Origin of the sequence: Streptomyces sp. NPDC088910 (genome assembly GCF_044749865.1) — a bacterium.
In the GTDB taxonomy this organism is placed as follows: Bacteria; Actinomycetota; Actinomycetes; order Streptomycetales; family Streptomycetaceae; genus Actinacidiphila.
Map to the genome: position 1 here is coordinate 1 of NZ_JBIVIV010000021.1, position 57,671 is coordinate 57,671.

A 57,671-nucleotide genomic window follows, 5' to 3' on the forward strand; every position below is an offset into this window, starting at 1 on the left:
GTTCCTCGGCCGCGCCCCACCCGCCCGCGGACGCTGGGGGCCCTTCACCCCGCCCCCCACCACACACGACACCGGGGCGCCCACCCCTCCGGGTGCCCCCGCCGCTGTCGTGTCGGGACAATCCGTTACCACGTTCCATCGGCCGCTCATGGGTAATTCATAGGAATAGCGGAACCGATAGCCGGAATACCGGGAAAAGTGCTGGCCGCACGTCCTGTCGGCCCGTCAGGGACGAGGCCGCGACACGGTCACTCGTTGGGGTGATTTATCCGTCGGCCATGACCTGATTGGCCCTGAGCGCGTTGTCTCCGGTGCGGGCATGCGGCCCGTGAGGATTTCCGGAAGGCAGGAAAGCGTATGAACAGGGTTGCCCAGAAGGGACTCGTCACCGCCATGGTCGCCGGCGGTCTGTTGGCGGGCGCCGGGTATGCCCAGGCCGATTCGGCCGCCCAGGGTGACACCACCGGATCGCCCGGTGTCCTGTCGGGCAATTCGGTGGAAGTGCCCGTCTCCATTCCGGTGAATGTATGCGGAAATACGATCAATGTGATCGGTTTGCTGAATCCGGTGACGGGCAACGCGTGCGCCAACACCTCGGCTCCGGCCGCCACGCACTCCTCCCCCGGTGCCAGGCCGGGTCGGCACGCGGGCGCACCGGCCGATGAGCGCGCCGTCCCCGCCGGGACGAACTCGGGCTCGGGCGGCGGCGCACACGCGGCGGGCGGCACCCGTAACTCGCCCGGCCTGCTGTCGGGCAACAGCATCCGGCTGCCGATCGACGTGCCCGTCAACATCACCGGCAACAGCGTCAATGTCGTCGGGATCGGCAACCCCTCCACGGGCAACACCTCGACGAACGGCTCGACCCCGCCGGTCGTGAAGCCCACTCCGGTGCCGACCGCCCCGCCCGCCCCGGCCCACACTCCGGTGCCCGCGCCGCCGAACGTCGAGGACCCCGCGGCCCCGACGCTGGCGCACACCGGTGCGGACGGCCTGCCGTATACGGCCGGTGGCAGCGCCGCCCTGCTGCTCGGCGGCGTCGTGCTCTACCGCCGTTTCCGGCCCGGCCGCGGCTGAACCGGCAGCGGTGCGACGTCCGGGGCCGCTTCCGGCATCTTGGACGCCGCCGGGGCCTCCGGCGGCGGCGCGGCCTTGCCGTCCAGCGCCCGCTGGGCGTTGAAGTGGGCGCCGACCAGCAAGGCCAGGTTGGAGAACCACAGCCACACCAGGAAGACCACGGTGCCGGCCAGCGGGCCGTAGAGCCGGTTGTACGTGCCCGCGCGGGCGGTGTACGCGGCGAATCCGACCGAGGTCAGCAGCCACAGCAGGACGGCGAGGGCGCCGCCGGGGGCCATCGCGCGCAGGCCGCGGGTGCCGCGGGGACCTGAGCGGAAGAGCACCAGGACCAGCGCGGCGGCCAGCACCAGCAGCAAGGGCCAGCGCAACACCCGCCAGGCGGTGATCACGGGGGTGTTCATGTGCGGCAGCTCCCCTATCCGGTGGGCGACCTCGCCGCTGACCACCAGGCTGCTGGCGCTGCACACCAGCAGGACGAGCAGCGCCACCGAGGTGATCACGATGCGCGGCGCGGTGCGCCAGGCGGGGCGGTGGTCGGTCACCCGGTACATCGAGTGCAGGGCGCGCCGGAAGACGCTGGAGTAGCTGCACGCCGACCAGACGGCGCCCGCGCTGCCGATGATCACCAGGGAGAGGGTCGCGGACCGGTCGTCGGCCATGTCCTGGAGCGCGGAGGCGACGATCGGCCGGGACGCGGTCGGGAGCAGGGAGGTGACCTCGGAGGCCAGCTGATTCTCCGAGGCACCGCCCGCCAGGCCCAGCACCGACACGGTGACCAGCAGCGCGGGGAAGAGCGCGAGCACCGCGTAGTACGTGAGGGCCGCCGCCCGCTCCGTGGCGTCCTCCTCCCATGCCGCCCCTATGGCGCGGCCGAGGGCCCGGATGGCGCGGAAGGTCGCGACGGTCTTCGGCAGCCGTCTTCTGTCAGCCGGCCGCGTGCCGCGGACCGCGCTGTCCTCAGTGGTCAAAAGTGCCCCTCACAGCGTCGAGCGGTAGGCGACCTGTGGCCCGCAGTGACGTATGCCCGGTGCCGGTCCACCCATGTGCGCCTTTCCGGGTACTGCCCGCCGCGGGGTCGCGGCACCTATCGTCGGCAGCGAACAGTGGCCGAACGCTGGGCACACGACGAAGGGAAGGACCGGACATGGCACAGGAAGTCCGCGCAGTGATCGCACCGGGCAAGGGCGAGCCGGTACGGGTGGACACGGTGGTGGTGCCGGATCCGGGGCCGGGCGAGGCGGTGGTGCGGATCCAGGCGTGCGGGGTCTGCCACACCGACCTGCACTACCGGGAGGGCGCGATCAACGACGACTTCCCGTTCCTGCTCGGGCACGAGGCCGCCGGCGTGGTCGAGACCGTCGGCGACGGCGTCACCGAGGTCGCGCCGGGCGACTTCGTGATCCTCAACTGGCGGGCCGTGTGCGGCCGGTGCCGCGCGTGTCTGCGCGGGCGCCCCTGGTACTGCTTCGACACCCACAACGCGAAGCAGAAGATGACGCTCAAGGACGGCACCGAGCTGTCGCCCGCGCTGGGCATCGGCGCCTTCGCGGAGAAGACGCTGGTCGCGGCCGGGCAGTGCACGAAGGTCGACCCGGCGGTGTCGGCGTCGGTGGCCGGGCTGCTCGGCTGCGGGGTGATGGCCGGGATCGGCGCGGCGCTCAACACCGGGAACGTGGGCCGCGGCGACTCGGTCGCGGTCATCGGCTGCGGCGGCGTCGGCGACGCGGCCGTGGTGGGATCGCGGCTGGCCGGTGCGGCCAGGATCATCGCCGTCGACATCGACGACCGCAAGCTCGCCACGGCGTCCGCGATGGGCGCCACGCACACCGTCAACTCCCGTGACCGCGACGCCGTGGAGGCGATCCGCGAGCTGACCGGCGGGAACGGCGCCGATGTCGTGATCGACGCGGTCGGCCGCCCGGAGACGTACAAGCAGGCGTTCTACGCGCGCGATCTGGCCGGGACGGTGGTCCTGGTGGGGGTGCCGAGTCCGGAGATGACGCTGGAGCTGCCGCTGTTGGACGTGTTCGGCCGCGGCGGCGCGCTGAAGTCGTCGTGGTACGGCGACTGCCTGCCGTCGCGGGACTTCCCGATGCTGATCGACCTGCATCTCCAGGGGCGCCTGGACCTGGGCGCGTTCGTCACGGAGACCATCGCGCTGGACGAGGTGGAGGCGGCGTTCGCGCGGATGTCCGAGGGCGACGTATTGCGTTCGGTCGTGGTGCTGTAGCGGCTCTAAGGTGAAGGCGGGCGCATGCGCGATGAGGCGCATGCGCGCACCTGTACTGCGAAGACGTCATTTCGAGGAGCCTTCAATGGCGCTGCCGCAAGGCACGCTCAGCCACCGCTACCGCGGCGAACACCCCGTCCGTACCCTCCTCTACCTCTTCGAACCCGACCGTCGCCGGGTCGGGTTCGCCGTACTCGCCTTTTTCGCCAAGCACACCCCCGTCTGGCTGCTGCCGCTCATCACGGCCAACGTGGTCGACGTCGTCGTGCAGCACCGGCCGATATCGGTGCTGTGGTGGAACTCGGCCGTCCTGCTGGTGATCCTCAGCCTCAACCTCCCGCTGCACCTGGCGTACGTGCGCTGCATGCAGGGCTCGATCCGCAGGACCGGCACCCGGCTGCGCACGGCGATCTGCCAGCGGATGCAGCAGCTCTCCATCGGCTACCACTCCCGTGTCAGCGCCGGCGTGCTCCAGGCCAAGGTGATCAGGGACGTCGAGACCATCGAGACGGCGGCGCAGCAGACCGCCGACAACGGTCTGGCCGCGATCGCCACCCTGAGCGGCGGCCTGGTGGTGATCGGCATCCAGGCGCCCGCCTTCCTGCCGGTCTATCTGATCGTGGTGCCCGCCTCCGCGATGCTGGTGGTGCGGCTGCGCCGCCGGTTGCGGCACGACAACGAGTCCTTCCGCCAGCAGGTGGAGCAACTGTCCTCGCGGGTCAGCGAGATGACGACCCTGATCCCCATCACCCGTGCGCACGGACTGGAGAACACCGCGCTGCACCGGGTGGACCGCACGCTGGGCGAGGTGCTGCACGCGGGGCTGCGGCTCGACCGGCTCAACGGCTGGTTCGGCTCGCTGGCCTGGATCCTGCTCAACGCGATCGGTGTGGCCTGCCTGGCGGGCTCGGCGCTGGTCGCCTACTACGGCTGGCTGAACGTTTCGGCGGGCACCGTGGTGATGCTCAGCGCGTACTTCTCCAGCCTCACCGGGTCGGTGACCACGCTGCTGACGCTGACCCCGCAGATCGGCAAGGGCCTGGAGTCGGTCCGCTCGATCGGCGAGGTGCTCCAGGCGCCCGACCTGGAGCAGAACGACGGCAAGGCCGAAGTGAAGGGCGTGGTGGGGCACTTCGAGTTCCGCGGGGTCGGCCACACCTATCCCGAGAGCGACCGGCCCTCGCTGGTCGACTTCGATCTGGACGTGCGGCCGGGCGAGACGGTCGCCCTGGTGGGCGGTTCCGGCGCGGGCAAGTCGACCGTGCTCAATCTGGTGATCGGCTTCCTGCGGCCGACGCATGGGCGGATTCTGCTCGACGGCGTCGACATGGAGGATCTGGACCTGCGCGACTACCGGACCTGGCTGTCGGTGGTGCCGCAGGACTCGATCCTGTTCGAGGGCACCGTCCGCGACAACGTCACCTACGGCATGACCGATGTGCCGGAGGAGAGGGTCAGGGCGGCGCTGCGGGACGCCAACGCGCTGGAGTTCATCGACCGGATGACCCACGGTCTCGACACCGTCGTCGGTGAGCGGGGCGCCCGGCTCTCCGGCGGGCAGAAGCAGCGGCTGGCCATCGCCCGCGCGCTGATCCGCGACCCGCGCGTGCTGGTCCTGGACGAGGCGACGTCCGCGCTCGACTCCCGCTCGGAGGCGCTGGTCCAGCAGGCGCTGACCCGGCTGGTGCGCGGCCGTACGGTCTTCGTGGTGGCCCACCGGCTGTCCACGATCCGCAACGCCGACCGTATCGTCGTCCTGGACGAGGGCCGTATCGCGGAAGTCGGTCCGCACGCCGAGCTGGTGCGCGGCGGCGGCGCGTACGCGGGTCTCCAGGCCGCCCAACTGGCCTGAGCCGCCCGCGCGTCGAAGGGCCTGTCGTCCCTCACCCGACGGAGCGGAGCACGCGCTCCGGGGTCGCTCCGTCGGGTGGAGGGCACGGCCGTCAGCCGTTCAGCGCACGGGCGACGATGGCCTGTGCCTCCTCCTGGACGGTGGCGAGGTGGTCGTCGCCGAGGAAGGACTCGGCGTAGACCTTGTAGACGTCCTCCGTCCCCGAGGGCCGCGCGGCGAACCAGGCGTTGTCGGTGCTGACCTTGATGCCGCCCAGGGCCGCGTTGTTGCCGGGGGCGTGGGTGAGCACGGAGGTGACGGGGTCTCCGGCGAGTTCGGCGGCGGGCACCTGCTTGGGCGAGAGCTCGGCGAGCACGGCCTTCTCCTCGCGGGTCGCGGGCGCGTCGATCCGCGCGTAGGAGGGGGCGCCGAAGCGCTCCGTGAGGTCCGCGTAGTGCTCGGACGGGGTGCGACCGGTGACGGCGGTGATCTCGGCGGCCAGCAGTGCCAGCAGGATGCCGTCCTTGTCGGTGGTCCACACCGAGCCGTCGCGCCGCAGGAAGGACGCGCCCGCCGACTCCTCGCCGCCGAAGGCCAGGGTGCCGCCGAGCAGCCCGTCCACGAACCACTTGAAGCCGACCGGGACTTCGGTCAGCGGACGGCCGAGGTCGGCCACCACCTTGTCGATCATCGAGGAGGACACCAGCGTCTTGCCGATCGCCAGGTCGGGCCGCCACTGCTCGCGGTGCCGCGACAGGTAGGAGATGGCGACGGCCAGGTAGTGGTTGGGGTTCATCAGGCCGCCGTCGGGCGTGACGATGCCGTGCCGGTCGGCGTCCGCGTCGTTGCCGGTGGCGATGCGGTACTCGTCCTTGCGGGCGATCAGCGACGCCATCGCGTACGGCGACGAGCAGTCCATTCGGATCTTGCCGTCCCAGTCGAGCGTCATGAACCGCCAGGTGGGGTCGGCGACCGGGTTCACCACGGTCAGGTCGAGGCCGTGCCATTCGGCGATCCGGCCCCAGTACTGGACCGACGCGCCGCCCAGCGGGTCCGCGCCGATCGTGACGCCCTCGCGCCGTACGGTCTCCAGGTCGAGCACCGACGGCAGGTCGTCCACGTAGCGGCCGAGGAAGTCGTAGCGCCCGGTGGTGTCGGCGGCGAGCGCCCGGGTGTACGGGACGCGGCGCACGCCCTTGAGGCCGTCGGCGATCAGCTCGTTGGCCCGGTCCTGGATCCAGCCGGTGGCGTCGGAGGCGGCGGGGCCGCCGCTCGGCGGGTTGTACTTGAAGCCGCCGTCCGCGGGCGGGTTGTGCGAGGGGGTGACGACCACGCCGTCGGCGAGGTGGGTGGTACGGCCCCTGTTGTACGACAGGATCGCGTGCGAGACGGCCGGGGTGGGCGTCCAGCCGTCGCTCTCGTCGATCAGCACCGAGACCTCGTTGGCGGCGAAGACCTCGAGCGCGGTGACCCGCGCGGGCTCGGACAGCGCGTGCGTGTCGGCGCCGAGGAAGAGCGGTCCCGTGGTGCCCTGCGCGGTGCGGTAGTCGCAGATCGCTTGGCTGGTGGCGGCGATGTGGTCCTCGTTGAACGCGGTGTTCAGCGACGAGCCGCGGTGCCCCGAGGTGCCGAACGCCACCCGCTGGCCGGTCTCGCCGGGGTCCGGGTGCAGCGCGTAGTAGGCCGTGATCAGGCGGGGTACGTCCACCAGGTCGTCCGGCCGTGCCGGTGTTCCGGCGCGCTCGTGCGGCATCCGCGTCTCCTTCGCTGCGTCATCGGTCGGGCCTGCCCTGACCATTCTTACCCCCGATGCGCGCCGGTGATCAGCGGGCGCGGTCGCGGTCGCGTGGCGGGCACGGTCGGGGATGTGCGGCGGGCGTGGTCGCGGGTGCGTGGCGGGCGTGGCTTTCACGGTTGCCGCGGCGCGGGGCCGCGACACTCACGCCTCGGCTCCCGGCGCTCTATGGTGACGGTCATGAGTAATCCGGAGCCGCCCGCCGAGGGTGTGCGGCTCTCCTCGGCGACCGGGCGCTGGGTGCTGGCCTGCTCGGTGCTCGGCTCGGGCATGGCGATGCTGGACGGCACCATCGTCAACATCGCGCTCCCCCGGATCGGGGAGGGCCTCGGCGCGACCCTGGCGGCGCTCCAGTGGACCGTCAACGGCTATCTGCTGACGCTCGCCGGGCTGATCCTGCTCGGCGGCGGCCTCGGTGACCGGTACGGGCGCAGGAAGGTCTTCGTCATCGGCGTCGTCTGGTTCGCGCTGGCGTCCGCGCTGTGCGGCGCGGCGCCCGACAGCGGCGTGCTGATCGCGGCGCGGGCGCTCCAGGGCGTGGGCGGGGCGCTGCTGACGCCCGGTTCGCTCGCCCTGGTGCAGTCCACGTACCGCCCGCAGGACCGCGCGAAGGCGGTCGGCGCCTGGTCGGGCCTCGGCGGCGTGGCGGGCGCGATCGGCCCGTTCCTCGGCGGCTATCTGGTGGACGGTCCCGGCTGGCGGTGGATCTTCCTGATCAATCTGCCGCTGGCGGCGGTCGTGGTGGCCATCGCCGTCCGGCACGTGCCGGAGAGCCGCGACCGTACGGCGAGCGGGAGCTTCGACATCCTGGGCGCGGTACTGGCCGCGCTCTGCCTCGCGGGCGTCACCTACGCGCTGATCAGCGCGTCCGGTCACCCCTCCCCCGTCGCGGTCGCCGTGCCCGCGGCGGCGGGTCTGGCGTGCGGCTGGGTGTTCCTGCGCACCGAGCGGCGCCGCCCGTCCCCGATGCTGCCGCTGTCGGTCTTCGCCTCGAAGCTGTTCACCTCGATGAATCTGGTGACGCTCTGTCTGTACGCGGCCATCGGCGGGGTGTTCTTCGTGCTGCCGGTGCAGCTCCAGATCGCCGCCGGGTACAGCGCGCTGCGCGCCGGTCTCGCGACGCTGCCGGTGACCGTCCTGATGCTGCTGCTGTCCGCGCCCGCGGGCGCGCTCGCCCAGCGGATCGGGCCGCGCTGGCCGCTGACGGTCGGTCCGCTGGTCACCGCGTGCGGCCTGCTGCTGCTCACCCGCGTGTCGCCGGACACCTCCTCGTACGTCGTCGACGTGCTGCCCGCCGTCGTCGTCCAGGGGCTCGGCATGTGCCTGTTCGTGGCGCCGCTGACCGCGACCGTGCTGGCCTCGGTGGAGGTCGATCACGCGGGGGTGGCCAGCGGGGTGAACAACGCGGCGGCCCGCGTGGCGCAACTGCTGATCGTCGCGGCCCTCCCCCTGGCCGTCGGCCTGTCCGACCACGCCTACCGGTCGCCGCACGCGGTGAACTCGGCGTTCGGGAAGGCGATGCTGATCTGTGCGGGCCTGTGCGCCGTCGCCGCGGTGCTGGCCGCGGTGCTGGTGCCGTCGGGTGCGCTGCGCGAGGACGGGGCGAAGGGGCCGCTCGCGCAGCCGGAGTGCGCGCCGCACTGCGGTGTGCTGGCGCCCCCGGTCGAGCCGGGCCGGCCCGAGCGGCCCGGACAGCCGGAACAGCCCGCCTGAGAGGCGGGGGCAGCCGATGAGGCAGTCCGTAAGGGCCGGAGGCCAGTCCGCCGGGGTCAGTCCGGCGGGGTCCGTTCGGTGAGGAGCAGTTCCAGGACGGGGAGCGCCGCGTCCAGCGTCGCGCGCTGCTCGTCGGTGAGCCACGCCATCCTCCGGGCGAGCAGTGCCGCCCGCTCGCGGCGGATGCGCTCCAGCAGGGCGCGTCCTTCCGGGGTGATGCTGACGAGCCAGGAGCGGCCGTCGGAGGGGTCGGCCTCCTTGCCGATCAGCCCGGCCTCCGACAGCGGCCTGACCGTACGGGTCAGGGAGGGGGCGGCGACCTGTTCGCGGGCGGCGAGTTCACCGAGCCGGATGGGGCCGAACTGCCCGATCCTGGCCAGCGCGGAGAGCTGCGCGTACGTCAGGTTGAGGTCGTCGGCGGACGCCTGGGCGAGCTGGCGGTAGAGCCGGGCCACGATCAGCGCGACCGCGGCCGGAGTGGCGCCCCCGCGCCCGTCGGTGTGGTCCATGGCGGGGGGCGCCTCCTCGGTCGGTTCGGTTACTCCTGCGGGGCGTGGGCCGCGCGGACGGCGCGGCTGCGGATCAGTGACGCGCCCGCCGCGACCAAGGACATCACGATGGCCAGGGCGAACACCACCACGAGGCCGTCGTGGAACGGCCCGGAAATCAGGTGCGGGAAGAATTCACGGCCGGTGAGCGTGTGCTGGTTGGCCGCCGGGAGCTTGCCGAGCAGGTCGGGGCCGAGCAGGTGCTGGATCGGGTTGTAGCCGAGGAAGGCCGCGAAGAGCGTGCCGACCGGCGGCAGATTGGCGATCTCGTGCGCGTTCGCCCCCGGCACGCCCTGGGCGACCAGGCCGCTGCTGAGGGTGCCGGGCAGCGAGCGGGCGAGTCCGGCGACCATGAGCGAGAAGAACACGCCGATGGAGAGCACCATGCCCGCGTTCTGGAAGGTGGCGCGCATGCCGGAGGCGGCGCCGCGGGCCTCGGCGGGCACGCTCGCCATGATGATCGAGGTGTTCGGCGCCGCGAACAGACCGCCGCCGACCCCGTTGAGGAAGATCAGGAACGCGAAGGCCAGATAGTTGAAGTCGGTGGGGAGCAGCAGCAGTCCCGCGAAGGACGCGGCCATCACGACGAATCCGGCGGCGGCGAAGAGCCTGGCGCCGTACCGGTCGGAGAAGTAGCCCGCGATGGGCCCGGAGACCAGGAAGCCGACGGTGAGCGGCAGCAGGAAGATACCGGCCCACAGCGGGGTGTCGACGTAGTCGTAGCCGTGCAGGGGCAGCCAGATGCCCTGGAGCCAGATGATCAGCATGAACTGGAGGCCGCCGCGGGCGATGGAGCCGAGCAAGGTGGCCGCGTTGCCGCCCGCGAAGGCCACGTTGCGGAACAGGCCGAGCGGGAACATCGGCTCGCGCACCTTGGCCTCGACAAGGCAGAAGACGGCGAGCATCGCGACGCCGCCGATCAGGCCCGCGAGTACCCAGGGGTTGGTCCAGCCCATGGTGTGGCCGCCGTAGGGCTGGATGCCGTAGGTGATGCCTGCGAGCAGCGCGGTCAGGCCGACGGCGAAGGTGACGTTGCCCCACCAGTCGACTCTGGCCTTGCGGCGGACGCCGGTCTCGTGGAGCGAGCGGTAGGCCCAGACGGTGCCGATCAGGCCGATCGGGACGTTGACCCAGAAGATCGAGCGCCAGTCCCACTCGGAGAGCAGGCCGCCGAGGACCAGGCCGATGAAGGATCCGGCGATGCCCGCGACCATGTTCACGCCGAGCGCCATGCCGCGCTGGCGGGCCGGGAAGGCGTCGGTGATGATCGCGGCCGAGTTGGCCATCAGCATCGAGCCGCCGACGGCCTGGGCGACGCGCCAGCCGATCAGCCAGAGCGCGCCGCCGCCGCCCTGCATCGGGTCCAGGGAGAGGATCACCGAGGTGACGGTGAAGATCAGGAAGCCGGAGTTGTAGATCTTGACCCGGCCGAGGATGTCCCCGAGCCGGCCGAGGGTGACCACGAGGACCGCCGTGACCAGCATGTATCCCATCAGCATCCAGAGCAGATAGCTGACGTTGCCGGGCTGGAGGGGGTCGAGGTGGATACCGGTGAAGATCGCGGGGAGCGAGATCAGCACGATCGAGGAGTTGATCGTGGCGATCAGCATGCCGAGCGTGGTGTTCGACAGTGCCACCCACTTGTAGCGCGGATGGTCGGCCGCTATGCGCGGTGGCCTCCGTTGTATTCGTGCCGCTGGCTCTTCGGCCGTCTTCTCGCTCGCCAACCCTCACACCCCACAGGTCGCGCAGGTACTTAACTTAGGTTAAGTAACTCTAACACCGAAGGGTGAACGGCCGACGCCGACGCCGTCACCGCCTGCGCATCAGCAGCCCCCGCAGATACGCCGCCTGCCCGGCGTGCTGGAGGTCGTCGGAGACGACGCTGATCAGGCGTACACCCAGGGTCACCGGCGGATTCCAGCGCTTGTCCACGACCCGGTCGAGGTCGTCGTCGGTCAGCTCCCGCACATGGCGGACGGTGTTCTCGTATACGGCGTCGTGGTAGCCGGTGAGCAGGTCGGCGGAGCTCACTCGGACGGCGGCGACGTCGTCCGGCCCGTCGCCGTAGCCGATCGCCCCGGCGGGGAAGGGCAGGTCGAAGCGGGCGTCCCAGCCCTGCGCGGTCCACGCCTGCTCGGTGCCCGCGACCTCGGCGACATGGTCGTCCTGGACGCGGGTCAGGTGCCAGATCAGCCAGCCGACGCTGTTGGCGCCCTCGTCCACGCGGAAGGCCAGCTCTTCGGGGGTGAGGCCGTCCACGGCGTCGTGGACCACTTCCTGGATCCGGCCGAAGGCGTCGGCCAGCAGTTCCGTGCTGTTCATCGGGGCTCCTCGTGAAGGATCGACAGCGGGCCACCGACGACAAGCGGCGGCGCCCCCTACTCCTTTCCCGCCCCGCGCACATACTCCGCAATATCTCCGCACCGCAGATTTTTTACGTATCCACGTCGATTGTTTGCGAGGAGCCCGTAAGATCACTGCGGTACAGCGCACCGGTCCCGGGCGGGTGACATCGTCCCCGCCCGGGACCGGTCGATTCGCCTGTCCGCTCAGCTAGCGCTCAGCGGACGCGCGGGTCACGAAGGCAGCGTCCACTGCTGGTTCGCGCCGCCCGCGCAGGTCCAGATCTGGAGCCGGGTGCCGTTGGCGGAGCTGGGCCCGGTCGCGTCCAGGCACTTGCCCGAGCCGGTGTTGACCAGGGTGCTGCCGCTGCGGGTCCACTTCTGGGCGGCCGTGCCGTTGCAGTCGTAGAGCTGCACCTGGCTGCCGTTGGCGGTGCCCGCCGCGGCCACGTCCATGCACTTGCCGAGCGCCTGGAGCGAGTTGTCGCTGCCGACCGTCCAGTTCTGCGCGGTGGTGCCGTTGCAGTCGTAGAGCTGGACCGCCGCGCCGTTGGCGCTGCTCGCGGAGGCCACGTCCACGCACTTGTTGGCGTAACCGGACCGGATCGGCCCGGTGGCGCCGCCGGTGGGCGGCGGAGTGGTGCCGCCGCCGGTGATGGCGTTGAAGATGCTGGAGAACTGGTACTGCGACTGGGGTGTGCCGCTGCACGAGTCCGACAACTGGCCGTTGGTGGCGCATGCCTTGTCACGGCCGAGCGACCAGAAGGACAGCTCCTGGATGCCGTTGTTCTTGGCGAAGGTCTCCAGCGACTGCGCGTTGGCGGTCGAGAAGACCTCGTTGGTCGAGTCGTTCACCCCGATCATGGGGGTGTTGCCCTCCATCGCCCAGAGCTGCGCGGAGGTCTTGGTGTTCCAGATGGCGCCGAGCTGGCTGTGCAGCGCGGTGGCCGCGCTGATGGCCGCCTGGCCCATGTCCATCGACGGCCCGTAGTCCATCGTCATGATGTTGACGAGGTTGACGTTGAGGCCGTTGCTCTTGGCGTTGTTCAGCAGGCTGAGCGAGTTGGACTCCAGGCCCGTGGGGTTGACCGGGAGCGTGTAGTCGATGTCGAGCTTCTTGCCGGCCGCCGCGTACTCCTGCTGGAGCTGCGCGAGGGCCTGGTTGCGCCGGTCGTTGGCGGTGGTGTTGTTGAGCGCGCCGCCCTCGATGTCGAAGTCGAGGCGGGTCAGGTTGAGTCCGTCGATCACGCGCTTGTACTGGGTCTTGAGCGCGGCGACCGACGTACAGGAGATGCCGATCTCGGTGCCGCCCGCGCCGCCGAAGGAGGCGATGACATCGCCGCCGCCGGACCGCAGGGTGTTGATGGCCGACGTCCAGCTCGCGTCGGTGACCGAGGTACTGCCGTTGAAGGTGGCGTTGCAGCCGCCGCCGTCGATGACGAACGCGAGGGTGAAGTACTTCAGCCCGGTGGCGTTCTTCACCGCCGCCAGCGCCGACGGGGAGTTCCAGACCTCGGCGTAGGGCGCCGCGTACTGCGCGGGGAAGCCGGGGCCCGGATTGGCCGCGGCCTGCGCCGGAGCGCCCGCGGCCAGCAGCAGTCCCGCCGCGAGTGCGGGGACGGCGGCGAGTGCGGTCAGCGCCTTGAGCCGAATGCGCGGTCTGTTCATGGGGGGAGACCTTCCGGTAGCGGACAGCCGGACCCGCGCACCCGGATCGGTTCTGATCCGTGAACGGCGGACTCCGACATGACTGAGGGCGCATCGGCGAAGGTAGGACTAGACCAATGCCACGTCAAGCCCTCACGTTCACCAACTGAAGACAACCGCACGCCTTTTGCTCTCCAACCCCGCCCGTGAACGCATGCGGGAGGTGCCCGCGTTCGAGAGCCGAACGCGGACACCTCCCAGCTGACGGCCGCTCCTCAGCGGCTGCCCTTAGTTGTTGACCTTGATGGTGAAGGTCGAGGTGGTGTTCTTGATGTCCTGGAAGTTGTCGCTCAGGTGCAGACCGTTGAAGGTGACGGAACCAACGGCCGGTCCCTGACCGGCCTCCGGCAGTTCATTGGCCCACAGACCGAATCCCGACTTCGCGTCGTACGCGTCACCGCTCTTGTGGGCACCGGTGATCGAGATGTTGGTCAAGATGGTGTCCGTGATCGGGAACTGCGGCTGACCGCCCACGTAGTTGGTCTGGAACATGATGCCGCTGTACGTCGGATCGGTGATGTCCACATCGCTGATGCGGATTCCCTGGAACACCTTCGAGGCCGAGAACAGCCAGATGGCGGGGAAGGTCTGGCCGTTCCAGAAGTGACCGCCCGTTCTGGCGAGCGACACGTTCTGGATGTTGGTCGGCACGGTTCCGAAGCCGTTCATCGCGTAACCGAAGTCCAGCGAGCTGACGGTGATTCCGGAGTAGACCAGGGTGTCCGCGATGTAGATGTTCCGGAAGGTGTTGTTGTACCCGCCGTACACCGCGACGCCCGCCGCGCGCCAGGTCAGCAGCGACGTCAGGTTCTCGAACACGTTGTTCTTCTCGTCCGCGCCGCCGGCGTCGATGGCGGAGAACAGCGCGAAGCTGTCGTCACCGGTCGCCCGCGACTCGTTGTTGAAGACGTGGTTGTCCGTGGAGCCGTTCGTCATGTTGACGCCGTCGGCGAACGTGTCACGGATACGGGAGTTGCTGATCACCATGTTGTCGGTGTTGGCACCCCAGTACATGCAGACCGTGTGCTCGACCCAGATGTTGTCGATGGTCATGTTGGCCACGTTGGAGAGGTCGAAGACCTTTCCGGGACCGTCGATGCGCGAGGTGTAGTTGCCGAAGAACGCGAATCCGGAGAACGTCGTCCCGTTGGCGGTGGCGTCCGCGCGGAATCCGGCGTCGGTGTTCGACTGGTCGGCCGGAGTGCGGAAGCGGGTGAACCACGGACCGGCGCCGATCACCTTGATCGACCGGCCGTAGACCTGGAACTTCTGGGCGGTCGAGTAGTCACCGGTCGGCAGGTAGACGCCGAGCTTGGTGGTGTCCTGTCGCGCCGCGTCCAGGGCGTTCTGCACGTCCTGCTGGGTGAAGCCGGTCGGCACGACGTACTTCGTCGGGTCCGGGTTCGGGATCACCGTGGCCTGCTCGGTGTTGATGAAGTCGATCGCGTACGTGCTGGTGTTCGCGGCGTCCTTCTGGAGCTTGATCGTGCTGCCCGCCGGGACGGTCGTCCCGAGCAGCAGGTTGGCCTCGTCGTAGATGTGACGGGGGCCGCCCGCACCCGGGCTGTTGCCGGGGCCGGTCTCGTTGCCGTACAGCCAGGCGTACTTGGACGTCAGGTCGATGGCCTTGAGGAACGTGCCGTTGACGTAGACGTTCAGGTTGGAGTTGATGCCGTCGCCGCCCGCGGCGTCCGGGATGGAGTAGCGGACCACCAGCGTGTTGGTGCTGGCGCGGGTGGTGAAGGACACCGACTGCCCGGTGGAGTTGAGCGTCACCGCCTTGCGGCCGGACGCCTCGCCCGCGATGTCGCCGACGGTCCGGTTGGGACCGACGACCTGGGCGCCGCCGCCGAGCACGCCGTCCTCGGCCTCGTACGAGTCGTACGGCATGTTGGCGCCGCGACCGACGAAGAAGGACAGGGTGCTGGTGTTGTTGGCCTGCTTGGTCGCCACCTCGTTGGCGTCGACGGCGATCACCGTCTTCACGGTGTACTTGCCGTTGACCGCGGTCCAGCTACCCAGGTTGATCGGGCTGGTGGTCGCTCCGGCCGCGATGGCGCCGCTGTAGGAGCCGGTCAGCGTCTTGATGACACTGCCGGTGGTGGCGTCGGCCAGGGTGAGCGTGACGTTGTGCGCGCCGCTCGCCGAGGCCACGGTGCCCTGGTTCTTGATGGCCACCGAGAAGTTGACGTTGTTGCCCGCCGACGGGTTGCCCGGCGACCAGGCGACCGGCGAGGCCACCAGGTCGGAGGTGTCGACCGGCTTGACCACCAGGGCGGTCGGGTTGGTGTAGCTGTTGTTGGTCTCGTTCTGCTCGACGACCTTGTTGGACTCGTCGACCTTGGCCGTGAGCTGGTAGCTGCCCGCGTCCTTCGCGCCGATGTTGGCGGTCACGACGCTGCTCGCGCCCGCGGCCAGCGCGCCGACGGTGCCGGTGCCGACCTTGGTGGTGCCGAGGTAGAAGTTGACGTCGGTGGAGGCCGCCGCGTCGGTGCCGATGTTCTTCACCGTCGCGCTGAGCGTGATCGGGTCGGTCTCGATCGGCGAGGCGGGCGAGGCCGTCAGGGAGCTGACGGTCAGATCGGGGTTGGGCCCCGGTACGCCGATGACCTGGAACTCGGCCGCCTGGCCGCCGCCCGCACCGGTGTTGGAGCTGAAGGTGAGGCGCACGTCAGCGACCCGGCCGGAGACCGGGATCGTCACCGAGTTGCCGGTGGACGGGCTGAAGTTGTACGCGGTCGCGGGCGAGAGCTGGGTGAACGTGCTCGCGCTCTGCTCCCGGCCGGAGACCGCGATGGTCTGGGTCCGGTTGCCCCACGAGGCGTCGGGGTTGAGCTTGACCACCACGGAGCTGGTGTCCACGTTGGAGCCCAGCGAGACGGTCAGGGTGCTGGTGCCGCTGCCTTCCCAGTACGTCGACAGGCTGTCGTCGTTGGCGTTGGCGGCGACGAAGTTCTGCACGGTGGCGGACGCGACGATCGGCTTGCCGACCGCCAGGTTCGTACCGCCGACGCTGGTGCCGTTGCGGGTCACCGTGTTGCTGTTCGCCGACTCGTTCCCGGCCGCGTCCTTGGCCCGTACGAAGTACGAGACGGTCGCGGTGTCGGGCTGGCTGTCGGTGTAGGTCAGCACGTTGGCCGCGGTGGTGGCGATCTGGCTGCCGTTGCGGAAGACCTCGTAGCCGGTGACACCGACGTTGTCGCTCGACGCCGTCCAGGTCAGCTTGATCTGGCCGGAGGCGGGCTGGGTGTACGCCAGGCTGCCCGGTGCGGTCGGCGCCTGCGTGTCACCCGAGGTGCCGGTGCGCGTCACGGTGTTGCTGTGCGCCGACTGGTTGCCCGCGGCGTCCTTGGCGACCACGTAGTACGCCACGGTCGCGGTGTCGGGCTGGCTGTCGGTGTACGTCAGCACGTTCCCGGCCACCGAGGTACGCAGCGCGCCGTTGGCGTACACGTCGTAGCCGGTGACGCCCGTGTCGTCGGTGGAGGCGCTCCAGGTCAGCTTGACCTGGCCGGACGCGGGCTGGGTGTACGCCAGGTTGGCGGGCGCGGTCGGCGCGGTGGTGTCACCGGTCGTCGGCCCGTACACCTCGAACTCGGATATCTGGCCCGCGGGCCAGCCGGTGTTGCCGGTGATGTTCAGCCGGACGTACCGGGTCGTCGTCGAGTTGAAGTTGATGGTCACCGTGTTGGCCGACGACGGGTTGAAGGAGTAACCCGCCGAGGCGACGATGTCGGTGAACGTGGTGCCGTTGGTGCTGCCCTGGACGGCCAGGGTCTGCGTGCGCGTCGACCAGCTCGTGGCCGGCGGCAGCTTCAGCACGACCTGGTTGACCGCCACCGCGGAGCCGAGGTCGACCCGGAGCCACTGCGGGAAGGCGTTGTTGGAGCTCTCCCAGTACGAATTCGCGTCACCGTCAACGGCGTTGCCCGAGCCGTAGACGTCCGCGTGGCTGGACTCCGCGGTCGGCTTGCCCTTGGCGAGGTTGACCGTCGAGGCCGCGGCGGCCTGCGCGGTGATCTCGGAGAGCTGGGCGGAGGACCCGGCGGAGTTCCCGGTCACCTCGGCGCGCACGTAGTGCGCCATGGAGGCCGGGAAGGAGATCTTGACGGTGTTGCCGGTCGACGGGCTGAAGGTGTACTTCGCCGAGCCGACCAGGGTGTTGAAGGTCTCGCCGTCCTCGCTCGCCTGGATCGAGAGCGTCTCCGACCTGGACTTCCACCCCGAGGGGACCTTCAGCCGCACCTGGTCGATGCGGGTGGTGCGGCCCAGGTCGATCTGCGCCCACTGCGGCAGGGACTTGCCCGAACTCTGCCAATAGGTGTTCTGGTCGCCGTCGTTGAGGTGGGCGGCGCTGTTCTTGCCGCTGGTGCTACTGACCGAGACCGCGCTGTCGGTCGCCGGACTTGGCTCTCCCGATGCCATGGCGGGAAGAGCGGACCCGCCCAGGAGCAGCAGGCTCGTCGCGGTCACCCCCGCCATCAGCCGTGGGATGGAGCGCTTCGTTCTCATAGCGTCCCTCTATGTCGTGTCCGGCGCTTCGTCGCGACCGGAGCGGTGGGAGGTTCAGGAGACGGACTATCCGAAACGTGCGGGTTGAGCATATGAAGTTGCGCTCTTCCCATGCAGATCCATCGTTGTTCTGCGAAAAATTTGCGTTTGTGTTGGCAGAGTGTTACAGACGCGCTACGGCGGCGTCTACGCCTCGGAAGGCAACGATTCATGCCATGGCAAAGCCAGTTGGCGGACCTGCCGGTTTCCGGACATGCCTGAGCGCCCGCGCGTGGGCGGGTCGGGTGACAGTGGGTACGCGTGAGAGCGGTCTCACGTCACAGCGGGTTCGCCCCCGTGCTTCAGGGGAAGGCGCGCAGTGTGGCGCCGAGCGTTACGCGCGGTCGTCGGAGCCGGCCAACGCCTCTTCGACGGAGTCACGGACGGCCAGCACCATCGGCAGTCCGACCAGGCCGAAGAGCCGGGCGACGAAGGGAGAGGGAGCGGCGAGCCACAGGCGACCGGGGCCAAGATCGACATCGGCCCGCAGCAACTCGTTCACCGTGGAGGAGTCACAGAAAGTGACCTGCGACAGATCGAGCACCACGCGGGGCGCGTCGTCGCGCCTGGCCGCGGCCAGCGCAGCCCGCAGCGGCTCCAGGGTTTCCAGGTCGAGCTCGCCGCGCAAGGCGAGGACCAGCGCGGTCCCGGCCCGGCGGACGGCCACCTCGACCGGTCTCCCGGCACCCTCTCCGCCACCGCTCACAGCGCTTCCTTCACTCTCTGCCGCACCGGCGGCCGTACGAGGCGTTCCGTCGCCCCCGTGCTGCCCGACATGCGCAGTCACGCGAGCCACCCTAGTAAGATCGTTGCCACTTGACAACAATATCCATCGGACAAGAGTCTGTGCCGACGCACACGTGTTCGTGTCACGGCATGGGTGCGGGTCGGGATGCGAGTGCGCGGGCGACAGCGCCCGGGGCGGGGAGCGGTGCGTGATGCTAGGCGGAGTCCGCCGCACGGCGTGCGGGGTCGGCGGTGGTCGCACCGGGTACGGCCGCACCGGCGGCGGCACGGCGGAAGGCCGTCAGTCCCTCAGCGAGCGCCGCCAGCTCGTCCGGCGCCATCCGGCCCAGCACGGCCTTCACCTCGCGGGCCCTGAAGTCGCGGAATTCGGCGAGTGCCGCGTGCCCGCGCCGGGTCAGCCGCAGTTCCACCTCGCGGCGGCTGGTCGGGCTCGTCTGCCGGTCCACCAGACCGACCGCCTCCAGCCGGTCGCAGAGCCTGCTCACCGAGGACGGCCGCGATCCCAGCGCGTCGCCCAGTGTCCGCAGATTGGCGCCCTCGTACTGTTCGATCGCGAACAGCGCCCGCACCTGCGACGGTGACAGGGGGCCGGACGGTGCGGCCTCCTGGCCTCTCCCCCACAGGACCTCCAGCAGTTCCGACACAGCACTGGCTTCATGAGCGACCTGCTCATGGCGGTGAGGCGGAACGATGTGGGGCACCTGGCCACTGTGCCACTGACGACGGCCGTTTGTCAGCCCGCGCCTCCCCGCACGGGCCCCCTGCCACCCGCCGCGCCCACCTCGTCACCCCGCCCTCACCTCGGCCGCCGTCCCCGACCCCCCTTCACCGCCACCGTCCGTCAGCACCGCTTCAGCCCCCCACACGCCGTCTCTCCCACCGATCGCAAAGGCTGTCCCGCCCGTGACGAACTTCCTGGCCGTAGAACGCGCTCTGCGCTCCGCGGCTCCCTACGCTCTGCTGGACACCGCGCGCACCGCGCTGGCCGAGCACTACGGCACGGTCTCGGCCGACCTGCTGCTGGCCGACTACAGCACCACGGTGCTCCAGTCGGTCGACGTCTCGGCGCCCGCCAGGCTCTCGCTGCCGGTGCACAACACCCCGCAGGGCAGGGCGTTCGGCAGCCAGCAGCCGGTGGAGCAGCGCGCGGGGCGGGACGGCGAGGTCACCGTGCATCTGCCGGTCACCGTGCGCGGCGACCGGCTGGGCATCCTCACGGTCGTGCTGCCCGCCGACCGGCACGCCGTGCAGGGCGTCGGCGAGCTGGCCGAGGTGGCCGAGCTGCTCGGACGCGAACTGGTGGTCGCCGAGCGGGACACCGACCACTATCTGATCGCGCGCAGGGCCACGCGGCTCACCCTGGCGGCCGAGATGCAGTGGGAGCTGCTGCCGGGCCGCGCCTTCGCCCGGCCCGAGTACGCGCTCGGCGCCCAGCTGGAGCCCGCCTACGCCATCCACGGCGACAACTTCGACTGGTCGGCCAGCCCGGACACCCTGACCCTGGCCATCACCAACGGCATGGGCGCGGGCATCGACGCGTCCCTGCTGACCAGCCTGGCCGTCAACGCGCTGCGCAACGCGCGCCGGGCGGGCATCGGCATCGCCGACCAGGCCGCGCTCGCCGACCAGGCCCTGTGGTCGCGCTACCGCGGCGCCGCCCACGTCGCCACGCTGCTGCTCTCCTTCGACGTGCCCAGCGGTGTGGTGCAGGTGGTGGACGCCGGGTCGCCCCGGCTGTGGCGGCAGCGCGGCAAGACCGTCGAGCGGGTGGCATTCGACGAGCAGCTGCCGCTCGGGATGTTCGAGGAGACCCTCTACGTGGCCGAGGAGTTCCAGGTGCTGCCCGGCGACCGGCTGCTGTTCGCCAGCGACGGCGTCTACGCCACGTACTCCCCCGAGGGCGACGCGTACGGCGACCGGGCGCTGATCCGCGGCCTGTCGGCGACGAGTCTGCTGCCCGCCGCCGACGTGCCGGGCGCGGTGCTGCGCGAGCTGCCCGACTACCGGGGGCACGAAGCGGACGACGACGCGCTGGTGGTCTGCCTCGACTGGTTCGGCCCGCAGGAGGAGACCGGGGCCTGAGCCGTACGGTCGTATACGGTCGCCGCGCCCGTCAGCCGTACGTTGGCGCGAGCTCGCGCGCCGGCTGTCAGCGCAGGACCGCACGGGCAGCGCCCAGCCGCTTCTTGATCATGTGCAGCCAGGGGTGCCGGTCGCTCTGCTCGCGCGAGTAGCGGTCCAGCTCCTCCACCAAACGCTCCGACCGCTTCTCGACGGCCAGCTCGTCCAGGATGCGGTCGACCTCGGCCAGCAGCGCGCCGTGCAGCTGCCACTGCCGGGGGTGCTCGCGCACCTTGGCGAGCAGCAGCTGGGCGGTCCTGTCACGGCTGGCCGTGCTGTCGGCGAGGGCCTGCGCCAGCTGCTCCTCCGCCGACTGCGCGTTGGCCGCGACCTGGGTGGTGATCAGTACGGCGAAGCTCTCGATCGCGTGCGCCACGTGGTCGAACAGCTCCTCCAGTTCGACGGCGACGTCGTCGGGGAACAGCGACTCCTCGGTGCGGTGCTTGGCGAGGTCGGTGAGCGTCCTGGACAGCACGCGCAGCACCACCGCGCAGATCTCCAGGGTGTCGAGCCCCGTCCGCAGCACGATCCGGGAGAGCACGCCCTCGCGGACCCGCGGATTCCACCGCAGGCTGTCCTCCGCCTGCCGCAGCGAGGCGTCGACCTCGACGATGTCGTGGTCGACGCGGCGCGCCTCGTGCAGCCGGGCGGCGGCGCGCTCGACGGGGAGGTGTCCGGCCAGCTCGCCGCCCATGTCGCGGAAGAGGGCGCCCATCCGGCGGGACAGCGACTCGATGGAGCCGCCCGCGGACTGCACCCAGACCGGCGGCGCGAACAGCAGGTTGAACAGCAGGCCGACGCCCGCGCCGATCAGCGTCTCCAGCACCCGGTCCCACGCGGTGTCCGCGACCCGGGTCACGCCGAGGACGAGCATCGCGCTGATCGCGACCTCGGGCACGAACTCGCCGACCCGTACGACGCGGCCGATCAGCAGCGCGCTGAAGATCGTCAGACCCAGGCTCCACCAGCTCAGCCCGACCAGCGCGCTGAAGCCGATGGCGATCAGGACGCCGACCACCACCGAGTTCACCCGCCGGATGCCGGTGGTCAGTGTGGAGTAGAGGGTGACCTGGACGACCAGCAGAGCCGTCAGGGGCGCGGTCAGCGGGGCGGGCTGCGGGGTGAGCTGGACGGCGGCGACATAGGCGATGACGGCCGCGGCGGTGGACCTGAGGGTCTGGGCCGCGGCCGGTTCCGTGGTCCACCGGACCAGCTTGACCATGGGTTCTGGTACGTCGGGCATCCCGTGCACGTTCCCGCTCTCGGCGATCTCAGTGGTCCGGGCCCACCCTAAAGTCGATCTCCTCCGGAACGGCCGGTGGCGCGCCTCGTACGGTCATTCGGGATTGGCGCACGGCACTTCGGGGTTCACCGCACCGCGCTTATTGACATGCTCACGCTGCACCGCTGAAATGTGGTTGCTTTCGTTCGACCCCGTTGGATTGTGCGCCATTGAAATGACTCGGAGCCGCACATGCCGCACGAACGACACACCAAAACACACCACCTCCGGCAGCGTCTCGCGGCCTCGGCCGCGTCGCTCACCCTCGTCGCCGGGGCGGGAGCCGGACTCACCGCACTGGCCGCGACCGCCGCCGTGACCGCTCAGATCGCCGCCGCGCCACCGGCCGCGGCCCTCGACAACGGCCTGGCCCTGACCCCGCAGATGGGTTTCAACAACTGGAACTCCACCGGCTGCGGGTCCCAGTTCAACGAGGCGATGGTCAAGGGCATCGCCGACCTCTTCGTCTCCCAGGGCCTCAAGGCCGCCGGATACACCTACGTCAACCTGGACGACTGCTGGGCGCTGCCCAGCCGCGACGCCTCGGGCAACCTCGTCGCCGACCCCGTGCGCTTCCCCGACGGCATCAAGAACGTCGCCGACTACGTCCACTCCAAGGGGCTGAAATTCGGCCTCTACTCCTCCGCGGGCACCAAGACCTGCAACAGCGCGGGCTTCCCCGGCGGCCTCGGCCACGAGCAGCAGGACGCCAACCTGTGGGCGTCCTGGGGCGTGGACTACCTCAAGTACGACAACTGCAACAACAACAACGTCGACGCGCAGCAGCGCTACAAGGCGATGGGCGACGCACTGAAGGCCACCGGCCGGCCGATCCTCTACAGCATCTGCGAATGGGGCTCCAACCAGCCGTGGAACTGGGCGCCCGCGGTCGGCAACTCCTGGCGTACGACCGGGGACATCAGTGACTCGTGGTCCAGCATGATCAACATCGCGCACCAGAACCAGCAGCTCGCGCCGTACGCCAAGCCCGGCGCGTGGAACGACCCGGACATGCTGGAGGTCGGCAACGGCGGCATGACCGACACCGAGTACCGCACCCACTTCAGCCTCTGGTCGGAGATGGCCTCGCCGCTGCTGATCGGCAGCGACATCAGGACCGCGTCCGCCGCCACGCTGACGATCCTGAAGAACGCCGACGTGATCGCGGTGGACCAGGACCCGTTGGGCAAGCAGGGCTCGGTGGTCTCCTCCTCCGGCGGGCTCGTGGTGATGTCGAAGCCGCTGGCCAACGGCGACCGCGCGGTGACGCTCACCAATGAGAACGCCTCCGCCCAGACCGTCAGCACCACCGCGCAGGCCGTCGGCGTCGGCGGCGCGTCCTCGTACGCGCTCAAGGACCTGTGGTCCAAGGCGACATCGAGCACCGGCGGCACGATCAGCGCGTCGGTGCCCGCGCACGGCACGGTGATGTTCCGGGTCACCCCGGGCAGCCCGGTGCCGCCGCCGACCGGGCTCAACGAGCTGAGCGACCTGTCGTGGACCTCGGCGGTGAACGCCTGGGGCCCGGTCGAGCGCGACCACAGCAACGGCGAACAGGCCGCGGGCGACGGCAGGACGATCACCATCGGCGGCACCACGTACGCGAAGGGGCTCGGGGTGCACGCGCCCAGTGACATCTCCTACTACGTCGGCGGTCTGTGCGGAAAGCTGACCGTGGACGTCGGGGTGGACGACGAGGTGGGGAGCAACGGCTCGGTGGACTTCCAGATCTACCGCGACTCCACCCTGGTCGCCGACAGCGGGACCCGTACGGGCAACGACGTGGCGGCGCACCTGACCGCCGACCTGACCGGAGGGACGACGCTGCGGCTGGTGGCCACCGACGCGGGCGACGGCATGAACTACGACCACGCCGACTGGGCCGACGCCAAGATGGCCTGCGGCAAAGGCCCTTCGGCCGGCACGCACGCCCTCAGCGACCTCAACTGGTCGTCGGCGGTGAGCGGTTGGGGCCCGGTCGAGCGCGACCGCAGCAACGGCGAACAGGCCGCTGGCGACGGCAGGACGATCACCGTCGGCGGCACCACGTACAGCAAGGGGCTGGGCGTGCACGCGGCCAGCACGGTCGTCTACTACCTGGGCGGCGGGTGCTCCTCGGTCACCGCCGACGTGGGGGTGGACGACGAGGTCGGCAGCAAGGGCTCGGTGGACTTCCAGATCTACCGCGACTCGACGCTGGTGGCCGACAGCGGGGTGGTGACCGGCAGTGACACGGCCCGGCATCTGACGGCCGCTCTGGGCGGCGGTACGGAGCTGCGGTTGGTGGTCACCGACGGCGGCAACGGCAACGACTCCGACCACGCCGACTGGGCGGGGCCGGTACTGACCTGCGGCTGACGCGCAGGACTGGACCAATCATGGCGGCGGAGATTTTTCTCCGCCGCCATCGCCATGTTCACCGTCTCAAGCTCTTGCACACAGCGACAAGCCGCTTAACTCCCTTATCGGGACGAGTGGTTCGTTGACCCTTCGGGTGTCGACATCAAGGCGGACCCGAGTGAATTCGCGGGGCGAATCTCGTTCACTTTCTTGACGTGTCAGCAACAGCGCCGTAATCATCGCAGCATTCAGAGAGCGCTCTCTCGCTCGGCGACCAATCAGGAGACGCCGTGATCGGCAACCCCCCACAGACCCTTCCGTCCCCCACGACACGATTCCCCAGATCGCTGATCTTCGCCTTCGTCGCGGCCCTCGTCGCGACGCTCGCGCTGGCGGTCTCACAGACTCCGGCCAAGGCCGCGGGCACCCTGCTCTCGCAGGCGAAACCGGCCACCGCCTCCTCCACGGAGAACGCGGGCACGCCCGCGTCGGCCGCGGTCGACGGCGACCTCGGCACCCGCTGGTCCAGCGCGGCGGCCGACCCGCAGTGGCTCCAGGTCGACCTCGGCGCCACGTCCACCCTCTCCCAGGTGGTGCTCAACTGGGAGACGGCGTACGCGAAGGCGTACCAGATCCAGGTCTCGGCCAACGGCACGACCTGGACGAACGTCTACAGCACCACGACCGGCGCCGGTGGCACCGAAACCCTCGACGTCACCGGCTCCGGACGCTACGTCCGGATCAACACCACGGCGCGCGCCACCCAATACGGCGTCTCGCTCTGGGAGTTCAAGGTCTACGGCTCCACCGGCACGGGCAACGCGGCCTGCGGTACGGCCAACTCCGCGCTGAACAAGCCCGCGACGGCCTCGTCCACGGAGAACGCGGGCACTCCCGCCTCCGCCGCGGTCGACGGCAACATGGGCACCCGCTGGTCCAGCGCGGCGGCCGACCCGCAGTGGCTCCAGGTCGACCTGGGCAGTTCGCAGAACGTGTGCGGTGTCCAGTTGAGCTGGGAGACGGCGTACGCGAAGGCGTACCAGATCCAGGTCTCGGCCAACGGCACGACCTGGACGAACGCCTACTCCACCACCACGAGCCCCGGCGCGACCGAGCTGATCACCCTGACCGGCACCGGCCGCTACGTCCGGGTCTACACCACCGCGCGCGCCACCCAATACGGCGTCTCGCTCTGGGAGTTCCAGATCTTCACCGGTGGCGGCGGCAGCACGACCCCGCCGACCACTCCCCCCACCACACCCCCGACCACCCCGCCCACCACGCCGCCGGGCGGCGCGGTCCTGCTGTCGTACAACAAGCCGGCCTCCGCCTCGACCTACCAGAACGCCAATAGCTGCGTCGGCTGCACGCCGGCCAAGGCGTTCGACGAGGACCCGGCCACCCGGTGGGCGACCAGCGACACCAACGGCTGGGTCGACCCCGGCTGGATCAGCGTCGACCTGGGCGCGACCGCGCACATCACGCAGGTCGTCCTCCAGTGGGACCCGGCCTACGCGACCGCATACCAGATCCAGGTCTCGCCGGACAACACCAACTGGACGAGCATCTACTCCACCACCACCGGCAAGGGCTTCAAGGAGACCCTGAACGTGGACGGCACCGGCCGCTACGTGCGGATGTACGGCACCGCGCGCAGCAACGGCTACGGGTACTCGCTGTGGACCTTCGACGTCTACGGCACCGGCGGCAACCCCACCGCGCCGCCCGCCCTGCCGCCCGACCCGGGCAACCCCACGCACCTGGTGTGGAGCGACGAGTTCAACGGCGCCGCGGGCACCAAGCCGGACACCGGCAAGTGGACCCAGGACATCGGCGGCGGGCAGAACGGCGAGCTGGAGTACTACACCAACGGCGACAACACCTCAATGGACGGCAACGGCAACCTCGTCATCGAGGCCAGGAAGGAGAATGTCCAGGGCCACCAGTACACCTCGGGCCGGATCAACACCTCGGACCACTTCAACTTCACCTACGGCCACGTCGAGGCGCGGATCAAGGTGAGCGGCACGCAGGGTCTGTGGCCCGCGTTCTGGATGCTGGGGTCCAACTTCAAGACGGGCACGCCGTGGCCCAACTCCGGTGAGATCGACATCATGGAGCACGTCGGCAAGGTCGCCGACTCCGTCTACTCCACGCTGCACGCCCCCGCCTACAACGGCGGAAACGGTTACGGGTCCCCGTACACCCTCGCGGGCAGCGACTTCGCCTCGGACTTCCACACCTACGCCGTGGACTGGGACTCCCACCACATGACGTTCTCGGTGGACGGCCACGCCTTCTTCACCGCCGACAAGGCGACGGTGGAGGCGACCAGGGGTCCGTGGGTGTACGACCACCCGTTCTACATCATCCTCAACAACGCGGTGGGCGGTGACTGGCCCGGAGCTCCCGACGCCACCACGGTCTTCCCGCAGCGCATGCTGATCGACTACGTGCGCGTGTCGCAGTAACCGCGACGCCGCGCCCGCCGCGGTAGGCGCGTCCGCCTCCCCGTATGTGATGACGGTTCACACGGGGAGGCGGACGTATGTCCGGGGCCGGGGGGGTGCCGGACCGGGGGTTCGGGGGCCGGGGGGTTCGGGGACCGCGATCCGCGCACCGGCGCACCGGCGCACCGGGCGGCAATGTTGTCAGGGTCGCGTCATGAGCCTAGAGTGACGCGCGGAGTTTCCGGCCCCCACCCACCGGACGCGCGCGGCGAGAGCCGACCGGCAGCATTCACCCGCTCGTAACGCACGGCACATCAGTCACAGGTTCTACGCGCGCAGAATCATCTCCCGCACCCTCACTGACCGCCCCCCACCTGGAGGTTGACGGATGCTTGGAACCCGTGTGCCCCGCAGCCGTGTGCTGATCGGCGCGGCAGCCGCACTGGGCGCGATCGCGCTCGGCGCGGCCGGTCTCAGCGGCGGCTCCGCTCAGGCCGCCCCCGGCGCCCCGGTCGCGCCGGCCGCGGCGACGACGCACCGCGTGCTCTTCGACAACACCAAGGCCGAGACGGCCGGGAACGCCGACTGGATCATCAGCACGAGCCAGCCCGACCCGCTCGGCCAGAACGCCAACCCCACCAAGGAGACGGACTGGACCGGCGCCTTCTCCGCCTGGGGCGTCGCGCTCCAGAAGGCGGGCGGGTACACCCTCGACACCCTGCCGTCCGGCCGCACGATCACCTACGGCAACACCTCCAACGCCCAGGACCTCAGCAACTTCGACACCTTCGTGCTGCCCGAGCCGAACGTGAAGCTGAGCGCGGCCGAGAAGACCGCCGTGATGAAATTCGTGCAGAACGGCGGCGGGCTCTTCCTGATCTCCGACCACAACAACAGCGACCGCAACAACGACGGCTGCGACTCCCCCTGCGTCATCAACGACCTGCTGACCAGCAACGGGGTCGACAACACCGACCCGTTCGGCTTCTCCGTCGACCTGCTGGACATCAGCACCGACAATCCGCGGGCGATCAGTGACGCGTCCAACCCGGTGCTGCACGGCCCGTTCGGCAACGTGACGGGCAGCATCCTGCGCGACGGCACCACCTTCACCCTCAAGCCCGCCGACAATCCGAACGTCAAGGGGCTGCTGTACAAGACGGGTTCGTCCGGCAACACCGGCGCGTTCTTCGTCACCAGCACCTTCGGCAGCGGCCGGGTGGCGATCTGGGGTGACAGCTCACCCGCCGACGACGGCACCGGCCAGTCGGGCAACACCCTCTACAACGGCTGGGACGACCCGGCGGGCACCGACGCCGCGCTCGCGCTCAACGCGACGGCCTGGCTGGCCGGTTCGGGATCGGGCGGCACGACGCCGCCCACCACTCCCCCGACCACCCCGCCGACCGGCGGCACCTGCACCGCGCGCCAGCTCCTGGCCAACCCCGGCTTCGAGTCCGGCACTTCGTCGTGGACGGCGACCAGCGGCGTCATCAACAACAACGCGTCGCAGGCGGCGCACAGCGGCTCGTACAAGGCGTGGCTCGACGGTTACGGGACCGCCACCACGGACACCGTCGCGCAGTCGGTGACCATCCCGGCGGGCTGCGCCGCGAGCCTGAGCTTCTGGCTGCACATCGACACCGCGGAGACCGGCACCACCGCCTACGACACGCTCAAGGCGCAGGTCCTGAACTCCTCCGGCACCGTACTGAGCACCCTGGCCACGTACTCCAACGTCAACGCGGCCTCCGGCTTCCAGCAGCGCACCTTCGACCTGGGCGCGTACGCGGGGCAGACGGTCACCGTCAAGTTCACCGGGACCGAGGGCTCCAAGCTCCAGACCTCGTTCGTCATCGACGACACGGCGCTGAACGTGAGCTGAGCGCGGCCGCGGTACGGGCGGCCGGGTCCCGGGAGTGGGGGCTCAGCCGTCCGTACCGGTCTCGTCCGGGTCGAATTCGCACCAGACGGCCTTGCCGTCGCCGCGCGGCTCCACGCCCCAGCAGGCGGCGAGCGCGTCGATCATCAGCAGGCCGCGGCCCGAGGTGGCCGCCTCGCCGGGCGATCTGCGGCGCGGCCAGACGCTCGACCGGTCCTGGACCGACAGCCGCACCCGGCGTACCGGTTCCGGCAGCACCTCAAGGGTGAGGACGGCGCCGCCCTCGGTGTGCAGCAGCACATTGACCAGCAGCTCGCCCGCGGCGAGTTCCACGTCGTCGGCGAGGTCGGCCAGGCCCCAGTCGGTGAGCGCCTGCCGCAGGGCGGACCGGGCGTCGGCCAGGCCCTCGGGGTCGGCCTGGTGGACGTAGCTGTGCATCCGCGGGGCGCGCGGGGTGCCGGTGTCGGGGGCGCGGCGCAGGATCAGCAGCGCGACGTCGTCGCCCGAGCCCCAGCGCTCCCAGAGGTTCTCCGCGAGGTGGTCGGCGAGCGCCTCGGCGGGCTGCGGGCCGAAGTGCACCGCCTCGGCAAGCGCCTCCATACCGATGGTGATGTCCAGACCGCGCTCCTCGACCAGGCCGTCGGTGCAGAACACCAGCGTCTCGCCGGGCACCAGGTCGATCCGGGTCTCGGGGAACTCGTGCAGTTCCAGGGTGGTGGCCAGGCCCAGCGGCAGGCCGCCGCGCACATTCGGCCAGCCCGTACGCCCGTCGGTGTGCCGGATCAGCGGCCCGAGGTGGCCCGCGCGGGCGGCGGAGACGGAGCCGGTGGCGAGGTCGATCTGCGCGTAGGCGCAGGTGGCGAAGCGCTCGGTGTCCAGTTCCGCCAGGAAGCGGGAGGCGCGGGCGAGCACGGTGGACGGCGGGTGGCCCTCGGCCGCGTACGCGCGCAGGGCGATCCTGAGCTGGCCCATCACGGCGGCGGCGTGCGTGTCGTGGCCCTGCACGTCACCGACGACCAGGCCGACCCGGTTCTGCGGCAGCGCGACCACGTCGTACCAGTCGCCGCCGACCTCCCGCCCGCTGCGCGCCGCGTGGTAGCGGACGGCGATCTCGGCGCCGTCGACGCGCGGGATGTGCCGGGGCAGCATCGCGGCCTGGAGGCCGGTGGCGAACTCCCGCTCCTGGTCGAAGAGGATCGCGCGCTGGAGGGACTGGGCCAGGATGCCCGCGAGCGTCATGTACAGCTCGCGGTCCTCGGGCCGGAATTCGGTGCGGTCGTGGTAGAAGAGCGCGAGGCCGCCGATGGAGCGGGCCTGGGCGACCAGCGGCAGGAAGGCCGCCGCGAAGTTGCTGTCGGAGTCGACGCCCGCGCCGGGCTTCATCTGGGCGCGCAGCAGCGGAAACTTCTCGGCCAGCGCCGGGAAGTCCGTGGCGAATCGCGGCTGCTGCGTGATGACGGCCTGGGTGAGCGGCAGCGAGTCGTCGAGCCGCCGCAGCCGCAGCCCCTCGTAGAAGGACATCTCCCGGCCGCTGAAGGCGACCACCTTGAGATTGCCGGTCTCTATCAGGCCGAGCGTCAGTCCGTCGGCGCCGAAGCGCTCCAGGCCGCCCGCGCCGGTGAGTACCGCGATGACGTCGTCGACCGTGACGGCCGTGGACAGCGCCTCGATCGTACGGCGGACGATCGAGGGCAGGCTGCGGCGCTCGTGCCGCGGCGGCGGGGTGCTGGGCGCGGGGGTCTGGGTCAGCTCGGCGGTCGCGTCCCTGACGATGCCCAGGACGCGGTACGCGTTGCCGAGGTCGTCGCGCAGGATGGCGCCCTGGGTGTGCGTCCACTGCTTGGCGCCGTCCCTGCGGGTGACCTGGAAGTATCCGCCGTAGCTGCGGCGGCCCGCTTGCAGGGCCCTGCGCAGCGCGATGTCGAGGCGGGCGCTCTCCTCCGGGGTCACCCGCAGCACCAGCGAGTCGATCCGGCCGTCGAATTCCTCCGGGCGCAGGTCGAAGACGTCGAGTCCCGCCTGGTCGAGGTCGAAGGTGCCGAGGTCGAGGTCCCAGTCGAACGTGCCCATGCCGTTCATGGCAAGCCGCTCCCCGGGGCCGATCTCCGGGGCCGTCGGCAGACCCGTCGGGAAAGGCCCCACGCGGGGGTCGTAGCCGCCACCTGGTGGCCGCTTGCGTGCCGTCATGCACCTGCTCCGGGGTCGGGCGGCGGTCATCTGACCACATCCGCGAGGCGGGCCACACGGACCACCAGGATAGCTTTGGCATGATTTATCGCCATGAGGGACATTATCCAGCGTCCCACATTCCGCCACGGGGCCGCGCTTCCGCCTTCTGGGCGGCTCGTGCGGGCGGCTCGTGCAGGCCGCTCGTACGGGCCGCTCGTACGGGCCGCTCGTGCAGGACTCAGTCGGGGCTCCGTGGGGATGCGCGTCAGGTGCGCGTGGACGACCGCGCGAGGGAGCCTCGCGGGCGGCGGTACGCCGTCAGCCGCGGGTGGCGCGTCTGCGGCGGACGACGAGCACGCCCGCGGCGGCGACCAGGACGCCGCCCGCCAGGATCTCCCGCGCGTTCGGGGCGGACACATCGCCGCCGAGGCCGGTCCGCACCGCGCCGGTCCGCACCGCGGCGGTCGGCTTCGTACCGGTGGACGTCGTACCGGCCGCCACGGTCAGCGCGGCGGTGCCCCGCTGGCTTCCGCAGGTGTAGGTCACGACGTACCGCGCGCCGGGCTTGGCCTCGCCGTCCACCGTGGCGGTGGCGACCTGCCTGGGCCCGTCGCCCTTGCCGAGGGTCACGTCGCCGAAGAGCGCCGGGGCCGAGGCGGTCGCCCGGCCGGCGCAGTCGGTGGCCGTGAGGGTGACCTTCCCGCCGGGCACGACGGTGGTCGGCGAGACGCCGAAGCCGAAGGACGTGAGGTCGGAGTCGGCCCGCGCGGCGGGTGCGGCCAGGGCCAGCGCGAGCGCCGTTCCCGCGACGAGGGCGGCCGTTGTCCGTCCGTGGGCACGTCCAGAGCGCATGCGGTCTCTCCACGCACCGGGGCGGTCTGGCGACCGCTCATGGGGGGACCGGCACGCTCCCCACCCAACCCGGCGGCGTCGCTGTCCGCCTTCCCTGCCGCCGCCTCCGGCCGCCCGATTCCTACCAACCCCCGTACCGCCGCGCCCTCTTGTCCCCGCCCGCCCCGTCCCCGGCCTCCGACCCATCCGGGTGACACCCCATCCCGTCGGCCGGGCGCTCACCCCCAAACACCCGATGGGCCATTCGGCCGCCGTCCCGCACCGCGCGGAACGCGGTTCCCCAAGGCCGCCGCGAGGTGCCCTGGCCCTGCGCAAGGCCATGTCGTGAGGTGCGCGGGGCCGTGTTCGATGTGCGGCTGCCGCCGCGCGGGCGCGACCAGCCACGACGGTCCCACAGGTCACCACCCGCCCCGAAGGGGCATTCCGGACGGTCCCCGGATCACCGGCCGGTGGGGGCCGGTCGCGCAGTTCCCCGCGCCCCTACGGGGCACGTCCCGGCCCGGATCGGCTGCCGCCGCGTAGGCGCAACCAGGCACGACGCCCCCGAAGGTCACCGCCCGCACCCCTGAGACGGGAGGCGTCAGGCGGTGGGGGTGAGGACGGACAGGACGACGAGGCCGGGCCGGGAGCGGGCCGGGGCAGGGGGACCGACCGCGGGAAAGCGGTCGACCAGGGCGTCGAAGACGCGATACGCGCTGGCCTCGTCGCGCGCGGTGATCAGGACGTGCACCACACCAGGTTCCCGAAGGTCTTCCCAGTCCTCTGCCATCACCGGCTCCTTCCGCCGTGGATCGGTCCCCCGGACAGACAACGCGCCGTGGGCGCGCAGTTGCGGGCGCCGGCGCGGTTCACTCCCACGGGAGCGCGCGCGGGAGCGTGCGGCATAGGCGCGCGATGACCGGGTACGTGTCGTGACCAGTCGGCGAGGATCACGAAGAGGTCCTCGCCAGGACCTTCGGAGGCAGCGATGACCAACCCCGTGCCCGAGCCCTTCCCGACGCCGGGGCCCGATCCGTTCCCGTCGCCGGTGCCCGGTCCCACCCCCGGCCCGGGTCCGGTCCCGGTGCCGGATCCGACGCCGACACCTCCGGGACCCGAGCCGGTGCCTCCCGGCCCGGCGCCCGACCCGGTGCCGCCGACGCCTGAGCCGAGTCCCGCGCCGCCCCCGCCGCCGCCGTCGATGTACTGAGCACCGCCGCCGTACCGCCGGTCGCCGGGCCGGACGCGCAGCAGAAACGATAATTCTGCCCCGTCGGGCCCGGCCGCGGGCGACAACCGTGGATCACGCACGGTGCCGCTGCGCCTGTTGATACGAAAGAGGGGACGCCGAGGGACCGGTTCGGCCCGTCGGCTCCCCGATGGCTCACCCTTGTCCGCGGATGTCAAGGCCCCCTTGGCGGGGCCACCTTGTTACCGCACCCTGGGGTGCGGAAGTTTTCGCGGGTGGGGATGATCCGGCAGTGGCGTGAGTGAAACCGGTGATGGACATGGAAGACGACAGGGCGGGGCGGCGGGCAGCGGACGGGGAGCGTCGGTACCGGCCGGACCGCGCGGCGACGGCGGTGGCGGCACCCGAGTCCCGAGGCGGCGGCCAGGAGCCGCCGGATGTGATCGACGTGGTGTTTCCTGTGCCGGGGCCCGAGGACACCGGCCGCGCGGCGGCCGCAGGACCCGGTGACGGGCACGCCCGACGTGAACGGCTTCGCGAGCGCCCGCTATTGCTCGGCGCCGTGTCCATCGCCGCGGTCGCGGTGGCGGCGGTGATCGCCTGGCAGGTGTGGCCGCAGTCGCCCGGCGCGACGGCGCCCGACCGGCCGGCTCCCCCGCCCTCCAGCACCCGGCCGCTGACCAGCGGCGGGATATCCGGCCACGCGGCCGGAGCGCTGCCCTCGGCCGGCGGCCACACCGGCCGGGCCCCGGCCGCCGACGGCGATCCGACCCGTCGGGCCACGCCACCGGCGGGGCCGTCAGCGATGCCCGGAAGCGGAGCGGAAACCGGGACCGGGCACGGGAACGGCTCCCCCGCGCCGGGGCCGAGCGTGACCGGCGCACCGCCCACCACCGCCCCCAGCGCCTCCCCCGCGCCGAGCGCCACGGCCCCAACTCCCCGCACACTCCAGGCGGGTGACAGCGGATCGGATGTGACCGATCTTCAGCGGCTGCTGTTCGCGCAGGGATTCACCTATGTGTCGCCCACCGGGGTGTACGACGACGCCACCGTGCGCGGTGTGACGCAGATTCAGCGGGACCGCGGAATCACCTGTGACCCCACGGGTGTCTATGGCCCCTGCACTCGCGCCGCATTGGCCCCGTAACCGCTTTCCGCACGGTATCGCCCCGGTACGCCCCCGCTGTGCGCCTTATACGCCCCGCGTATTCCCCTCGTTCTCCGGGAATTCGATTCGATCATTTTCCGGTCATTTTCCACCACGCGGACGATCGATCCTCACCACGGTCGAGAAAATCGTAAATCCGAGCGATGATTCATCATTCAGGTCGATAATCCTTTCGCGCCGTGCTCATGTCATTCAGTAAACTCGCAGGTGGGAAGGGTCGGGCAGGCGCGTCACGCCGTTCGGTGTCCCCTGCCTTCCGGCCACCTCCGCAGAATGGTCACAAGTCCTCCGCACCGTGCCCCACGATGGTCCCCGTAATTGCGGCCGGGATTCGGCCGCTGCCAGTAGGAAGACGCTGAGCCGATTCATGCCGTCTTCCGGGGGAGGAAAACTATGGGCAGAGCATTGCGTGCTGCCGCTCTGAGTTCAGCGGCGGTTCTCGTGGCCCTGGGGGTGGCACCGAGCGGGGCGCAGGCCGCGACACCGCCCCGTATCGATCTGAGGGTGCTGGTCGTCGACGACGGCGGACCGGCGACACAGGCCATCACCGCGGAACTCGACGGGGCGGGGACCCCGTACACGAGGATCGATCTCAACCAGGCGGGCCGGCCGACCATCAACGCCGCCTACCTCAGCGACACCGTGAGCGGCCGGGCACGCGCCAAGTTCCAGTCGGTGGTGCTGCCCAACGACAACCCGTTCGGGGCGGGTTCCGCCGAGATGGCCGCACTGGCGGCGTACGAGACGGACTTCGGCATCCGCCAGGTGGACGCGTACACCTACGCGCAGCCCGGCGTCGGGCTGAACTACGCGCAGGATCCGGGGTACATCGGCCAACTCGACGGCATTCAGGGCCAGGTGACGGCGCAGGGCACCGCGGGTGACTTCGGTTACCTCAAGGGCGCGGTGCCCTTCGAGGACAACGACCCACACGTGGCCGAGAGTTACGGCTTCCTCGCGACGCCGCTGGCGACCCAGGCCGCCGGGGCGACCTTCACCACGCTGGTCGACGCGCCGATTCCGGACAGTTCGGCGCGCGGTGTGCTGGTCGGGCAGTACAACCACGACGGGCGCAGCGAGTTGGTGCTGCCGTTCGTCTACAACCAGTACCAGCAGCAGTTCCGGCTGCTGGCGCGCGGGATCGTGGAGTGGATGACCCAGGGCATCCACCTCGGCGCCGACCGCAACTACTTCGAGGTGCAGGTCGACGACATCTTCCTGGCCGACGACCGGTGGAACACCACCCTCAACTGCACGCCCGGCGACGTGGACTGCCCGATCGGCACCGGTGAGGACACCGATCCGATCCGGATGACCGCGGCGGACGTGCAGTACGCCAAGCAGTGGTCGCAGGCGCACGGCCTCACCCTCGACTTCGTCTTCAACGGCGGCGGCAGCGAGGACTGGAAGGCCGACCACGACACCACCGTCGACCCGCTGGCCACCCAGCTCCTGGCCGACAAGAGCGCCTACCGCTGGGTCAACCACACGTATCTGCACCCCTTCCTCGGCTGTGTCCAGGACGTCAGCGTGGTGCCGTGGGTCTGCGGGACGGACGCCTCGGGGAATGTCCAGTGGGTCAGCAAGGCCGACATCACGGCCTCGGTGCAGGACAACCGCAACTGGGCCGCCTCGCACGGGCTGTCGCTGAACAACCAGGAGCTGGTGACCGGTGAGCACTCCGGGCTCAAGGTGCTGCCGCAGCAGCCGGTCGACAATCCGAACCTCGCGCCCGCGCTGACCCAGCTCGGCGTGAAGTACCTGGCCAGCGACAACTCCCGTGACCCGGGCCAGCGTCAGGTCGGTCCCGCGGTCACCGTTCCGCGCTTCCCGATGAACGTCTTCTACAACGCCGGTACGGCGCAGGAGGAGACCGACGAGTACAACTGGATCTACACCGGCTCCGCCCAGGGCGGCAGCGGCGCCTGCGCGACCTCGGGCAACTCCACTTGTCTGACCGCGCCGTTGGACACCGACACCGGCTACGCGTCGTACATCGTGCCGCTCGAGGCCAAGATCGACCTCGGGCACGTGCTGGGCAACAACCCGCGCCCGCACTTCATGCACCAGTCCAACCTCGCGGAGGGCCGCATCGCCTACCCGGTGCTGGAGCGCATCCTCAGCGACTACGCGTCGCTGTTCGCCGCCAGCACCCCGACCGTCAACCTGCGGACCTCGGACATCGCCACCGAGTTGCAGCGCAGGGCGGCGTGGGACACGGCGTGGAAGGGCGGCCAGGTGACCGCCTACCGGATCGGCGACGCGGTGACGGTCAACGCGCCGAGCGGTACGCAGATCACCGCGACGATGCCCGCCGGTACGCGCCAGTCCCAACTGCTCGGCACGACCGCCTTCGGCAGCTCCTACGCGGGCAAGGTGTCCGGCTGGACCACGCCCGGCGTGCTCCAGAGCAATGTGTCGCTGACGCTGCCGTCCGGCGCGGTGCCCGCGCTGGTCAACCTGAACGTCTCGCTCGGGCCGATCACGATCAAGGCTTCCGTCGGCCATCTGCCGGTGCCCAAGGGCGTCGCCAAGGCCGTGCCCGTGGGACCGGGCGACCACACCAGGAAGTAGCACCGGAAAGTGAACCACCCGCGGGCGGGGCGTACTCGGCCCCGCCCGCGGTACCGGGGCGCCGCACGGTCACCGGCGCCCCGTGACACGAGAACGTCCAGGGGGGACACCATTTCCACGCACAGAATCTTCGGCGCACCGCCCTCGCGCACCGCGCGGGTGACATTGCTGACCGAGGGCACGTATCCGCACAGCCCCGGCGGGGTCAGCGTGTGGTGCGACCAGTTGGTCCAGGGGATGCCGGACGTCGAATTCTCGGTGATCGCGGTGACGGGCACCGGCCGCGAGACCCCGGTCTGGCCGCTCCCGGCGCAGGTCACCGGGCTCGACGTGGTCCCGCTGTGGGGGCAGGCGCCGGAGGGCAGGGCGCCGCGCGGCCGGGACCGCCGCGCGTTCCTCGCGGTGTGGGAACGCTTTCTGCGGGCGCTGCTGCACGAGGACGGCGCGGACGAGCCGCCGGCCCGCGGCGGCCGGTCCGCGGCGCCCGACGAGGACTTCGGGCCCGCGCTGTACGCGCTCGCCGGGTGGGCGGGCATGGGCGCGCTGTCGGCCGGGCTGCGCTCGGAGGAGGCCGTGCGGACGCTGGTCCGGCTGTGGCGCCGCCCCGGCACGACCGTGTCGGCCGCGGTGCCGACCCAGGCCGACGCGCTCAGCGCCGTCGATCTGCTGGAGCACGCGCTGCGCCCGCTGGCCGTGGTACCGCCGCCGGGTCAGGTCGCGCACGCCGTCAGCGGCGGGCTGGCCACGCTGCCGGGACTGGTGGCGCACGAGCGGTACGACACTCCGCTGCTGCTCACCGAGCACGGCGTCTACCAGCGCGAACGCTATCTCGGCTACCGCACGGGCCCGTACCGCTGGCCGGTCAAGGCGCTGCTGCTCACCTTCTTCCGGCTGCTGTCGCGCGAGACGTACCGCAACAGCGCGCTGATCACGCCGGGCAACCGCTACAACCGGCGGTGGGAGGAGCACGGCGGGGCGGCGCCTGACCGGATCCGTACCGTCTACAACGGAGTCGATCCCGGGGCGTTCCCGATGGCCGGTCCCGAGCCGGAGGTGCCGACGCTCACCTGGGCGGGGCGGATCGACCCGATCAAGGACCTGGAGACGCTGATCCGCGCCTTCGCGCTGGTCAGGGCCGAGATACCCGCCGCGCGGCTGCGGATCTTCGGCGGCACTCCGCGCGGCGGCGAGGCGTACCGCGAGCGGTGCGAGGCACTGGCGGCGACGGTCGGCGCGGCCGACGCGGTCACCTTCGAGGGCCGGGTGGACGACATCCGCACCGCGTACGCGGCCGGGCAGGTCGTGATGCTCTCCAGCATCAGCGAGGGCTTCCCCTTCACCCTCATCGAGGCGATGTCCTGCGGGCGGTGCACCGTGTCGACCGATGTCGGCGGGGTACGGGAGGCCGTGGGCGACACCGGTCTCGTCGTGCCGCCGCGCGATCCGAAGGCGATGGCGCGGGCCGCGGTCGAGCTGCTGCGCGATCCGGCGCGGCGCGCCTCGATGGGCTGGGAGGCGCGGCTGCGGGTCATCGACCAGTTCACGCTCCGTCAGACGATCGACGCCTTCCGGGGGATCTACACGGGACTGAGCCGGGTCGAGGACCGCGGCGCGCAGATCTACGGCGGCGTCACCTGGATGTCCCGTGTCTGGCGCGGGGGTTCAGCGGACGCCGAAGCTGATGGACTGTCAACAGCTTTCGCTGAGAACGCCGATGACGCGACAGTCGTCGGTGTGCGGGCTGTCGGGGACGGCCGGTGAGCGGGCCGATGTCCCTGCTCAGCAGGGTCGCGGGCGGCGGTATGGCCGCGCTGCCCGAGCTGCCGCGCCCGCGCCGGGTGCCGTCCTGGGCGGTCGGCGACCCGGTCGCGGAGCTGGCGGAGCGGCTGTCGGCGGCGTGCTCGGCGGCCGTGCACCCCGACGAGATCGCGGCGGTGCTGGAGTCCGAGGGGCTGACCGACGAGCAGATCACCGGCCGCTACGGGCACCCGGACCTGTTCTCGCTCGCGCGGGAGCTGTTCGAGACGGTGCCGCGGCGCTTCCCCGAACCCGAGCCCGCCGACGACCCGTGGCAGGTCGACGTGTGGCGCTGCGTACTGCGCGGCCTGACCTTCGCGCTGCCCGGCGTCGCCTATGTGCTCGGCGGGCGCTGGGCGGGCGGCGACGACGGGCCGTTCGGGGTGTCCCGCGCGGTCGCCGCGTGGGGCGCGGCGGCGCTGTGCGGGTGGGGCTGGAACCAGGCGCTCGCGCACCGCGCGCACCTGCACCTGCTCGCCCAGCGCCCGCGGGCCGCCGCGCGCTGCCTGGTCACCGGCGCGGCGGTCGGGGCCTGCCTGGCCGGCGCCGCCGCCGCGGCCGTCGCGGGCCCCGGCCATCTCTCCGCCCTCGCCTTCGCGGCCGGCCAGTCGGTGTACGTCGCGTCCGCGACCGTCCTGCTCGTGCTCGGCCGCGAGCGCTCCCTCCTCTACGTCCTGACGCCGCTCGCCGTCGCGGTCGCCTGCGGGGCCGGCGGCCTGCCGTCGCCCGCGGTCGCCGCCGTCCTGGTCGCCACCGCGGCGGCGGCCGGCGGGGCGGCCCTCGCCACCGCGCTGCGCACCGCCCTGACCGGTGAGCCGCCCGAGCGCGGGCCCGCCAAGCCGCCGCGCGCGCCCTGGCGCGAGCGTGTGCGCGCCGACCGCGGCGCCCAACTGCGCGCTCGCGCAAGCCGGTTCGGCCGCAGTCGCGCCAAGACCGGCACGGACACCCGCACCACACCCGGCCGATTCGCCCGCAGGACAGCCGGCCGATTCGCCCGCAGGGCAGCCGGACCCGGCACAGACACCCGCACCGGGCTCGTCTCCTCGCTCCGGACCCTGCCGGAGGCGGCCCGGCTGCTGTGGCGGGCCGACGACGGCGTCACCGACGCCAAGGGCCTGTCGCCGTATCTGTCGCTACCGCACGGGATGGCGGGGCTCGCGGGCGGCGCGCTGGTGGTCGCGGCGGCGCTCACCGGGGAGTTCGTGGCCGCGCTCACGGTGAGCATGGGCGTCGCCGAATGGCTGCTCTTCCGCTTCCGCAGCCGGTGTCTGACCGCACTGCGCGGGACGACCGTGCACGAGCGGCTGCTCGCCAGGTCGTGGCGCGTGCTGGCGGGCTGTCTCGCGCTCTACGCCGTCGCGCTGGCCGCGCTCGCGGCCGTCGAGGCGGCGGTCGTGCCCGGCGCCGCCGCCTGGAACCCGGCGCACCTGTCGGTGCTGCTGGCCCTCGGCGGCACGCTGTGGCTGTCGCTGCTCCTCCAGTCCTGCGGCCGGGCATGGACGGGGAGTTACGTGCTCGCCGCCGCCGTCCTGACGGCCGTCGCGCTGCTGGCGGCGCACACCGCGACGGCCGGGACCGTACTCGGCCTGGTCTGCGCGGGAGCCGCCGCCGTCCTGCTCACGGCGGCCTTCACGATGACCGGCCGCGTGACCACCCACCGCTGACCCCGCGTCCGCGGCGCGCACACCCGCGCCGCACACCACCGACCTCCGACCTCACCACTCCAACCGACCCTCCGCAGAAGGAGATTCATCCGTGTCCACCGAGACACCCGTCGCCGTCACCGGCGCGGAAGGCTTCATCGGCTCGCACCTGGTGGAGGCGCTGGTCGCCTCCGGGCGCCGCGTCCGCGCGATGGTGCAGTACAACTCGTTCTCGTCCCACGGCTGGCTCGAAGTGCTCGCGCCCGACGTACTGGACCGGGTCGAGGTGGTCCTCGGCGACGTCCGCGACTCCGGTTCCGTACGGGATCTGGTCGCCGACAGCGACACCGTCTACCACCTGGCCGCGCTGATCGCGATCCCGTACTCGTACCGTGCGCCGCGCAGCTACGTGGACACCAATGTGTCCGGCACCCTCAACGTCCTCGAAGCCGTAAGGGAGTTCGGCGTCGCGCGGCTGGTGCACACCTCCACCAGCGAGACGTACGGCACCGCGCGGACCGTGCCGATCACCGAGGACCACCCGATCGTCACGCAGTCGCCGTACGCCGCGTCGAAGGCGGGCGGGGACCGGCTGGCGGACAGCTACCACGCCAGCTTCGAGACGCCGGTGGTGACACTGCGGCCGTTCAACACCTTCGGGCCGCGGCAGTCGATGCGCGCGGTGATCCCGACGGTGATCGGCCAGGTCGCGGCGGGCGAGCGGGAGGTGACGCTCGGGGACCTGCGGCCGACCAGGGACTTCAGCTACGTCAAGGACACCGCCGCGGCCTTCGTCGCGGTCGGCACCGCGCCCGCCGAGAAGGTGGTCGGCCGGACCTTCAACGCCGGTACGGGCGGCGAGATCTCGGTCGGCGACCTGGTGCGGCTGATCGGCAAGCTGATGGACACCGAGCTGCTGGTGCGCGAGGACGCGCAGCGGCTGCGGCCCGCCGGTTCCGAGGTCATGCGGCTGGTCTGCGACGCGACCCGGCTGCGCGAGGCCACCGGCTGGCGACCGGCCCACAGCCTGGAGGACGGGCTGGCGCACACCATCGACTTCTTCCGCGACCCGGCCCACCTGGCCCGTTACAAGACCACCGCGTACAACGTCTGACGCCGCCTCATCAGCGCCGCGCCGGGCACCTGTTGACCACTTTCATCGCAGCAGAGAACCGCTGACATCCAACCGCAGGGGGGACCACCATGCACGCAGTCATTCTCGCCGGGGGCAAAGGCGTGAGGCTCCGGCCGTACACCACCGCACTGCCCAAGCCACTGGTGCCGATCGGCGACAGCCACGCGATCCTGGAGATCGTGATGCGCCAGCTCGCGGGCTTCGGCTTCCGCCGCTGCACCATCGCCATCGGCCACCTCGGCAACATCATCCGCGCGTACGTCGGGGACGGCTCCCAGTGGGGCATCGAGGTCGACTACGTGACCGAGGACAGTCCGCTGGGCACGATGGGGCCGCTGCTCACGATGATCGACCAACTCCCCGAACACTTCCTGGTGATGAACGGCGACGTGCTCACCGACCTCGACTTCTCCGCCGTTCTCGACCAGCACCGGGGCACGGGCGCGCCGCTCACCATCGCCACCTACGCCCGTACCGTGAACATCGACTTCGGGGTGCTCAGCACCGACGACGGGCGGGTGGTCGCCTTCACCGAGAAGCCGAGCATGGACTACCGGGTGTCGATGGGGGTGTACGGGGTCTCCCGGAGCACGCTCCTGCGCTACACCCCCGGCCTGCCGCTGGGCTTCGACGAGGTGGTGCTCGATCTGCTGGCCGCGGGTGCGCAGCCGCGGGCCTTCGACTTCGACGGCTACTGGCTCGACATCGGCCGCCCCGACGACTACGACCGGGCGAACGCCGAATTCAGCAGCCGTCGCGGCCTGTTGCTCAAGGGGGCGTGAGGGGACATGACGCGGACGCGGATTCTCGTACTGGGCTGTGGCGGTTTCCTGGGCTCCCGGGTGACCGCGCGGCTCCAGCGGACGCCCGGTGCGCGGATCCTGCGCGGCGGGCGGGGCGCGGGGGACGGTGCCAAGGGCGGTACGCGGGGCGGTCCGAAGGGCGGCGCCGGACTCGATCTGGTAGCCGACCTGGCGACCGTGCCGGTCGACGTCCTGGCCCGGCGGCTCGCCGCCCTGGCCCCCGACGCGGTGGTCGACTGCGCGGGCGTGGTGGCGGGCCGCGCGAGCGCGCTGTGCGCGACCAACGCGCGGGGGCCGGCCGCGCTGTGCGAGGCGATGGCGCTCGCCACGCCGTCGGCGCGGCTGGTGCACCTGGGCTCGGCGGCCGAGTACGGACCGGCGGAGCCCGGCGCCGCGCTGGCGGAGTCGGCGCCCGCCCGGCCGGAGGGCGTCTACGGGGCGGCCAAGCTGGCGGGCACCCTCGCCGTGACCGGCTCGGGCCTCGACGCGGTGGTGCTGCGGGTCTTCAACCCGGTCGGCGCGGGCTCGCCGACCTCCGGGCTGCCCGGCAGGCTGGCCGCCGCCTTCCGCGAGGCGCCGCGCGAAGGGGTGGTGCGCACCGGCAGCCTGGCCGCGTACCGCGACTTCGTCGCCGCGGACGACGTGGCGGACGCGGTGGCCCTCGCGGTGGCCGCGCCCGGCTCGGTGCCGCCCGTGGTCAACATCGGCTCGGGCGAGGCGACCCAAGTGCGCACGCTGGCGGCGGAGTTGGCCTCGGTCAGCGGCTTCACCGGCCGGCTGGAGGAGTCGGGGCGGGGCTCGGAGCGCTCGGCCGGGGTGTCCTGGCACCAGGCGGACATCACGCTCGCGGCGTACGCGCTGGGCTGGCAGCCCACGCGGACGCTGCGGGACGCGCTCACCGCCCTGTGGGCGGCGGTGCCGGGCGAGCCGGTCAGGATCTCACCGTGAGCCATGGCTCCCCCGCGCCCTCCGCGGGCTCGCTGCTCGTGCCGCTGTACGTCCACCCGGCAGTGGACCCGGCCGCGTGGCGGGCCTTGGAGGACGCGGCACCGGCCCTGTACGGGGTGGTGCTCAACGCCGCGGACGGTCCCGGCGACCGGCCGGACCCGGTGTACACGCTCGCCGCGCGGCGGCTGCGGGAGGCCGGGGCGCCGGTGCTCGGCTATGTCGACACCGACTACGCGGCCCGCCCGGCGCACACGGTCTACCGCGATCTGCGCAGGTACCGGGCCTGGTACGCCACCGACGGCGTGTTCTTCGACCGGGTGGCGTCCGACGCGCGGCGGATCCCGTACTACCGGTGGCTGGCCAGGACGGCCCGGCTCTGCGGGGCGCGGACGGTGGTGTTCAATCCAGGGGTGCACCCCGATCCCGGCTACGCCCGTCTCTGCGACTTGCTCGTGACCTTCGAGGGGACCTGGGACGACTACCAGGGCGCGGGCGTGCCGCGCTGGACGGCCGGGCATCCGGCCGAACGGTTCTGCCATCTGGTGTACGGGGTGCCCGACGGTCTCGCGGGGCGGGCGGCCCGGCTGGCGGCGCTGCGCGGTGCGGCCGTGCGCTGCGCGGTCCCCGGTCTGCCGCCCAATCCGTGGCGGACCGCGCCCGTCCCGATCGGAGGAAACGTATGACCGCCCGCCGTACGGCGCTGAATCTCACCGTGCGCACGGTGACCGCCGCCCTGCTGCTCGTGCTGGCGGCCTGCTCGTCGTCGGGTGACGGGGACGGTGGCGGAGGGGGAGGTACGGACGGCGGGGGCACGGCGGGCGGCAGTCCCTCGGCGACCGCGTCCGGGCCCGCGAAGGGCGCCGCGTCGAGCCCCGCCACGACCGGCCCGGCGAGCGCCCCGGAAGGTACGCACACGCACGCGGCGACCGGGCGGGGCGCGCCCGCGTACTGGCATCCGCGCGCCCGCACACCCTGGCAGTGGCAGCTCAGCGGCACGGTCGACACCTCGGTGGACGTACCGGTCTACGACATCGACGGCTTCGAGAACGGCGCCGAGGTGGTCAGGACGCTGCACGCGGCCGGGCGCAAGGTGATCTGCTACATCAACGTCGGGGCCTGGGAGTCCTTCCGCCCCGACAGCGGGAAATTCCCCGCGTCGGTGCGCGGCGAGGGCGACGGCTGGGACGGCGAACGCTGGCTGGACATCCGCCGGGTGGACGTCCTGCGCCCGCTGATGGCCGCCCGCTTCGACATGTGCCGCGAGAAGGGCTTCGACGCGGTGGAGCCCGACCTGATGGACGGCTACGCGAACACCACCGGCTTTCCGCTGACGGCCGCTCAGCAGATCACGTACAACCGGATGATCGCCGACCTGGCGCACGAGCGTGGGCTGGCCGTCGGTCTGAAGAACGACGTCGGCCAGGTGGCCACGCTCGTGCGGTACTTCGACTTCGCGGTCAACGAGGAGTGCGCGCAGTACGACGAGTGTGCGCAAATGGCGCCGTTCATCGCGGCGGACAAGCCGGTCTTCCACGTCGAGTACAAGCTGAAGGCCGGTCAGTTCTGCTCTCAGGCGAGGAAGTTGGGGCTCAGTTCGATGGTGAAGCACCTTTCGCTGGACGCGTGGCGCGATCCCTGCTGAGCGGTCGGGCGAGGGCGCTCAGATCATCCGCCACAGGTGGTCGGCGCTGCCGTTGTCGGTCCACTGGGTGACCTGGGCGGCGTCGGCCTGGGACATGCCGTCGACCGCGAGGACCTTGCCCGAGCGGACGTTGACGATCTTCTTCCAGCCGTCGCCGTTGTCGACGATCCGCCACAGGTGGTCGGGCGTTCCGTTGTCCTGGTACTGCTGGACGTGGGCGCCGTCGTCGAGGCTCTGGTCGTGGACGGCGAGCGCTTTGCCGCTGTTGCGGTTGATGATGCGTACGGTGCCGTCGCCGTTGTCGAGCACGGTCCAGACGTGGTCGGCGGTGCCGTTGTCGGCGTACTGGGTGACCTCGGCGGTGTCGGCGCGGGACATGCCGGAGACGGCGAGCACCTTGCCGGAGTTGCGGTTCTGGATCCGGCACCACACCACGGTGGACGCGGCGGGTTTCAGGAGCAGGGCCAGCGCGCCGCCCACCACCGGGCGGGCCTGGAAGCCGCGTTGGGCGGCGCTGGCCACGGTGTACCAGTCGCTGAACGGGACGCGCTGTCCGGTGGTGTCGGCGTAGGCGTAGACGCCGTTGACGAGCAGGTCACGGACGCCGGGCCGGTCGGCGAGCCAGGCCGCCGTCCACAGTTCCCAGTCGGCCTTGGTGTAGTCGTTGCGCGGGTCGAGTTCGATGCCGTAGGCGCCGGCGTGGGAGGCGTACCAGTTGGCCTCCTGTTCGGCGAAGCCGACCGGGACCAGGTCGAGGCCGAGCAGCCGGTCGGGGAAGCCGTTGTACTTCAGGCTCCAGGTGCCGTCCTGGTCGTAGGCCAGTTTGAGGTGGGTGCCGGAGGAGTCCTGGGCGAGGGTGGTCCACTGGCTGAGGTAGCCGCGGGAGACCGAGCGGTAGCGGGCGGCGTCCGCGGTGTTGCCGGTGGCGGCGGCGATGACGCCCATCGCGCCGATGCCGACCATGCCCTTGAGCGCGAGGTTGGCGCTGTGCGCGATGAAGCCGGTGAAGTCGTCGGTCTGGTTCTGGTAGCCGGGGTCGAGGGTGTTGGCGACCAGGTACTCGGCCCAGCGGCGCAGCACCGCGTAGTGGGCGGCGGCATATGACGCGCCGTCAGCGGTGGGCAGCCGCTGGACGATCGCCGCGACCATGATGAGCATGTTCGCGGACTCCTCGACCGGCATGCTCTCCTCGTTGCCGTCGGCGCGGCCGAAGGCGTTGGGGTAGGTGCCGAGGTCGTGCGGTGCGAAGTCCTGTGACCAGCCGCCGTGTTCGACGTAGTGGAAGAGCGGTTCGAGCACCAGTCGCAGGTAGGCCGGGGAGAGGTAGAGGTAGGCGGGGAAGGCGGGGTAGATCACGTCGACGGTGGACATGTCGCCGTTGGAGGAGATCTCCTTCAAGAACGCCCAGGGGCCGCCGTCGCGGTCGACCAGTTCGGTGCCCGCGACGGCCTGGCGCAGCGCGAGGGCGCAGACGGCGGCGTAGTGGTCGCCGGTGCTTCCGCCGCCGGCCGCGGTGACCGCGTCGTCGTGGATCTTCTGGTCGAGGGCGGTCGCGGCGGTCAGCGCGGCGCCGCGGTCGGCGTCGAACCAGTCCACCATGGCGGTCCAGGAGCTCCAGTAGTGCGTCCACCACGGCTGGAGTTGTGCGCCGAGGTGGGTGACGGCGGGGGTGCGGACATGGCCGAGGACGACGGTGAACTCCGCCGACGGTGTACCGGAGTCGACGGTGCCGAAGTCCCGGTTGAGGCCGAGCACCGGCCATCGGTCGTTGATCGCGCGCGGCTTGGCGGTGTCCACCGAGCCGTCGAGCCGCCCGGTGCCCGCCGAGGCCGCGCGCACCACGGTGTCCTGGCCGATCTGATGGGTCACCGCGCCGCCGGTGGCGGTGGCCAGCACGAGCCGTCCCCAGGACGCCTGGTCGCCGCTCTCCTGAAGGACGCCCGGGGTGGCGGGCTCCGCGCTGAGCACGGTCATCCGGCCGGTGGTCGTGCGGTCCCACGTGATGGGCGTGGCGACGTTGTTGTGCACCCACTCACCGGAGGCGTCGAGGTGGACGTCCACGGTGTGGGAGCGGCCGTCGTTGCTCGCGGCCCGCACGGTGACGTAGCTGAGCGGTACGCACTGGCGCTGGAGATCGCCGACGTCGACGGGTGAGAAGAAGGTGACGGTGAGCGTCACCCCGCCGCCGCTGAGCTGGTAGACCGAGCGGGTGGCGGTGAGTTGCAGCGACACCTGCTGCATGGTGGTGAGCGCGGGGCCGCCGGGCAGCGCGGGGTTGCCGAGGAAGACGTACGCCGCGCCGTCGATCCGGGCGAGACCGCACAGCGCGGTGACGTGGCCGGTCCAGAAGGCGGGCCAGGTCCCCGCGAGGTTGTCAGCGGGCAGCCAGGTCGACAGGTACGGCGAGCGGACGGCCAGCGGTACGGCGGGCGGGCGCAGCGGGCTGAAGGTGGAGGCCGCCGCCTGGGCGGCGTGCGGGGCCGCGCCCGGAACGGCCGTCGCGGTGACGGCGTTCGCTGTGGCGGCCTGTGCGGGCACGGCGGCGAGCCAGCCGCCGGTGGCCGCGGCGGCGGTCAACGCGCCGCTCCAGCGCAGGAGTTCGCGGCGTCCGGGGCGGGCGTGCGGGGTCGCGGAGTCGTCGGGGGTCACGGGAGTCCGTCCTCAGAGGTGGGGGGAAGGAGAGCGGAGCGGGGGTGGGGGGAGCCGGGGGCTCAGCGCAGTTGCCACAGGTGGTCGGCGGTGCCGTTGTCGTCGTACTGCACGACCGGCGCGCTGTTGGCCGTCGACATCAGGTCGACGCCGAGCACCTTTCCCGAGTTCTTGTTGCGGATGCGGTACCAGCCGTCGCCGTTGGCCACGAGCTGCCACAGGTGGTCGGCGGTCCCGTTGTCGTCGAACTGCACCACCTGGGCGCTGTTCGCGGTCGACATCAGGTCCACGCCCAGCATCTTCTGCGAGTTGAGGTTGCGGATGCGGTACCAGCCGTCGCCGTTGTCGACGAGCTGCCACAGGTGGTCGGCGGTGCCGTTGTCGTCGAACTGCACGACGTGGGCGCTGTTCGCGGTCGACATCAGGTCGACGCCCATGACCTTGTTGGAGTTCTTGTTCCAGATCCTCAGGTAGTCGCCTGCCGGTGCCCACGGGGTGCCGTTGGGGGTGGCGGTGGGGAAGGCGGAGATCCGCAGCCGGGCGGCGCCCATCGGGATCAGCGTGACGGTCTCGACGGCCGCGGTGCTGCGGGCCGGGCTGGTCTGGAGCGGGTTGACGACCTGCTGTCCGTCCGCCTTCCACTCCGCGATACGGCGGGCGGGCACGGTGATCCTTACCGGCGTGCCGTCGTGCGTGAAGGGGTTGGCGGCCAGCGAGCCGCCCGACTTGGTGAAGGACGGGGACCCGGAGTCGAGCGCGAGCCCGTAGTTCCAGGGTGTGGTGGCGTGCACCTCGTACTCGGGGAACTCGGCGTCGCCCGCGTACCGCACGTAGTTCTCACCGATGTTCAGCGCGTACGTGAGCGGTCCGTGGTCGACGGAGACGGCGCCGTGGTTGGCGGACCAGGTGCGGACGGTGGTCTGCTGCGGGAGCTGGACGGTGACGGTGTCCCCGCTGTTCCAGGTGCGGCTGATCTTGGTGAAGGCGGGTCCCGAAGGGGCGCTGACCGCTTGGCCGTTGACGGTGACGCGCGGGGCGGAGCACCAGCCGGGGACCCGCAGGTACAGCGGGAAGGCCAGGGCGCGCGGTGCGGTGATCTTGAGCGTGACCGTGTCCGCGAAGGGGTAGTCGGTGGTCTCGGTGATGGTGACCGAGGTGCCGTCGGCGACCTTGGCCGTGACGCTGCTCGGTGCGTACATCGCGGCGGCCAGGCCGTTGTCGGGGGTGGCGAGCCACAGCTCCTCGGTGAAGTACGGCCAGCCCATGCCGTAGTTGTGCGGGCAGCAGCGGTACTGGTCGACGCCCGGCTGGAAGGACTGCATGGCGAAGCCGTTCTGGAACTGCCCTTGCGTCTTCGGGGTGTTGTTCAGATCGACGCTGTTGGCGCTGGTGATGTAGTGCACGCCCTTGCCCGCCGGGTCGAGGGCCGCGGGCAGTGAGTTGAAGGCCAGGTCCTCGCAGCGGTCGGCCCACAGCGGGTCGCCGGTGATCCGGGCCAGCAACTGGTGGCTGGCCATGAACTCCACGATGCCGCAGGTCTCGAAGCCCTGCCGGGGGTCGCCGAAGCCGGGTCTGGCGTTCTCGTCGCCCGCGAAGCCGCCGCCGGGGAACTGGCCGTAGGCGGACATCACCGCGGTGTAGTTCTGGTAGGCGGCCTGGGTGAGGGCGTTGGACGGCGAGCGGAGCGCGTACTGCGCCGGTTCCCTGAAGCCCTGGGCGATGTTGACGTTGTGCAGCGACGGGAGGTTGTTGACCCAGTTGGCGCCGCCCGCGTGGATCTTGTCGGCGAGGTCGAGCAGGTAACTCTCGCCGGTGCGGTTGTAGAGCCAGAAGACGCTGTCCAGGCCGTCGCCCCAACGCACCGACACCCAGCTCTGGTTGAAGGCACCGGGGCCCTGGGCGTTCATGTAGCGGAAGAAGGCGGACAGCAGCGGGATGATCCTGGTGTCCCCGCTGTACTCCTGCCAGTTGCGCAGTGCCCAGGTCAGCGGCAGGAACGGCCAGAAATCGGGGCCGCCGCCGAGCGAGGTGCGCAGGGCCGTCGGGCCGAAGAAGCCGTCGGACTGCCGGGTGGCCACGATGGCGTCGATCCAGCGGCGTACGGCGGCCAGCGCGGTGGCGTCCTGGGTGAGCACGGCGAGGTCGACATAGCCGCGCAGCCAGTACGGCACTTCCTCCCAGCCGGCGCGGTCGGGGTGCGCCCAGCCGCTGTTGTCCATGGCGAGGAAGTGCGAGATGTCGGCGTACCGGCCGCACAGACCGGCGAGTTGGAGGCGCAGTTGGCCGTCGAGCCAGCCGCGCGCGGTGACGGCGCCGGGCGGCAGCCGCAGGAAGGCGGTGGGGGCCAGCGGTGCGGCGTTCGGCGCGTAGAGGCCGCCGCGGGCGGGGGCGACACGGGCCGCGGCGGGGGTGGGGGCGGCCTGGGCGCCGCCCGCGAACCGCAGTTGGAGCCCTGCGGTGCCGGCGGCGAGTGCGGTGAGTGCGAACTGACGACGGTTCAGGGGCATGGGGGGTGGCTCCTGGTGGCTTCGGGTGGGGCGCTGCGGGGGCGCGAACCCTGGCGGCGACGGTCCTTCCAACGTTGGAAACGGCGGTGCCACCCGGAATGACAGCACGCAGGGATGGGCATGTCCAGAGCAGCGACAGAAGTCGTACGGGCCTGTCGGGGTTGTTGCCTGAGCACGGATCACAGCGGTGGGAAGCATTTTGGAAACATCGGGAACGACGGGTTGTCGAGGTGCCGCCGCGCGTATATAACGTTGTAAAGCCGAGGGAGGGAACGGGCGTTCCCACCCCCGGAGCGCCGCCATCTCCGCACGTCATACCGCCTCCTCGGGGAGCCCGGACCGGACCCCGGAAGCGCACCCGCCCCGGCACGGAGCCGGACCCACGTACGACTCGACGGCCGCTGCCGTCGCGACCAAGGAGTGTCGTGAGCATGACGAACCACAGAACCCGCGCACTGGCCGCCACCTGTCTGCTGCTGGCCACCGCAGGGCTGGCCGCCACCGGCTGCTCCAAGTCGGAGTCCAGTGACAAGGGCGCCTCCCCCTCCGGCTCGGACCAGGCGGCGCAGCAGCAGGTCACCACGGACCCGACGGCGTCCGGCGCGGGCTGCACCCTGACGGCGTACGGCGCCCCCAAGCTCGACCTGAAGAACGCGGTGGTGGGCTTCTCCCAGTCGGAGAAGGAGGACAACCCGTTCCGTATCGCCGAGACCCAGTCCATCAAGGACGAGGCCGCCAAGCTCGGCGTGAAGAAGCTGCTGACCACCGACGCGCAGTCCCAACTCCCCAAGCAGATCAGCGACATCCAGGACATGCTCGCGCAGGGCGCGCAGCTCCTGATCGTCGCGCCGCTCAACTCCGACGGCCTGGACCCGGCGCTGAAGGCCGCCGCCGCCAAGCACGTGCCGGTGATCACCATCGACCGGAAGATCAACGCCACGTCCTGCAAGGACTACGTCACCTTCCTCGGCTCGGACTTCGTCGAGCAGGGCAAGCGCGCGGCGGACGCCATGATCAAGGCCACCGGCGGCAAGGGCCAGGTCGCGATCCTGCTCGGCTCCTCGGGCAACAACGTGACCACCGACCGCACCAAGGGCTTCGTGGACGAGATCGCCGCCAAGGCGCCCGGCCTGAAGGTCGTCGCCCAGCAGACCGGTGACTTCACCCGTGACAAGGGCCAGCAGGTCATGGAGCAGCTCATCCAGTCCAAGCCGGGCATCACCGCGGTCTACGCGGAGAACGACGAGATGGGCCTCGGCGCGGTCACCGCGCTCAAGAGCGCGGGCAAGAACCCGGGCAAGGACGTCAAGGTCGTCTCGGTCGACGGCACCCGCAACGCCGTGCAGGCGATCGTCAACGGCACGTACAACGCGGTGATCGAGTCCAACCCGCGCTTCGGCCCGCTGGCCTTCGCCACCGCGCAGAAGTTCTACAGCGGCGAGGCGATCCCGGAGAACGTCATCATCTCGGACCGCGCCTACGACGAGTCCAACGCCAAGGCGTCGGTCGGCGGGGCGTTCTGACCTTCGGTCAGGAGGAACCGGTGGCGCGGCTCCCCCCGCGCCACCCCTCGGACAGGCGTACGGCGGGGTGCCTCCCCGCCGTACGCCGCACCATCGGCGGGTCGGCCCGCCGGGCTGTCGAGCCGGTGGGGGCGCCTGTAGCCCGTACGACCACAGGTCCGCCGCCTGCCGGCCAGCTCCACCCGTAAGAGCGCGCCCCACCCGTAGAGCCCGCCCAGCCCGTAGAGCCTGCCCCACCCGTAAGAGCCCGCCCCACCAGTACAGCCCGTCAGCCCGTCAGCCCGTAGAAGAGTTCCCGCTTCCCCGCGACCCCGGAAGGCCACGACCATGGCACCACCCGAAGCCGCCGCGGCCCAGTCCGCGCCGCCCGGTCCGCCGAGCCCGCCACCGGCGGCCGGAGCCGTACTGGAGGCCGTCCGCGTCAGCAAACGCTTCCCAGGCGTGGTGGCGCTCGACGACGTCTCCTTCACCCTGCGCGAGGGCGAGATCCACGCGCTGGTCGGGGAGAACGGCGCGGGCAAGTCGACGCTGATCAAGCTGCTCACCGGGGTCTACCGGCCCGACGACGGCGAACTGCGGCTGGCGGGCGAGCCGATCGCCTTCCACCACCCGCACGAGGCGCAGCGCGCCGGGATCTCGACCATCTACCAGGAGGTGAACCTGGTCCCGCTGATGAGCGTGGCCCGCAACATCTTCCTGGGCCGGGAGCCGAAGAACCGCTTCGGCCTGATCGACTTCCCCCGGATGCACCGCGAGACCGCGGAACTCCTCGGCGGATTCGGCATCACCGCCGACCCGCGCCGCCCGCTGCACACCCTGGGCATCGGCACCCAGCAGATGGTCGCGCTCGCCCGCGCCGTCTCCGTGCGGGCCCGGGTGGTCGTCATGGACGAGCCCACCTCGTCGCTCGAACCGCGCGAGGTCGAGACGCTGTTCCGGGTGATCCGTGAGCTGCACGAGCGCGGCATCTCGATCCTGTACGTCAGCCACCGGATGGACGAGCTGTACCGGATCTGCGACCGCGTCACCGTCCTGCGCGACGGGCGCCTCGTGCACAGCGGCGACCTGGCCGACACCGACCGGGTGCGGCTGGTCTCGCTGATGCTCGGCCGGGAGATCGCCGAGGTCCGCAGGCACGGTGCCACCAGCTTCGGCGAGGGCCACACCGCCGAGCGCCAACCGGTGCTCACGGCCAAAGGACTGACCCGTCGTCACCTGCTGCACGACATCGGCCTGGACCTGCGGCCCGGCGAAGTGCTGGGCCTCGGCGGCCTGTTGGGCTCGGGGCGCAGCGAGACCGCCAAGGCGCTGTCCGGGGCGCTGTCACTGGACAGCGGCGAGGTCACCGTCGGCGGGCACACCGTGCGCCGCCTCACCCCGTCCGCCGCGATCAGGGCCGGGGTCAGCCTGCTGCCCGAGGACCGCAAGGCCGAGGGCATCGTGCCCGGCCTCTCGGTCCGGGAGAACATCGTGCTGGCCGCGATGCCCCGGCTGTCCCGCGCCGGGATCGTGTCCCGGCAGCGGCAGGACCGGATCGTCGACATCTTCATGAAGCGGCTGCGGATCAAGGCCGCGGGCCCCGAGCAGAAGGTCGGCGAGCTGTCCGGCGGCAATCAGCAGAAGGTGCTGCTGGCCCGCTGGCTCTGCCTGGAGCCGAAGGTGCTGCTGCTGGACGAGCCCACCCGCGGCATCGACGTCGGCGCCAAGGCCGAGGTGCAGTCGCTGATCGACGACCTCGCGGGAGAGGGCCTGGCCGTCCTGCTGATCTCCTCCGACATCGAGGAGCTGGTCGAGGGCGCCGACCGCATCGTGGTGCTGCGCGCCGGAGCGGTGGCCGGTGAGCTGACCGGCGACGACGTCGAGGAGAGCGCGTTGCTCGCCGTACTGGCGGAGACCGGGGACGACGACAGCGCCGCCGCGCCGGACACCGACCCGGAACCCGCAGCCGCGGACCCGGAGCCCGTACCCGCCGACGCAGAGCCCGTACCCGCCGACGCGGAGCCCGCACCCGCCGACGCAGAGCCCGCACCCGCTCCCGCGGCGGATTCCGGCTCCGCCACCGCGAAGGAGGACCCGCGATGACCTCGGCCCCGTACTCACTCCCCCGCGGCCTGGACCGGTCGCGGATCGCGGACTGGCTCCAGCGGTACGGCGTGTACGCCGCGGTCGCCGCGCTGCTGGTCTTCAACGGCGTCTTCACCGACCACTTCATGACGACGGACAATCTGCGCACGCAGCTCGTCCAGGTCTCCCCCGTCGTCATCGTGGCGCTGGGCATGGCGCTGGTGATCGGCACCGAGGGCGTCGACCTGTCGGTGGGCTCCACGATGGCGCTGGCCAGCTCCGTGCTGCCGCTCTACCTCGGATACGGCCTGCTGCCCGCGCTGTCGGTGGCGCTGCTCGCCGGTGTGCTCGTCGGCCTGATCAACGGCTCGCTGGTGTCGCTGGTCGGGCTGCAACCCATCGTGGCCACCCTGGCGCTCTTCGTCGGCGGCCGGGGCCTGGCCCTGGTCATCGCCGACGGGAAGCTCAAGCAGATCGAGAACCAGAATCTGCTGGACCTCGGCACGAACAGCGTGCTCGGCGTCCCGATCGTCGTCCTGATCGCGGGCGTGCTCGCGCTGTTGGTCGCCTTCCTGGTGCAACGCACCACCTTCGGCCGCCAGTTGGTGGCCATCGGCGGCAACCGCGCCGCGGCCAGGCTCGCCGGACTCCCCGTCAAGCGGGTGCTGATCGGCGTGTACGTGCTGTGCGGGGTGCTGGCCTCGCTCGCGGGTGTGCTCGCCACCGCGCGGCTGACCGCCAGCGACCCGTCCTCGCTGGGCAATCTGATGGAGCTGTCGGCCATCACCGCGGTCGTGGTCGGTGGCACTCCGCTGACCGGCGGCTCGGTACGCGTCCTCGGCACGGTGTTCGGCGCGCTGCTGATGCAGCTCCTGCACGCCACGCTCGTCACCCACAATCTGCACGACTCCACCGCCCAGATGGTCCAGGCGGGCATCATCCTCGTCGCCGTCTACGTCGCCCGGGAGCGTCGATCCCGATGAAAGCCCTCGTGAAAACAGCCGCCCCCGCTCCCGCGCTCGCCGTGGCCGGTGACGCGCCGCTGCCGGTGAGCGCGGAGTCGCGCCCCTCCGGGCGGCAGCGCGCCGCCGAACTCCTCCAGCGCCAGGGCGTCCTGGCCGTCCTCGTCCTGCTCTGCCTGATCTCGTCCTTCGTCTTCGACTCCTTCGCCACCCTCGACAACACGCGCGGCATCACCATCCAGGCGTCGTTCCTGTCGATCGTCGCGCTCGGCATGACGATGGTGATCGTCACCGGCGGCATCGACCTGTCGGTCGGCTCGGTCTTCGCGCTCGGCGGTGTGCTGGCCGCGTGGGCCTCGCAGTACGGATTCCTGCCCGCGCTGCTGGTGCCGCTCGTGGTGTGCGGCGCGATCGGCACCTTCAACGGACTGCTGGTCGCGCGGGCCGGGATGGCCCCGTTCATCGTGACGCTGGCCTCGCTGCTCGGCGCGCGCGGGCTGCTGCTCGCGCTCACCCACGAGGGCGCCACCACGTATCTCGTGCCGCGCGGCTCGGCCTTCCAGGAGCTGGGCGGCGGCGCGGTGTGGGGCTTCGGCTACCCGGTGCTGATCGCGCTGGCCCTGTTCGGGGTCGGCGGCCTCGTGCTCCAGCGCACCTCGTTCGGCCAGGCGCTGTTCGCCGTCGGCGGCAGCGGTGACGCGGCGCTGCTGATGGGGCTGCCGGTGGCCCGTACGAAGGTGCTGGTCTATACGCTCAGCGGGCTGCTCGCGGGGCTGGCGGGCGCGTTGAACGCGGCCCGGCTGTCCTCGGGTGTGACCATCATCGGTGTCGGCATGGAGCTGGACGCGATCTCCGCGGTGGTGATCGGCGGCACGCTGCTGGTCGGTGGCGCGGGTTCGGTGTCGGGCACGCTGTGGGGCGTGCTGCTGCTCGGTGTGATCCAGAATCTGATCAATCAGATCGGTTCGCTCAACTCCTCCTACCAGTCGGTGGTCAGCGGCGGCTTCCTGATCGTGGTCGTCGTCGCCCAGCGCTATCTGTCGGCCGCCCGCCGGGGCACCTGACCGGGCCGGGAGGGGCCGTCCGCGATCCGCGGGACCGGCTCCAGCACACTGAGGCCGGAACCGCCGCGCCTCGCACGAGGTCGGCCGAGGGAAGGAACTCCGTGGGCGCCAGCCTGAAGGATGTCGCGCGACTGGCGGGCGTGTCCGTCAAGACCGTGTCGAATGTGGTGAACAACTATCCGCATGTCACGCCGGGGATGCGGGAGCGCGTGCAGCGGGCCATCGACGAGCTGGGCTACCGGCCGAATCTGACGGCCCGCCATCTCCGGAAGGGCCGCACCGGCATCATCGCGCTGGCCGTCCCCGAACTCGGCAACCCGTACTTCGCGGAGCTGGCCGGGGCCGTCATCGACGCCGCCGCCCGGCACGACTACACGGTGCTGCTCGACCACACCGCGGGCCAGCGCGAGAAGGAGGTGCTGGTCTCGCAGGGCTTCCGGGCCCATGTCATCGACGGCCTGATCCTCAGCCCGATCGAGCTGGAGGCCGCGGACCTGCTGGGCCGCATGGACGACGCGCCGCTGGTGCTGCTCGGCGAGCGGGAGTACGACGCCCCGTACGACCAGATCGCCATCGACAACGTGGCGGCGGCCCGTACCGCCGTACGGCACTTGACCGGACTCGGGCACCGGCGGATCGCGTTCCTCGGCGCCCGCAGGGAGAGCGCCAGGCAACCGGCGCACCTGCGACTGCGCGGCTGGCGCGAGGAGTTGGCGGCGGCCGGGCTGCCGGACGACGACTCGCTGGTGGCCGCCACCGACGGCTACGGCCGCTGGGACGGCGCCGCCGCGATGAACGCGCTGCTCGACCGCGGCACCCGCCCCGACGCCGTGTTCGCGTACAACGACCTGATGGCGCTCGGCGCGATGCGGGCCCTGGTCGAGCGCGGGCTGCGGGTGCCGCAGGACGTGTCGGTGGTCGGCTTCGACGACGTCGAGGAGGGCCGCTTCTCGACGATCGCGCTCACCACGGTGTCCCCGGACAAACAGGCCATCGCACGGCTCGCCGTGGAGCGGGTCGTGGCGCGGCTGACCGGTACGCCGCAGATCAGGCCGGAGCGGATCACGCCCGGATACACGCTGGTCACCAGGGAGTCGACCGCGCCCAGAGCGGGGTGAGCGCGCCGCGTAGCGTTGTCCCCGGGGGTCGGCCACCGGTGCCCGACCGTGGTCGCCCGCGGTCGCGCCCCCGGCCGGTTTCCCCGCCCGGTCTTCCCGTCGTCTTCTCTTCACCTTCCCGCCGCCCTTCCCGCCGTCGGACGCCCGCCGCGTCCGGCATCCGTCGCCCTGACCCCCTTTACGAGGACTGCCGATGCCCCGTCCCACCCCGCTCAGCGAACCCTTCGGCGCCACTCCCGACGGGTGGCGAGTGGAACGCTGGCGGCTCAGCTCGGCCGCCGGGGTGAGCGCCGAGATCCTCACCTACGGCGGCGTCCTGCACGCGCTGCACGTGCCCGACCCGACGGGCCGCCCCGCCAACGTGGTGCTGTCCCTGCCCGACCTGGCGGCGTACGCCTCCGACACCCCGTACTTCGGCGCGCTCGTCGGCCGTTACGCCAACCGGATCAGCGAGGCCCGCTTCACGCTCAACGGCCGCCACTACCGGCTCCCGGACAACGACGGCGGCCACAATCTGCACGGCGGCCCCGAGGGCTTCGACAGCCGCGTCTGGCGGGCGGAGCCGCTCCCCGGCGCGCTGCGGCTGACGCTGCACAGCCCGGACGGCGACATGGGCTTCCCCGGCGCGATGGACGTCACGGTGACGTACGCACTCGACGACGACGGGACGCTGTCGCTGGACTTCGAGGCGCGCAGCGACCGGCCGACGGTGGTCAACCTGACCAACCACGCGTACTTCAACCTGGGCGGGTCGGAGGCGAGGGACGGCGCCGAAGCCGCGTCGCGGATCGCGGGAGGCGACGTGCTGCGCCACACCCTGTACGTCGACGCCGACCGCTTCCTGCCCGCCACGCCCGAGTCCATCCCCTGGGGGCCGGAACAGGCCGTGGAGGGGACGCCGTTCGACCTCAACGAGCCGCGCCCCCTCGGCGACGGCGTGCGGGACGCCGACCCGCAGATCAAGACGGCCGGAGGGTACGACCACTGCTTCGTGCTGCGCGGCAACTCCGGCGGTACGGGCGAGGCCGTGGGCGAGCCGCGGGTCGCCGCCGTCCTCTCCGACCCCGACAGCGGCCGGGTGATGGAGGTGCGCACCACGCAACCGGCCATCCAGGTCTACACGGCCAACAAGCTCGACGGTTCGCTGACCGGCCCCGACGGGCGGACGTACCACGCGCACGACGCGGTGTGCCTGGAGACCCAGCACCTGCCGGACTCGCCGAACCACCCCGAGTACCCCTCGACCGAGCTGCGTCCCGACGAGGT

38 protein-coding genes (1 of these 38 running past the window's edge) are annotated in these 57,671 nt (G+C 71.3%); 23 read left to right on the forward strand and 15 right to left on the reverse strand.

The features are described 5' to 3' along the window. Positions 1 to 357: 357 nt before the first annotated feature. Positions 358 to 1,077 carry a chaplin gene (locus ACIP4Z_RS33935; RefSeq protein WP_401314309.1) on the forward strand — a complete coding sequence of 240 codons (720 nt, stop codon included), beginning with the start codon at positions 358 to 360 and terminating at the stop codon, positions 1,075 to 1,077. Here ACIP4Z_RS33935 and ACIP4Z_RS33940 read toward each other — a convergent pair. Next, positions 1,047 to 2,045 carry a YihY/virulence factor BrkB family protein gene (locus tag ACIP4Z_RS33940; RefSeq protein ID WP_401314311.1) on the reverse strand — a complete coding sequence of 333 codons (999 nt, stop codon included), beginning with the start codon at positions 2,043 to 2,045 and terminating at the stop codon, positions 1,047 to 1,049. The genes ACIP4Z_RS33935 and ACIP4Z_RS33940 overlap by 31 nt on opposite strands. A 176-nt stretch (positions 2,046 to 2,221) precedes the next feature. Here ACIP4Z_RS33940 and ACIP4Z_RS33945 point away from each other — a divergent pair, with 176 nt between their 5' ends. Together ACIP4Z_RS33945 and ACIP4Z_RS33950 are read left to right on the forward strand one after the other, a co-directional pair. Next, positions 2,222 to 3,307, forward strand: coding sequence for an S-(hydroxymethyl)mycothiol dehydrogenase (locus ACIP4Z_RS33945; protein ID WP_355347666.1), 1,086 nt, complete (start codon positions 2,222 to 2,224; stop codon positions 3,305 to 3,307). An 85-nt stretch (positions 3,308 to 3,392) separates the two neighbouring features. Continuing rightward, on the forward strand, positions 3,393 to 5,159 hold the full coding sequence (locus ACIP4Z_RS33950; RefSeq protein ID WP_391050739.1) for an ATP-binding cassette domain-containing protein: 1,767 nt from the start codon (positions 3,393 to 3,395) through the stop codon (positions 5,157 to 5,159). A 91-nt stretch (positions 5,160 to 5,250) separates the two neighbouring features. Here the strand turns inward: ACIP4Z_RS33950 and pgm are convergent, their stop codons facing one another. Further along, positions 5,251 to 6,891 (reverse strand): phosphoglucomutase (alpha-D-glucose-1,6-bisphosphate-dependent), encoded by a 1,641-nt coding sequence (pgm, locus tag ACIP4Z_RS33955; protein ID WP_355347672.1) that lies wholly within the window; start codon positions 6,889 to 6,891, stop codon positions 5,251 to 5,253. 222 nt (positions 6,892 to 7,113) lie between these two features. Here pgm and ACIP4Z_RS33960 point away from each other — a divergent pair, with 222 nt between their 5' ends. Further along, positions 7,114 to 8,646 carry an MFS transporter gene (locus ACIP4Z_RS33960; protein ID WP_401314314.1) on the forward strand — a complete coding sequence of 511 codons (1,533 nt, stop codon included), beginning with the start codon at positions 7,114 to 7,116 and terminating at the stop codon, positions 8,644 to 8,646. A 56-nt stretch (positions 8,647 to 8,702) separates the two neighbouring features. Here the strand turns inward: ACIP4Z_RS33960 and ACIP4Z_RS33965 are convergent, their stop codons facing one another. The 7 genes from ACIP4Z_RS33965 to ACIP4Z_RS33995 form a co-directional block, all read right to left on the reverse strand. Beyond that, positions 8,703 to 9,155: a MarR family transcriptional regulator gene (locus ACIP4Z_RS33965; RefSeq protein ID WP_355347678.1), complete on the reverse strand. Its 453-nt coding sequence runs from the start codon at positions 9,153 to 9,155 to the stop codon at positions 8,703 to 8,705. 29 nt (positions 9,156 to 9,184) lie between these two features. Then, a complete protein-coding gene (locus ACIP4Z_RS33970; RefSeq protein WP_391161365.1) occupies positions 9,185 to 10,804 on the reverse strand; it encodes an MFS transporter in 1,620 nt (539 codons plus the stop codon). A gap of 202 nt (positions 10,805 to 11,006) precedes the next feature. Further along, positions 11,007 to 11,519: a DUF664 domain-containing protein gene (locus ACIP4Z_RS33975; RefSeq protein WP_355347681.1), complete on the reverse strand. Its 513-nt coding sequence runs from the start codon at positions 11,517 to 11,519 to the stop codon at positions 11,007 to 11,009. Positions 11,520 to 11,773: 254 nt separating this feature from the next. After that, positions 11,774 to 13,207, reverse strand: a complete 1,434-nt coding sequence (locus ACIP4Z_RS33980) for a ricin-type beta-trefoil lectin domain protein (RefSeq protein WP_355347684.1) — start codon at positions 13,205 to 13,207, stop codon at positions 11,774 to 11,776. A gap of 267 nt (positions 13,208 to 13,474) precedes the next feature. After that, positions 13,475 to 17,758: a discoidin domain-containing protein gene (locus ACIP4Z_RS33985; protein ID WP_401314317.1), complete on the reverse strand. Its 4,284-nt coding sequence runs from the start codon at positions 17,756 to 17,758 to the stop codon at positions 13,475 to 13,477. A 373-nt stretch (positions 17,759 to 18,131) separates the two neighbouring features. Next, positions 18,132 to 18,503: an STAS domain-containing protein gene (locus tag ACIP4Z_RS33990; protein ID WP_355347690.1), complete on the reverse strand. Its 372-nt coding sequence runs from the start codon at positions 18,501 to 18,503 to the stop codon at positions 18,132 to 18,134. Between the two features lie 235 nt (positions 18,504 to 18,738). Next, a complete protein-coding gene (locus ACIP4Z_RS33995) occupies positions 18,739 to 19,245 on the reverse strand; it encodes a MarR family transcriptional regulator (protein WP_355347693.1) in 507 nt (168 codons plus the stop codon). A 202-nt stretch (positions 19,246 to 19,447) separates the two neighbouring features. Between ACIP4Z_RS33995 and ACIP4Z_RS34000 the strand changes: the two genes are divergently transcribed. Continuing rightward, positions 19,448 to 20,626, forward strand: a complete 1,179-nt coding sequence (locus tag ACIP4Z_RS34000) for a PP2C family protein-serine/threonine phosphatase (RefSeq protein ID WP_355347696.1) — start codon at positions 19,448 to 19,450, stop codon at positions 20,624 to 20,626. A gap of 67 nt (positions 20,627 to 20,693) precedes the next feature. Here ACIP4Z_RS34000 and ACIP4Z_RS34005 read toward each other — a convergent pair whose 3' ends face one another. Continuing rightward, complete coding sequence (locus ACIP4Z_RS34005; protein ID WP_401314319.1) at positions 20,694 to 21,908, reverse strand: aromatic acid exporter family protein; 1,215 nt, start codon at positions 21,906 to 21,908, stop codon at positions 20,694 to 20,696. Between the two features lie 231 nt (positions 21,909 to 22,139). On the opposite strand from ACIP4Z_RS34005, the gene ACIP4Z_RS34010 reads away from it, so the two are divergent. From ACIP4Z_RS34010 to ACIP4Z_RS34020, 3 genes are all read left to right on the forward strand, one after another. After that, complete coding sequence (locus tag ACIP4Z_RS34010; protein ID WP_401314321.1) at positions 22,140 to 24,305, forward strand: NPCBM/NEW2 domain-containing protein; 2,166 nt, start codon at positions 22,140 to 22,142, stop codon at positions 24,303 to 24,305. A gap of 332 nt (positions 24,306 to 24,637) precedes the next feature. Then, positions 24,638 to 26,758, forward strand: a complete 2,121-nt coding sequence (locus ACIP4Z_RS34015) for a discoidin domain-containing protein (RefSeq protein WP_391050749.1) — start codon at positions 24,638 to 24,640, stop codon at positions 26,756 to 26,758. Positions 26,759 to 27,125: 367 nt separating this feature from the next. After that, the gene (locus ACIP4Z_RS34020) at positions 27,126 to 28,622 is read left to right on the forward strand and encodes a hydrolase (protein WP_401314323.1); all 1,497 of its coding nucleotides are present in this window, start codon (positions 27,126 to 27,128) and stop codon (positions 28,620 to 28,622) included. A gap of 42 nt (positions 28,623 to 28,664) precedes the next feature. Here the strand turns inward: ACIP4Z_RS34020 and ACIP4Z_RS34025 are convergent, their stop codons facing one another. From ACIP4Z_RS34025 to ACIP4Z_RS34035, 3 genes are all read right to left on the reverse strand, one after another. Further along, positions 28,665 to 30,806, reverse strand: a complete 2,142-nt coding sequence (locus ACIP4Z_RS34025; RefSeq protein ID WP_391050727.1) for a SpoIIE family protein phosphatase — start codon at positions 30,804 to 30,806, stop codon at positions 28,665 to 28,667. A gap of 300 nt (positions 30,807 to 31,106) precedes the next feature. Beyond that, positions 31,107 to 31,640, reverse strand: a complete 534-nt coding sequence (locus tag ACIP4Z_RS34030; RefSeq protein WP_401314325.1) for a hypothetical protein — start codon at positions 31,638 to 31,640, stop codon at positions 31,107 to 31,109. Between the two features lie 580 nt (positions 31,641 to 32,220). Then, on the reverse strand, positions 32,221 to 32,409 hold the full coding sequence (locus tag ACIP4Z_RS34035; RefSeq protein WP_391050723.1) for a hypothetical protein: 189 nt from the start codon (positions 32,407 to 32,409) through the stop codon (positions 32,221 to 32,223). Between the two features lie 718 nt (positions 32,410 to 33,127). On the opposite strand from ACIP4Z_RS34035, the gene ACIP4Z_RS34040 reads away from it, so the two are divergent. The 9 genes from ACIP4Z_RS34040 to ACIP4Z_RS34080 all read left to right on the forward strand — a co-directional run bounded on the left by ACIP4Z_RS34040 (position 33,128) and on the right by ACIP4Z_RS34080 (position 44,518). After that, the gene (locus ACIP4Z_RS34040) at positions 33,128 to 33,955 is read left to right on the forward strand and encodes a peptidoglycan-binding protein (protein WP_401314327.1); all 828 of its coding nucleotides are present in this window, start codon (positions 33,128 to 33,130) and stop codon (positions 33,953 to 33,955) included. Between the two features lie 414 nt (positions 33,956 to 34,369). Then, positions 34,370 to 36,550 (forward strand): hypothetical protein, encoded by a 2,181-nt coding sequence (locus tag ACIP4Z_RS34045; protein WP_401314329.1) that lies wholly within the window; start codon positions 34,370 to 34,372, stop codon positions 36,548 to 36,550. Positions 36,551 to 36,709: 159 nt separating this feature from the next. Continuing rightward, complete coding sequence (pelF, locus tag ACIP4Z_RS34050; protein ID WP_401314331.1) at positions 36,710 to 38,311, forward strand: GT4 family glycosyltransferase PelF; 1,602 nt, start codon at positions 36,710 to 36,712, stop codon at positions 38,309 to 38,311. Beyond that, positions 38,308 to 40,011, forward strand: a complete 1,704-nt coding sequence (locus tag ACIP4Z_RS34055; protein WP_401314333.1) for a hypothetical protein — start codon at positions 38,308 to 38,310, stop codon at positions 40,009 to 40,011. Before pelF ends, ACIP4Z_RS34055 begins: the two co-directional genes overlap by 4 nt. Before the next feature lie 91 nt (positions 40,012 to 40,102). Further along, complete coding sequence (locus ACIP4Z_RS34060; protein WP_401314335.1) at positions 40,103 to 41,104, forward strand: GDP-mannose 4,6-dehydratase; 1,002 nt, start codon at positions 40,103 to 40,105, stop codon at positions 41,102 to 41,104. 89 nt (positions 41,105 to 41,193) lie between these two features. Next, the gene (locus tag ACIP4Z_RS34065; RefSeq protein ID WP_355347729.1) at positions 41,194 to 41,907 is read left to right on the forward strand and encodes a sugar phosphate nucleotidyltransferase; all 714 of its coding nucleotides are present in this window, start codon (positions 41,194 to 41,196) and stop codon (positions 41,905 to 41,907) included. Positions 41,908 to 41,913: 6 nt separating this feature from the next. Beyond that, positions 41,914 to 42,876 carry an NAD-dependent epimerase/dehydratase family protein gene (locus ACIP4Z_RS34070; protein WP_401314337.1) on the forward strand — a complete coding sequence of 321 codons (963 nt, stop codon included), beginning with the start codon at positions 41,914 to 41,916 and terminating at the stop codon, positions 42,874 to 42,876. Beyond that, positions 42,873 to 43,559: a spherulation-specific family 4 protein gene (locus tag ACIP4Z_RS34075; protein WP_401314339.1), complete on the forward strand. Its 687-nt coding sequence runs from the start codon at positions 42,873 to 42,875 to the stop codon at positions 43,557 to 43,559. The genes ACIP4Z_RS34070 and ACIP4Z_RS34075 overlap by 4 nt, the downstream gene beginning before the upstream one ends. Beyond that, a complete protein-coding gene (locus ACIP4Z_RS34080) occupies positions 43,556 to 44,518 on the forward strand; it encodes an endo alpha-1,4 polygalactosaminidase (protein ID WP_401314341.1) in 963 nt (320 codons plus the stop codon). Before ACIP4Z_RS34075 ends, ACIP4Z_RS34080 begins: the two co-directional genes overlap by 4 nt. A gap of 18 nt (positions 44,519 to 44,536) precedes the next feature. Here ACIP4Z_RS34080 and ACIP4Z_RS34085 read toward each other — a convergent pair whose 3' ends face one another. Both ACIP4Z_RS34085 and ACIP4Z_RS34090 read right to left on the reverse strand, forming a co-directional pair. Continuing rightward, complete coding sequence (locus ACIP4Z_RS34085; protein ID WP_401314343.1) at positions 44,537 to 47,167, reverse strand: glutaminase domain-containing protein; 2,631 nt, start codon at positions 47,165 to 47,167, stop codon at positions 44,537 to 44,539. Positions 47,168 to 47,229: 62 nt separating this feature from the next. Next, positions 47,230 to 49,674 carry an RICIN domain-containing protein gene (locus ACIP4Z_RS34090; RefSeq protein WP_401314345.1) on the reverse strand — a complete coding sequence of 815 codons (2,445 nt, stop codon included), beginning with the start codon at positions 49,672 to 49,674 and terminating at the stop codon, positions 47,230 to 47,232. A gap of 431 nt (positions 49,675 to 50,105) precedes the next feature. Here ACIP4Z_RS34090 and ACIP4Z_RS34095 point away from each other — a divergent pair, with 431 nt between their 5' ends. The 6 genes from ACIP4Z_RS34095 to ACIP4Z_RS34120 all read left to right on the forward strand — a co-directional run. Then, the gene (locus ACIP4Z_RS34095) at positions 50,106 to 51,197 is read left to right on the forward strand and encodes an ABC transporter substrate-binding protein (RefSeq protein ID WP_355347747.1); all 1,092 of its coding nucleotides are present in this window, start codon (positions 50,106 to 50,108) and stop codon (positions 51,195 to 51,197) included. 327 nt (positions 51,198 to 51,524) lie between these two features. Next, positions 51,525 to 53,279, forward strand: a complete 1,755-nt coding sequence (locus ACIP4Z_RS34100) for an ATP-binding cassette domain-containing protein (RefSeq protein ID WP_401314347.1) — start codon at positions 51,525 to 51,527, stop codon at positions 53,277 to 53,279. Continuing rightward, positions 53,276 to 54,244: an ABC transporter permease gene (locus tag ACIP4Z_RS34105; protein WP_355347753.1), complete on the forward strand. Its 969-nt coding sequence runs from the start codon at positions 53,276 to 53,278 to the stop codon at positions 54,242 to 54,244. Before ACIP4Z_RS34100 ends, ACIP4Z_RS34105 begins: the two co-directional genes overlap by 4 nt. Then, positions 54,241 to 55,287 carry an ABC transporter permease gene (locus ACIP4Z_RS34110; protein WP_188285164.1) on the forward strand — a complete coding sequence of 349 codons (1,047 nt, stop codon included), beginning with the start codon at positions 54,241 to 54,243 and terminating at the stop codon, positions 55,285 to 55,287. Before ACIP4Z_RS34105 ends, ACIP4Z_RS34110 begins: the two co-directional genes overlap by 4 nt. A gap of 101 nt (positions 55,288 to 55,388) precedes the next feature. Continuing rightward, positions 55,389 to 56,405, forward strand: a complete 1,017-nt coding sequence (locus ACIP4Z_RS34115; protein ID WP_355347756.1) for a LacI family DNA-binding transcriptional regulator — start codon at positions 55,389 to 55,391, stop codon at positions 56,403 to 56,405. Between the two features lie 193 nt (positions 56,406 to 56,598). Beyond that, positions 56,599 to 57,671, forward strand: partial view of an aldose epimerase family protein gene (locus ACIP4Z_RS34120; RefSeq protein WP_401314350.1) — the 5' portion only. The gene runs 52 nt beyond the window's last position; 1,073 of the gene's 1,125 nt are visible here — the first part of the coding sequence; it begins with the start codon at positions 56,599 to 56,601; its stop codon lies beyond the right edge, outside the window.

Excerpts from the sequence above, each read along its gene's own strand:
- ACIP4Z_RS33950 (WP_391050739.1), top strand. The coding sequence starts at position 3,393 with ATGGCGCTGCCGCAAGGCACGCTCAGCCACCGCTACCGCGGCGAACAC.
- ACIP4Z_RS34045 (WP_401314329.1), top strand. The coding sequence starts at position 34,370 with ATGGGCAGAGCATTGCGTGCTGCCGCTCTGAGTTCAGCGGCGGTTCTC.
- ACIP4Z_RS34020 (WP_401314323.1), top strand. The coding sequence starts at position 27,126 with ATGCTTGGAACCCGTGTGCCCCGCAGCCGTGTGCTGATCGGCGCGGCA.
- ACIP4Z_RS34035 (WP_391050723.1), bottom strand. The coding sequence starts at position 32,409 with ATGGCAGAGGACTGGGAAGACCTTCGGGAACCTGGTGTGGTGCACGTC.
- ACIP4Z_RS34030 (WP_401314325.1), bottom strand. The coding sequence starts at position 31,640 with ATGCGCTCTGGACGTGCCCACGGACGGACAACGGCCGCCCTCGTCGCG.
- ACIP4Z_RS34090 (WP_401314345.1), bottom strand. The coding sequence starts at position 49,674 with ATGCCCCTGAACCGTCGTCAGTTCGCACTCACCGCACTCGCCGCCGGC.
- ACIP4Z_RS34105 (WP_355347753.1), top strand. The coding sequence starts at position 53,276 with ATGACCTCGGCCCCGTACTCACTCCCCCGCGGCCTGGACCGGTCGCGG.
- ACIP4Z_RS34100 (WP_401314347.1), top strand. The coding sequence starts at position 51,525 with ATGGCACCACCCGAAGCCGCCGCGGCCCAGTCCGCGCCGCCCGGTCCG.
- ACIP4Z_RS33965 (WP_355347678.1), bottom strand. The coding sequence starts at position 9,155 with ATGGACCACACCGACGGGCGCGGGGGCGCCACTCCGGCCGCGGTCGCG.
- ACIP4Z_RS33980 (WP_355347684.1), bottom strand. The coding sequence starts at position 13,207 with ATGAACAGACCGCGCATTCGGCTCAAGGCGCTGACCGCACTCGCCGCC.
- ACIP4Z_RS34095 (WP_355347747.1), top strand. The coding sequence starts at position 50,106 with ATGACGAACCACAGAACCCGCGCACTGGCCGCCACCTGTCTGCTGCTG.
- pgm (WP_355347672.1), bottom strand. The coding sequence starts at position 6,891 with ATGCCGCACGAGCGCGCCGGAACACCGGCACGGCCGGACGACCTGGTG.
- ACIP4Z_RS34040 (WP_401314327.1), top strand. The coding sequence starts at position 33,128 with ATGGAAGACGACAGGGCGGGGCGGCGGGCAGCGGACGGGGAGCGTCGG.
- ACIP4Z_RS33945 (WP_355347666.1), top strand. The coding sequence starts at position 2,222 with ATGGCACAGGAAGTCCGCGCAGTGATCGCACCGGGCAAGGGCGAGCCG.
- ACIP4Z_RS33935 (WP_401314309.1), top strand. The coding sequence starts at position 358 with ATGAACAGGGTTGCCCAGAAGGGACTCGTCACCGCCATGGTCGCCGGC.
- ACIP4Z_RS33985 (WP_401314317.1), bottom strand. The coding sequence starts at position 17,758 with ATGAGAACGAAGCGCTCCATCCCACGGCTGATGGCGGGGGTGACCGCG.
- ACIP4Z_RS33975 (WP_355347681.1), bottom strand. The coding sequence starts at position 11,519 with ATGAACAGCACGGAACTGCTGGCCGACGCCTTCGGCCGGATCCAGGAA.
- ACIP4Z_RS34070 (WP_401314337.1), top strand. The coding sequence starts at position 41,914 with ATGACGCGGACGCGGATTCTCGTACTGGGCTGTGGCGGTTTCCTGGGC.
- ACIP4Z_RS34065 (WP_355347729.1), top strand. The coding sequence starts at position 41,194 with ATGCACGCAGTCATTCTCGCCGGGGGCAAAGGCGTGAGGCTCCGGCCG.
- ACIP4Z_RS34025 (WP_391050727.1), bottom strand. The coding sequence starts at position 30,806 with ATGACGGCACGCAAGCGGCCACCAGGTGGCGGCTACGACCCCCGCGTG.
- ACIP4Z_RS33970 (WP_391161365.1), bottom strand. The coding sequence starts at position 10,804 with ATGCTGATCGCCACGATCAACTCCTCGATCGTGCTGATCTCGCTCCCC.
- ACIP4Z_RS34110 (WP_188285164.1), top strand. The coding sequence starts at position 54,241 with ATGAAAGCCCTCGTGAAAACAGCCGCCCCCGCTCCCGCGCTCGCCGTG.
- ACIP4Z_RS33960 (WP_401314314.1), top strand. The coding sequence starts at position 7,114 with ATGAGTAATCCGGAGCCGCCCGCCGAGGGTGTGCGGCTCTCCTCGGCG.
- ACIP4Z_RS34010 (WP_401314321.1), top strand. The coding sequence starts at position 22,140 with ATGCCGCACGAACGACACACCAAAACACACCACCTCCGGCAGCGTCTC.
- ACIP4Z_RS34080 (WP_401314341.1), top strand. The coding sequence starts at position 43,556 with ATGACCGCCCGCCGTACGGCGCTGAATCTCACCGTGCGCACGGTGACC.
- ACIP4Z_RS34005 (WP_401314319.1), bottom strand. The coding sequence starts at position 21,908 with ATGCCCGACGTACCAGAACCCATGGTCAAGCTGGTCCGGTGGACCACG.